General features: G+C 58.1%; 54 protein-coding genes (2 of these 54 only partly in view). 38 read left to right on the top strand and 16 right to left on the bottom strand.

All coding sequences use genetic code 11. The annotated features are described in order from the left end of the window. A protein-coding gene (locus MMG91_RS23500; protein ID WP_305447625.1) for a GFA family protein crosses the window boundary here: on the top strand, window positions 1-261 show its 3' portion. The gene continues 141 nt to the left of window position 1, outside the view; 261 of the gene's 402 nt are visible here — the last part of the coding sequence; its start codon lies beyond the left edge, outside the window; its stop codon occupies window positions 259-261. On the opposite strand, the gene MMG91_RS23495 is transcribed toward MMG91_RS23500, so the two are convergent. After that, on the bottom strand, window positions 262-588 hold the full coding sequence (locus MMG91_RS23495) for a DOPA 4,5-dioxygenase family protein (RefSeq protein ID WP_310660868.1): 327 nt from the start codon (window positions 586-588) through the stop codon (window positions 262-264). Between the two features lie 86 nt (window positions 589-674). Between MMG91_RS23495 and MMG91_RS23490 the strand changes: the two genes are divergently transcribed. Then, entirely contained in the window at window positions 675-1,343 is a 669-nt protein-coding gene (locus MMG91_RS23490) for an NAD(P)-dependent oxidoreductase (RefSeq protein ID WP_305447623.1), read from the top strand. Between the two features lie 17 nt (window positions 1,344-1,360). Here the strand turns inward: MMG91_RS23490 and MMG91_RS23485 are convergent, their stop codons facing one another. Continuing rightward, the gene (locus MMG91_RS23485) at window positions 1,361-2,311 is read right to left on the bottom strand and encodes a choline sulfate utilization transcriptional regulator (RefSeq protein WP_305504000.1); all 951 of its coding nucleotides are present in this window, start codon (window positions 2,309-2,311) and stop codon (window positions 1,361-1,363) included. Between the two features lie 114 nt (window positions 2,312-2,425). Here MMG91_RS23485 and betC point away from each other — a divergent pair, with 114 nt between their 5' ends. The 3 genes from betC (at window position 2,426) to MMG91_RS23470 (ending at window position 6,614) form a co-directional block, all read left to right on the top strand. After that, on the top strand, window positions 2,426-3,940 hold the full coding sequence (gene betC, locus MMG91_RS23480) for a choline-sulfatase (RefSeq protein WP_310660867.1): 1,515 nt from the start codon (window positions 2,426-2,428) through the stop codon (window positions 3,938-3,940). Window positions 3,941-3,956: 16 nt separating this feature from the next. Beyond that, window positions 3,957-4,877: a choline ABC transporter substrate-binding protein gene (gene choX, locus MMG91_RS23475; RefSeq protein ID WP_310660866.1), complete on the top strand. Its 921-nt coding sequence runs from the start codon at window positions 3,957-3,959 to the stop codon at window positions 4,875-4,877. Window positions 4,878-5,045: 168 nt separating this feature from the next. Next, window positions 5,046-6,614 (top strand): SulP family inorganic anion transporter, encoded by a 1,569-nt coding sequence (locus MMG91_RS23470; protein WP_310660865.1) that lies wholly within the window; start codon window positions 5,046-5,048, stop codon window positions 6,612-6,614. Between the two features lie 64 nt (window positions 6,615-6,678). On the opposite strand, the gene aroE is transcribed toward MMG91_RS23470, so the two are convergent. Together aroE and hemF are read right to left on the bottom strand one after the other, a co-directional pair. Continuing rightward, window positions 6,679-7,500, bottom strand: a complete 822-nt coding sequence (aroE, locus tag MMG91_RS23465) for a shikimate dehydrogenase (RefSeq protein ID WP_310660864.1) — start codon at window positions 7,498-7,500, stop codon at window positions 6,679-6,681. Window positions 7,501-7,513: 13 nt separating this feature from the next. After that, complete coding sequence (gene hemF / locus MMG91_RS23460) at window positions 7,514-8,428, bottom strand: oxygen-dependent coproporphyrinogen oxidase (protein ID WP_310660863.1); 915 nt, start codon at window positions 8,426-8,428, stop codon at window positions 7,514-7,516. A gap of 158 nt (window positions 8,429-8,586) precedes the next feature. Between hemF and MMG91_RS23455 the strand changes: the two genes are divergently transcribed. Further along, entirely contained in the window at window positions 8,587-9,564 is a 978-nt protein-coding gene (locus tag MMG91_RS23455) for an NADPH:quinone reductase (protein WP_310660862.1), read from the top strand. A gap of 113 nt (window positions 9,565-9,677) precedes the next feature. Here MMG91_RS23455 and MMG91_RS23450 read toward each other — a convergent pair whose 3' ends face one another. The 3 genes from MMG91_RS23450 to MMG91_RS23440 all read right to left on the bottom strand — a co-directional run bounded on the left by MMG91_RS23450 (window position 9,678) and on the right by MMG91_RS23440 (window position 12,502). After that, window positions 9,678-10,235 carry an L-threonylcarbamoyladenylate synthase gene (locus tag MMG91_RS23450; protein WP_310660861.1) on the bottom strand — a complete coding sequence of 186 codons (558 nt, stop codon included), beginning with the start codon at window positions 10,233-10,235 and terminating at the stop codon, window positions 9,678-9,680. A gap of 54 nt (window positions 10,236-10,289) precedes the next feature. After that, on the bottom strand, window positions 10,290-11,396 hold the full coding sequence (gene dprA, locus MMG91_RS23445; protein ID WP_310660860.1) for a DNA-processing protein DprA: 1,107 nt from the start codon (window positions 11,394-11,396) through the stop codon (window positions 10,290-10,292). 80 nt (window positions 11,397-11,476) lie between these two features. After that, window positions 11,477-12,502, bottom strand: a complete 1,026-nt coding sequence (locus tag MMG91_RS23440; protein ID WP_305447615.1) for a LysM peptidoglycan-binding domain-containing protein — start codon at window positions 12,500-12,502, stop codon at window positions 11,477-11,479. Window positions 12,503-12,671: 169 nt separating this feature from the next. Between MMG91_RS23440 and def the strand changes: the two genes are divergently transcribed. From def to MMG91_RS23415, 5 genes are all read left to right on the top strand, one after another. Next, window positions 12,672-13,178 (top strand): peptide deformylase, encoded by a 507-nt coding sequence (gene def, locus MMG91_RS23435; protein ID WP_008007919.1) that lies wholly within the window; start codon window positions 12,672-12,674, stop codon window positions 13,176-13,178. A gap of 70 nt (window positions 13,179-13,248) precedes the next feature. Beyond that, window positions 13,249-14,208, top strand: a complete 960-nt coding sequence (fmt, locus tag MMG91_RS23430) for a methionyl-tRNA formyltransferase (protein WP_310660859.1) — start codon at window positions 13,249-13,251, stop codon at window positions 14,206-14,208. Beyond that, the gene (gene rsmB / locus MMG91_RS23425; RefSeq protein ID WP_310660858.1) at window positions 14,205-15,515 is read left to right on the top strand and encodes a 16S rRNA (cytosine(967)-C(5))-methyltransferase RsmB; all 1,311 of its coding nucleotides are present in this window, start codon (window positions 14,205-14,207) and stop codon (window positions 15,513-15,515) included. The genes fmt and rsmB overlap by 4 nt, the downstream gene beginning before the upstream one ends. 22 nt (window positions 15,516-15,537) lie before the next feature. After that, window positions 15,538-16,911 (top strand): Trk system potassium transporter TrkA, encoded by a 1,374-nt coding sequence (gene trkA, locus MMG91_RS23420; protein WP_030127845.1) that lies wholly within the window; start codon window positions 15,538-15,540, stop codon window positions 16,909-16,911. Between the two features lie 132 nt (window positions 16,912-17,043). Continuing rightward, the gene (locus tag MMG91_RS23415) at window positions 17,044-17,358 is read left to right on the top strand and encodes a tetratricopeptide repeat protein (RefSeq protein ID WP_310660857.1); all 315 of its coding nucleotides are present in this window, start codon (window positions 17,044-17,046) and stop codon (window positions 17,356-17,358) included. 60 nt (window positions 17,359-17,418) lie between these two features. Here the strand turns inward: MMG91_RS23415 and MMG91_RS23410 are convergent, their stop codons facing one another. Continuing rightward, complete coding sequence (locus MMG91_RS23410) at window positions 17,419-18,306, bottom strand: lysophospholipid acyltransferase (protein WP_310660856.1); 888 nt, start codon at window positions 18,304-18,306, stop codon at window positions 17,419-17,421. A gap of 40 nt (window positions 18,307-18,346) precedes the next feature. After that, window positions 18,347-18,904, bottom strand: coding sequence for a DNA-3-methyladenine glycosylase I (gene tag, locus MMG91_RS23405; protein ID WP_305447611.1), 558 nt, complete (start codon window positions 18,902-18,904; stop codon window positions 18,347-18,349). Between the two features lie 81 nt (window positions 18,905-18,985). Between tag and glyQ the strand changes: the two genes are divergently transcribed. The 4 genes from glyQ to MMG91_RS23385 all read left to right on the top strand — a co-directional run bounded on the left by glyQ (window position 18,986) and on the right by MMG91_RS23385 (window position 23,395). Then, the gene (glyQ, locus tag MMG91_RS23400; RefSeq protein ID WP_003213601.1) at window positions 18,986-19,939 is read left to right on the top strand and encodes a glycine--tRNA ligase subunit alpha; all 954 of its coding nucleotides are present in this window, start codon (window positions 18,986-18,988) and stop codon (window positions 19,937-19,939) included. Beyond that, entirely contained in the window at window positions 19,936-21,990 is a 2,055-nt protein-coding gene (glyS, locus tag MMG91_RS23395) for a glycine--tRNA ligase subunit beta (protein ID WP_305503989.1), read from the top strand. Before glyQ ends, glyS begins: the two co-directional genes overlap by 4 nt. A 4-nt stretch (window positions 21,991-21,994) precedes the next feature. Then, window positions 21,995-22,534 carry a D-glycero-beta-D-manno-heptose 1,7-bisphosphate 7-phosphatase gene (gene gmhB, locus MMG91_RS23390; protein ID WP_305506943.1) on the top strand — a complete coding sequence of 180 codons (540 nt, stop codon included), beginning with the start codon at window positions 21,995-21,997 and terminating at the stop codon, window positions 22,532-22,534. Between the two features lie 81 nt (window positions 22,535-22,615). Then, entirely contained in the window at window positions 22,616-23,395 is a 780-nt protein-coding gene (locus tag MMG91_RS23385) for a lysophospholipid acyltransferase family protein (protein WP_310660855.1), read from the top strand. A 182-nt stretch (window positions 23,396-23,577) separates the two neighbouring features. Here MMG91_RS23385 and MMG91_RS23380 read toward each other — a convergent pair whose 3' ends face one another. Together MMG91_RS23380 and MMG91_RS23375 are read right to left on the bottom strand one after the other, a co-directional pair. Continuing rightward, the gene (locus MMG91_RS23380; protein ID WP_310660854.1) at window positions 23,578-25,890 is read right to left on the bottom strand and encodes a CHASE2 domain-containing protein; all 2,313 of its coding nucleotides are present in this window, start codon (window positions 25,888-25,890) and stop codon (window positions 23,578-23,580) included. 18 nt (window positions 25,891-25,908) lie between these two features. Next, entirely contained in the window at window positions 25,909-26,904 is a 996-nt protein-coding gene (locus MMG91_RS23375) for a FecR domain-containing protein (RefSeq protein ID WP_310660853.1), read from the bottom strand. A 486-nt stretch (window positions 26,905-27,390) separates the two neighbouring features. Here MMG91_RS23375 and MMG91_RS23370 point away from each other — a divergent pair, with 486 nt between their 5' ends. Continuing rightward, complete coding sequence (locus tag MMG91_RS23370; protein WP_305447606.1) at window positions 27,391-28,110, top strand: response regulator transcription factor; 720 nt, start codon at window positions 27,391-27,393, stop codon at window positions 28,108-28,110. A gap of 129 nt (window positions 28,111-28,239) precedes the next feature. Here the strand turns inward: MMG91_RS23370 and MMG91_RS23365 are convergent, their stop codons facing one another. Beyond that, the gene (locus MMG91_RS23365; protein ID WP_310660852.1) at window positions 28,240-29,139 is read right to left on the bottom strand and encodes an EamA family transporter; all 900 of its coding nucleotides are present in this window, start codon (window positions 29,137-29,139) and stop codon (window positions 28,240-28,242) included. Window positions 29,140-29,303: 164 nt separating this feature from the next. Between MMG91_RS23365 and MMG91_RS23360 the strand changes: the two genes are divergently transcribed. Beyond that, window positions 29,304-30,101, top strand: a complete 798-nt coding sequence (locus MMG91_RS23360; RefSeq protein WP_305503985.1) for a helix-turn-helix domain-containing protein — start codon at window positions 29,304-29,306, stop codon at window positions 30,099-30,101. Window positions 30,102-30,305: 204 nt separating this feature from the next. Here MMG91_RS23360 and gyrB read toward each other — a convergent pair whose 3' ends face one another. The 4 genes from gyrB to dnaA are packed head-to-tail and all read right to left on the bottom strand — an operon-like array spanning window position 30,306 to window position 36,516. Then, entirely contained in the window at window positions 30,306-32,723 is a 2,418-nt protein-coding gene (gyrB, locus tag MMG91_RS23355; protein ID WP_223489412.1) for a DNA topoisomerase (ATP-hydrolyzing) subunit B, read from the bottom strand. A 5-nt stretch (window positions 32,724-32,728) separates the two neighbouring features. Then, window positions 32,729-33,832 (bottom strand): DNA replication/repair protein RecF, encoded by a 1,104-nt coding sequence (gene recF, locus MMG91_RS23350; RefSeq protein WP_008007898.1) that lies wholly within the window; start codon window positions 33,830-33,832, stop codon window positions 32,729-32,731. Between the two features lie 20 nt (window positions 33,833-33,852). Then, the gene (gene dnaN / locus MMG91_RS23345; RefSeq protein ID WP_007903001.1) at window positions 33,853-34,956 is read right to left on the bottom strand and encodes a DNA polymerase III subunit beta; all 1,104 of its coding nucleotides are present in this window, start codon (window positions 34,954-34,956) and stop codon (window positions 33,853-33,855) included. Window positions 34,957-34,995: 39 nt separating this feature from the next. Continuing rightward, the gene (gene dnaA / locus MMG91_RS23340) at window positions 34,996-36,516 is read right to left on the bottom strand and encodes a chromosomal replication initiator protein DnaA (RefSeq protein WP_305447602.1); all 1,521 of its coding nucleotides are present in this window, start codon (window positions 36,514-36,516) and stop codon (window positions 34,996-34,998) included. A gap of 567 nt (window positions 36,517-37,083) precedes the next feature. On the opposite strand from dnaA, the gene rpmH reads away from it, so the two are divergent. The 21 genes from rpmH to glmS form a co-directional block, all read left to right on the top strand. After that, window positions 37,084-37,218, top strand: a complete 135-nt coding sequence (gene rpmH, locus MMG91_RS23335) for a 50S ribosomal protein L34 (protein WP_003213577.1) — start codon at window positions 37,084-37,086, stop codon at window positions 37,216-37,218. A gap of 16 nt (window positions 37,219-37,234) precedes the next feature. Further along, window positions 37,235-37,636 carry a ribonuclease P protein component gene (gene rnpA / locus MMG91_RS23330; protein ID WP_305449886.1) on the top strand — a complete coding sequence of 134 codons (402 nt, stop codon included), beginning with the start codon at window positions 37,235-37,237 and terminating at the stop codon, window positions 37,634-37,636. Next, window positions 37,629-37,874, top strand: a complete 246-nt coding sequence (gene yidD / locus MMG91_RS23325) for a membrane protein insertion efficiency factor YidD (protein ID WP_305424391.1) — start codon at window positions 37,629-37,631, stop codon at window positions 37,872-37,874. Before rnpA ends, yidD begins: the two co-directional genes overlap by 8 nt. 2 nt (window positions 37,875-37,876) lie before the next feature. Beyond that, window positions 37,877-39,565: a membrane protein insertase YidC gene (yidC, locus tag MMG91_RS23320; RefSeq protein ID WP_310660851.1), complete on the top strand. Its 1,689-nt coding sequence runs from the start codon at window positions 37,877-37,879 to the stop codon at window positions 39,563-39,565. A gap of 79 nt (window positions 39,566-39,644) precedes the next feature. After that, window positions 39,645-41,015, top strand: coding sequence for a tRNA uridine-5-carboxymethylaminomethyl(34) synthesis GTPase MnmE (gene mnmE / locus MMG91_RS23315; RefSeq protein ID WP_310660850.1), 1,371 nt, complete (start codon window positions 39,645-39,647; stop codon window positions 41,013-41,015). 551 nt (window positions 41,016-41,566) lie between these two features. After that, window positions 41,567-43,465: a tRNA uridine-5-carboxymethylaminomethyl(34) synthesis enzyme MnmG gene (mnmG, locus tag MMG91_RS23310; RefSeq protein WP_305503983.1), complete on the top strand. Its 1,899-nt coding sequence runs from the start codon at window positions 41,567-41,569 to the stop codon at window positions 43,463-43,465. Then, on the top strand, window positions 43,462-44,106 hold the full coding sequence (gene rsmG / locus MMG91_RS23305) for a 16S rRNA (guanine(527)-N(7))-methyltransferase RsmG (protein WP_305503982.1): 645 nt from the start codon (window positions 43,462-43,464) through the stop codon (window positions 44,104-44,106). The genes mnmG and rsmG overlap by 4 nt, the downstream gene beginning before the upstream one ends. Before the next feature lie 18 nt (window positions 44,107-44,124). After that, window positions 44,125-44,922 carry a ParA family protein gene (locus MMG91_RS23300; protein WP_007934331.1) on the top strand — a complete coding sequence of 266 codons (798 nt, stop codon included), beginning with the start codon at window positions 44,125-44,127 and terminating at the stop codon, window positions 44,920-44,922. Between the two features lie 9 nt (window positions 44,923-44,931). Next, window positions 44,932-45,804, top strand: a complete 873-nt coding sequence (locus MMG91_RS23295) for a ParB/RepB/Spo0J family partition protein (RefSeq protein ID WP_305424387.1) — start codon at window positions 44,932-44,934, stop codon at window positions 45,802-45,804. A 148-nt stretch (window positions 45,805-45,952) separates the two neighbouring features. Next, window positions 45,953-46,360 (top strand): F0F1 ATP synthase subunit I, encoded by a 408-nt coding sequence (locus MMG91_RS23290; protein WP_007903021.1) that lies wholly within the window; start codon window positions 45,953-45,955, stop codon window positions 46,358-46,360. Window positions 46,361-46,376: 16 nt separating this feature from the next. After that, on the top strand, window positions 46,377-47,246 hold the full coding sequence (atpB, locus tag MMG91_RS23285; protein WP_052966015.1) for a F0F1 ATP synthase subunit A: 870 nt from the start codon (window positions 46,377-46,379) through the stop codon (window positions 47,244-47,246). Window positions 47,247-47,379: 133 nt separating this feature from the next. Next, window positions 47,380-47,637, top strand: coding sequence for a F0F1 ATP synthase subunit C (atpE, locus tag MMG91_RS23280; RefSeq protein WP_002555987.1), 258 nt, complete (start codon window positions 47,380-47,382; stop codon window positions 47,635-47,637). Between the two features lie 56 nt (window positions 47,638-47,693). Next, complete coding sequence (locus MMG91_RS23275) at window positions 47,694-48,164, top strand: F0F1 ATP synthase subunit B (RefSeq protein WP_007903028.1); 471 nt, start codon at window positions 47,694-47,696, stop codon at window positions 48,162-48,164. Window positions 48,165-48,176: 12 nt separating this feature from the next. Continuing rightward, complete coding sequence (locus tag MMG91_RS23270) at window positions 48,177-48,713, top strand: F0F1 ATP synthase subunit delta (protein ID WP_007903030.1); 537 nt, start codon at window positions 48,177-48,179, stop codon at window positions 48,711-48,713. 21 nt (window positions 48,714-48,734) lie between these two features. Next, window positions 48,735-50,279: a F0F1 ATP synthase subunit alpha gene (atpA, locus tag MMG91_RS23265; RefSeq protein WP_282379785.1), complete on the top strand. Its 1,545-nt coding sequence runs from the start codon at window positions 48,735-48,737 to the stop codon at window positions 50,277-50,279. A 50-nt stretch (window positions 50,280-50,329) separates the two neighbouring features. Beyond that, window positions 50,330-51,190 carry a F0F1 ATP synthase subunit gamma gene (gene atpG / locus MMG91_RS23260; protein ID WP_305447599.1) on the top strand — a complete coding sequence of 287 codons (861 nt, stop codon included), beginning with the start codon at window positions 50,330-50,332 and terminating at the stop codon, window positions 51,188-51,190. Between the two features lie 27 nt (window positions 51,191-51,217). Continuing rightward, window positions 51,218-52,597: a F0F1 ATP synthase subunit beta gene (atpD, locus tag MMG91_RS23255; RefSeq protein ID WP_008155715.1), complete on the top strand. Its 1,380-nt coding sequence runs from the start codon at window positions 51,218-51,220 to the stop codon at window positions 52,595-52,597. A gap of 45 nt (window positions 52,598-52,642) precedes the next feature. Beyond that, window positions 52,643-53,068, top strand: coding sequence for a F0F1 ATP synthase subunit epsilon (locus MMG91_RS23250; protein WP_010465460.1), 426 nt, complete (start codon window positions 52,643-52,645; stop codon window positions 53,066-53,068). Between the two features lie 117 nt (window positions 53,069-53,185). After that, window positions 53,186-54,553: a bifunctional UDP-N-acetylglucosamine diphosphorylase/glucosamine-1-phosphate N-acetyltransferase GlmU gene (gene glmU / locus MMG91_RS23245; protein WP_310660849.1), complete on the top strand. Its 1,368-nt coding sequence runs from the start codon at window positions 53,186-53,188 to the stop codon at window positions 54,551-54,553. 197 nt (window positions 54,554-54,750) lie between these two features. Further along, window positions 54,751-55,527, top strand: a complete 777-nt coding sequence (locus MMG91_RS23240; RefSeq protein WP_030132550.1) for a DeoR/GlpR family DNA-binding transcription regulator — start codon at window positions 54,751-54,753, stop codon at window positions 55,525-55,527. Between the two features lies 1 nt (window position 55,528). Continuing rightward, window positions 55,529-57,360, top strand: the 5' portion of a protein-coding gene (gene glmS / locus MMG91_RS23235; protein ID WP_310660848.1) for a glutamine--fructose-6-phosphate transaminase (isomerizing). Its footprint extends 1 nt past the window's final position; only the first 1,832 of its 1,833 coding nucleotides appear in the window; the start codon lies at window positions 55,529-55,531; the stop codon is cut by the window's right edge — 2 of its three bases fall inside, at window positions 57,359-57,360.

The raw sequence follows: 57,360 nt of genomic DNA, 5'->3' as shown, positions 1-57,360 counted from the left end.
CCCGCCTCAGCATTTGCATGGATGGCAGGTACGCCATCCCGGTATGAGTCTTCGTCCACCTGCGTGCGATATTTCTGCCCAAACTGTGGGGCACAACTGGCGCTGGTGACGAAGCTCAGCCCCGAGAGCATCGACGTGACCATCGCCACCCTCGACCATCCCGAGCAAGCGCCGGCCGAACGGCATATCTGGACCGACAGTCGTTTGCCGTGGCTGCATCTGGACGAGCACTTGCCCGGTGAGGCCCAAGAACAACTCTGATCAGAATACAGACAGGTTCAGCGGCCGGATTGCGCCCATCCAGATCGCGTGTTCGGTGTGGTCGAGCAGATCGTCGCCCGTGTCCGGGTGCAGGAATATCACTAATCCCTTACGGTTGAGCGCCAGCCACGGCAACACCGCGCCGAGGTGTTGCGGCTCGAAAGCCAATTGGCAGCTCCAGTCCGGATGCGGGCCGACCGGGCGTTCGTGCATGCGGCCCATCTTCAGCGGAAACAATTGCGTTGCCTGCTCACACAAGGCCCGTGCCTGTGGCAGGGTGCTGGCGTCGAAATAGACATGGGCGTGGTAGCCCCTGATCCGTTGCATCTGAACCCCCTCTGAAACCTTGTCGAACCCACCCCGCCTCCCGCAGGTCACACGCTATATAGGCAGGAAGTACACGGAGCACAGCCATGAAAAATGCCGAAACCCCGGTGGTGAAGGTAGTACTTTATGGTGCCATGAGTAGCCTGGGCAGTGCGCTGATGGCTGAAATGCTGCGGCGCCAGCATGAAGTGATCGCGATTCTCGATGATCTGACAGCGCTCGCGCCGCGCCCGGGCTTGCGCACCAAGGCCGGTAACCTGTTCGATGCCAAGCGGGTCAAGCAGAGCGTGGCCGGCTGTTCGGCGGTGATCTGCCTGCTCGATGCGCCAGGGTTGCCGATGAACAGTGAACACATCGAAAAATCCATCGTGCCCGGCCCGGTCGAGGAGGTGCTGGCGGTGGATGCACTGATCGACGGCATGCAGGCCGCAGGCATCTCCCGGTTGTTTGTAGTGGGCGATTTCGAGGTGCTGGACGATCCGGAGCCGGAGATTGAGGATCTACTGCAACGCCACGCCGCCGAAGAAATCCGCGAGGCTCTGCAAAGCAGCTCATTGCACTGGACCCTGGTGAATGCCCCTCGCGGCGTGCCCGGGCTGACCCTTGAGCATTTCAGTCACGTCAGCACCAGCCTGGAGCCCGGCCTGGCCGAACCGCTGGAACGGCTGAACCGCGTCGCTGTTGGGATTGCCGATGAGCTGCACTTGAACCTGCATGTCGGAGAGCATGTGAGTTTTGTTGCGACGTCGGAATAGTAATCGTCCGAACCCGCTCACACCGCAATCGACGGTAAAGGGAGGCCATTGAGCGACTGCGCACTGCTGGCCTGTTCCGCCATCAACCAATCCACAAACGTTTGAATCAACGCCCCACGCCGTTTGCGCTGGGGCAGGACCACGTAATAACCCAGCCTGGAAATCACCGTGTCGGCAATCGGGCGACACAACAGACCTTGCGCCAACAAGTTATCCACAAGGTGCCGCCATCCGATCGCAACGCCTTGGCCGCCAATCGCCGCCTGAATCAGCAGCGTGTAATTGTCGAAGCGCAGTTGCCCCGGCGCTGGGGCCGAGGTGATTCCCAACTCGCGAAACACGCCGCTCCAGTCGAACCAGTTGCTGCTGTGTTCGCCTCGCAGGTGCAGCAGCGGAAATTCCAGCAATGCCTGAGCCGGTAAGGGCAGGGTACGGTCCTTCAATAGCAGCGGGCTGCACACTGGAAACACCTCTTCGCTGAACAGCCAGTGGCTCTCGCCTTGCTTGAACCGGCCATCGCCGAACAGCACCGCCACATCGATATCGGTACGCAGCATGTTGTGGCTGCGTTCGCTGGTGACCAGGCTGACGTCCACTTGAGGGTTGGCGGTATGGAAGCGGTGCAGACGCGGCATCAGCCAGTACGCAGCGAAGGCGAAGTCGGTGGCCACCTGCAACACTTCGTGCTGTTGCTGCGCACTGATTGCGCTTAGTCCTGCATCGATAATCTGCAAACCGAGCTGAACTTGCTCGAACAGAATAGTCCCGGCCTCAGTCAGCTCGATACCGCGATAAATACGGTCGAACAACCGGGTAGCGAGCTGTTCTTCCAATCGCTTGATCTGCTGGCTGATGGCCGGTTGCGTGGTGCCGAGCTCCACTGCGGCGGCGGTGAAGCTGCGTTGCCGGGCCGCGGCTTCAAAGGCACGCAGCAGGTCCAGAGACAAATCACCGAGGGCGTCATACATAAGCTGTGCTTATCCTAGTCATTGCCTGGCATGGGCTTTACCACAAGGTTAATGGACTCCATGCTCGATCACAGCACTCTCGCATAAATATCCACTATGGAATGCCGCGATCACATGAAGCGCAAAAATATTCTTTTCATCATGGCCGATCAGATGGCCGCGCCAATGTTGCCGTTCTACGGCCCTTCGCCTATCAAACTGCCGAATCTGAGCCACCTCGCCGCCGAAGGCGTGGTGTTCGACGCCGCTTACTGCAATAGCCCTCTTTGCGCGCCGTCGCGTTTTACTCTGGTCAGCGGTCAGTTGCCGAGCAAGATCGGCGCCTACGACAACGCGGCCGACTTCCCCGCCGATGTTCCGACCTATGCCCATTACCTGCGACGCCTCGGTTTTCGCACCGCGCTGTCGGGCAAGATGCATTTCTGCGGCCCGGACCAGTTGCACGGCTATGAAGAACGCCTGACCAGCGACATCTACCCGGCCGATTACGGTTGGTCGGTGAACTGGGATGAGCCGGACGTACGCCCAACCTGGTACCACAACATGTCGTCGGTGCTGCAAGCCGGACCGTGCGTACGCACCAATCAGCTGGACTTTGACGAAGAGGTGGTGTTCAAGGCCCAGCAATACCTGTTCGATCATATCCGCCAGGATGGCGATCAGCCGTTCTGCCTGACCGTGTCGATGACTCACCCACACGATCCGTACACGATTCCCAAGGCTTTTTGGGATCTGTACGACGAGGCCGACATCCCTTTGCCCGAAACACCTGCACAGGAAGAACTCGATCCTCACTCCCAGCGTTTGCTCAAGGTCTATGACCTTTGGGACAAGCCGCTGCCTGTGGATAAGATTCGCGACGCGCGCCGTGCCTACTTCGGCGCGTGCAGCTATATCGACAGCAACGTCGGCAAACTTCTGCAAACACTCGAGGAAACCGGGCTAATCGATGACACCATCATCGTATTCTCCGGTGACCACGGCGACATGCTCGGCGAGCGCGGCCTCTGGTACAAAATGCACTGGTACGAAATGGCTGCCCGTGTACCGCTGCTGATCAGTGCACCAGGGCAATTCGGGGCAGGGCGAGTCAGTGCGGCGGTGTCCACTGCCGACCTGCTGCCGACCTTTGTGGAATTGGCCGGCGGCTCGCTGGAGCCCGGTCTGCCGCTGGACGGTCGCTCGCTGGTTTCGCATCTGCAAGGGCAGGGCGGTCACGATGAGGTGTTTGGCGAGTACATGGCCGAAGGCACCATCAGCCCGTTGATGATGATTCGCCGTGGTGCCTACAAATTCATCTACAGCGAAGACGACCCTTGCCTACTCTTCGACGTACATAACGACCCGCGTGAACAAGAAGAACTCAGCCAATCGCCGCAGCATCGGCAGCTTTTCGAGGAGTTTCTCGCCGAAGCGCGGGCCAAATGGGATATCCCGGCGATCCACCAACAGGTGCTCGCCAGCCAGCGACGCCGGCGTTTCGTCGCCGGTGCCCTGACCATCGGCAAACTGAAGAGCTGGGATCACCAGCCTCTGGTGGACGCCAGTCAGCAGTACATGCGCAACCACATCGACCTCGACGATCTGGAGCGTAAAGCACGTTATCCACAACCCTGCCAAAACCAATAATGTTAAGGGGAAGTCCATGCAAAGGTTATCCACAGTACTGACGGTCGGGCTTCTGGCTCTGGGCAGCGCCTCGGCTTATGCCGAGCAAAGTTGCGAGACGGTGAAAATGGCCGACCCTGGCTGGAGCGACATCGCTGCCACCAACGCCATCACCGGGTTTCTGCTGGACGGCATGGGCTACAAGGCCAAGGTCGACACGCTAGCGGTGCCGATCACCTTTGGCGGTCTGAAGGATGGCCAGGTGGACGTGTTCCTGGGTAACTGGATGCCGGCACAGCAAGGCTTCTACGATAAGTTCGTGGCCAACGGCGACGTTACTCAACTGGCGAAGAACCTCGACGGCACCGAGTTCACGCTGGCGGTCCCGGATTATGTTTGGGATGCGGGTGTGCATAACTTTAACGACTTGAATAAATTCGCCGACAAGTTCGACAAGAAGATCTATGGCATCGGCTCCGGCGCCCCGGCGAATATCTCGCTGCAAGAGATCATCAAGAAGAACGACTTCGACCTGGGTCAGTGGAAGCTGGTCGAATCCAGCGAGCAGGCGATGCTGGCCGAAGTGTCTCGCGCGGTGAAGAAACAGAAGTTCGTGACCTTCCTCGGCTGGACGCCACACCCGATGAACGTGCAGCTGAAAATGCATTACCTGAAGGGCGGCGAGAAGTATTTCGGTGACACCGGCAGCGTTTATACACTGACCCGCAAAGGTTATGCACAGGCCTGTCCGAATGTCGGCAAGCTGCTCACCAACCTGAGTTTTACCCAGGAAATGGAGAACAGCATCATGGCCGAAGTGGTGAACAAGAAGATCAGCAATACCGAGGCCGCCAAGGCCTGGATCAAGGCCAACCCGGCGGTGCTGGATAAGTGGCTGGATGGCGTGAAGACCGTGGACGGGAAGGATGCGTTACCGGCGGTCAAAGCCAAGCTTTAACTCCTAACACTGAGCATTCCCACGCGCAGCAAAGGAATGCAGCCGTGACGCTCCGCGTCACATCCCGAAACGGACGCAGAGCGTCCATGGCGGTGTTCCTTTGCTGCGCGTGGGAACGATCAGCGTCGGTCCTGATACTCTTTCGTAAAACCCCACCCGAGAGGACCCATGGCCTTCCCCAGCCGCCATTCACTCTTTCCCTTCCTGACCTGGTTGCCCCGGCAAACCCGCGCCAGCGTCGGCCGTGATCTGATTGTCGGCCTGAGTGGCGCGATTCTCGCGTTGCCGCAATCCATTGCCTACGCCCTGATCGCCGGTCTCCCACCGGAATACGGGTTGTACGCCGCGATTATCCCGGTGCTGATCGCCTGCCTCTGGGGTTCGTCGTGGCATCTGATCTGCGGTCCTACGGCGGCCATTTCCATCGTCCTGTATGCCAGCGTCAGTCCTCTGGCCGTCCCCGCGTCAGAGGACTACGTCACGCTGATCCTGCTTCTGACACTCCTTGCGGGCATTTTCCAGTGGCTGCTGGGTTTGCTGCGTTTCGGCGCCTTGGTGAATTTCGTCTCTCACTCGGTGGTGCTGGGCTTCACCCTTGGCGCGGCGGTGGTGATTGCCATCGGGCAACTGCCGAACCTGCTGGGGCTGGATGTGCCCAACCAGGCCACAGCGCTAAACAGCCTGGTGCTGCTGTTCAGTCATCTTAGTGAGGTGGACAAACCCTCGCTGGTACTGGGCCTGGCCACAGTCGTGGTGGGCGTCGTGCTGAAACTGTTGGTGCCGCGCTGGCCGACACTGTTGATCGCCCTGGCCCTGAGCGGATTGCTGGTGTGGCTGTGGCCAGCGATGTTCGGTCATGTGAAATTAGTCAGCGCCTTTGTCGGGCGACTGCCGCCCTTTAGCCCGTTGCCGCTGGATCTGGACTTGGTGTTGCGCCTGCTGCCTAGTGCTGTGGCGGTCGGCATGCTCGGACTGGTGACGAGCCTGTCGATTGCCCGCTCGTTGTCGGCGCGCTCGCAGCAGTTGCTCGACGCCAATCAAGAAGTCCGCGCCCAGGGTTTCTCGAACATGGTCGGTGCGTTTTTTTCCGGCTCGCTGTCAGCCGGTTCCTTCACCCGCTCGGCCCTGAGTTATGACGCCGGTGCCTGCTCACCGCTGGCGGGGGTTTTTTCAGCGGTGTGGGTGGCGTTGTTCGCTATCTTCGGCGCGGTATTGATCGCGCACATTCCGATCCCGGCCATGGCCGGCAGCATTTTGTTGATCGCCTGGGGATTGGTGGACCATCGCGGCATTCGCGCTCTGTTGCGAGTCAGCCATGCCGAGTTTCTGGTGATGGCGCTGACTTGTGTCGCGACGCTGTTGCTGGAGTTGCAAACGGCGATCTACGCCGGCGTGCTGGCCTCGCTATTCTTCTACCTCAAACGCACCTCGCAACCACGGGTGCAGCATTGGTGTGAGGGGGACGAAGACATTCTAAGAGTCGGCGGTTCGATCTTTTTCGGCGCCAGCCATTACCTGCAAGTGCGCCTGCAACGGATGCACGGCGCGCGGGTGGTGATCGAGGCGCAGCAGATCAACTTCATCGACTATTCAGGTGTGGAAATGCTGCACCAGGAAGCACGACGGCTGTTGCGTCAGGATCGCAGCCTGACTCTGCGAGGGGCACGGCCGCAGGTGGTGGAGGAATTGAGGAAGCTCGAAGGCGCGGAGAAATGCCCGATCCGCTTCGAAGATTGAAGCACTAACGTTGAGGCAACGGCATAACCTATGGCGAGGGAGCTTGCTCCCCCGCCACAAAGCACTACAGCGCCAATTGCCGGCGGAGTTCGGCCAGCACCGGCGCTGTATCCGGACGCACACCGCGCCACAGGTAGAAAGCTTCCGCCGCCTGCTCGGCCAGCATTCCCAGGCCATCCATCGCCACCGCCGCGCCGTGCTCGCTGGCCCAGCGGCAGAACGAGGTCGGCTCCTTGCCGTACATCATGTCATAGCAAACGGTTTTGCCCGGTTCGATCAAACTGCTGGCAATCGGCGGTACATCGCCCGACAGACTGGCGGACGTAGCGTTGATGATCAGGTCCACCGGCTCCTGCAACCAATCGAAACCACTGGCCGACACCGGTCCCAAATCCGCGAACAGTTCCGCCAGCAATTCGGCTTTTTCCACTGTGCGGTTGGCGATGATCACCGACGCCGGTCGCTCGGCCAGCAGCGGCTCCAGCGCCCCGCGTACCGCGCCGCCGGCCCCGAGCAGCAGGATGCGTTTGCCCGTCAGGCTGAATCCGGCGTTGACCGTCAGGTCCCGTACCAGCCCGGCGCCATCGGTGTTGTCGCCCAGCAAACTGCCATCAGCCAGTTTGCTCAGGGTATTCACCGCGCCGGCCCGTTGCGCTCGCTTGGTCAAGCTGTTCGCCAAACGATAGGCATCTTCCTTGAACGGCACCGTCACATTCGCCCCACGCCCTTCGCGGAAAAATTCCTTGGCACAGCCGGAAAAATCATCGAGGGGCGCCAGCAAAGTGCTGTAGTCCAGTTTTTGCCCCGTCTGCTCGGCGAACAAACGGTGGATCAGCGGCGACTTACTGTGGCCAATCGGGTTACCGAATACGACGTAACGATCCATCTGGGTTCCTCGTTCAGGCCTTGGCCAACCAATCGCGGTCTTGCAGGAAGTACTCGGTCAGGCGCGCTTCTTCACTGCCCGGCTCGGCTTTCCAGTCGTAGGCCCAGCGCACTTGCGGCGGCAGCGACATCAGGATCGATTCGGTACGCCCGCCCGATTGCAGGCCGAACAGCGTGCCGCGGTCATAGACCAGGTTGAACTCGACGTAACGGCCACGGCGAAACTCCTGGAATTCACGCTGTTTGGCGGTGAACGCATCGTTCTTGCGGCGCTGCACGATTGGCAGGTACGCATCGATAAACGCATCGCCGATGGCACGCATGAAGGCGAAGCTGGTGTCGAAGTCCCACTCATTCAAGTCATCGAAAAACAAACCGCCTATGCCACGCGGCTCGTGGCGATGCTTGATGTGGAAATAACTGTCACACCAGGCTTTGTAGCGCGGGTAGACGTCTGGCCCGAACGGCGCGCAGGCCTGCTCGGCGACACGGTGCCAGTGCACGCAGTCTTGTTCATTACCGTAATAAGGGGTCAGGTCGAAGCCGCCACCGAACCACCAGACCGGCTCTTCACCTTCTTTTTCAGCGATGAAAAAGCGCACGTTGGCGTGGGATGTCGGTACATGGGGGTTGTGCGGGTGAATCACCAAAGACACGCCCAAGGCTTCGAAGCCTCGGCCGGCCAGTTCTGGCCGATGAGCGCTGGCGGAGGGAGGGAGTCCGCTGCCAAAGACGTGGGAAAAGTTGACGCCGCCCTTTTCGATGACCGCGCCGTTTTCGATCACCCGGGTGCGACCGCCACCGCCGGCAGGCCGGGTCCAGGCGTCTTCGACGAAACGCGCACCGCCGTCTTCAGCTTCCAGAGCAGCGCAAATGCGGTCTTGCAGGTCGAGCAGGTAGGCTTTTACGGCCTCGGTGCGGGTAGTCATGGCATCACCTTGAATCGGGCAAAGCTACGCGGCGTTCATACAAGCCGGCGGCAAATTGCTGCGTAGGATAACACTGCACCTAGTGCCGTCGCAGTTGACGAAGGTCAAGCTTAGGAGTCCGATAGAGCGCTTCGCAAAATGACCTGAGGAGAGTGCAGATGGCAAAGCGTATCCAGTTCCGCGCCCATGGCGGCCCCGAAGTGCTCGAATACGTGGACTACCAACCCGCCGAGCCCGGTCCGCTGCAGGTACGCGTGACCAACAAGGCCATCGGCCTGAACTTCATCGACACTTATTACCGCAGTGGCCTTTATGCGCCACCCGCCTTGCCGTCGGGCCTGGGCGCTGAAGGCGCGGGCGTGGTCGAAGCAGTCGGAAGCGAAGTCACCCACTTCAAGATCGGTGATCGCGTGGCGTACGGCAGTGGCCCATTGGGCGCTTATAGCGACGTTCATACATTGCCGGAAGCCAATCTGGTACATCTGCCGGACGCCATCAGCTTCGAACAGGCCGCCGGCGTGATGCTCAAAGGCCTGACCGTGCAGTACTTGCTGCGTCAGACGTATGAACTCAAGGGCGGCGAAACCATTCTGTTCCACGCAGCGGCGGGGGGCGTCGGTTCCCTGGCCTGCCAATGGGCCAAGGCCTTGGGCGTGAAACTGATCGGCACGGTCAGTTCAGCGGAGAAAGCCGCACTGGCGAAAGCCAATGGTGCCTGGGCGACCATTGATTACAGCCACGAAAACGTCGCACAACGCGTGCTGGAATTGACTGACGGTAAAAAAGTGCCGGTGGTGTACGACGGTGTCGGCAAAGATACCTGGCTGACGTCGCTCGACAGCGTCGCGCCTCGGGGGCTGGTGGTGAGTTTCGGTAATGCTTCGGGCGCAGTGGATGGAGTGAATCTGGGGATTCTCGCGGCAAAAGGTTCGCTGTACGTGACCCGACCGACCCTGGCGACCTACGCCAACAACGCTGAAAACCTGCAAAGCATGGCCGATGAGCTGTTCGAGATGATCATCAGCGGCAAGTTGAAGGTGGACATCAGCCAGCGCTATCCATTGGCTGAAGCGGCGAAAGCGCAGACCGAATTGTCGGCGCGACGCACGACTGGCTCGACTGTTTTGTTGCCTTGAGGGCCTCTTCGCGGGCAAGCCTCGCTCCTACAGGATTTCGGTCGTTCACATTATTCGTATACGACTCGGATCTGTGGGAGCGAGGCTTGGCCGCGAAGAACGATGACGCGGTCTCAATCCGGGCGCACAACGTGGCCGGTGGCCAGATCGCGAATCACGCTCGGATTCTTCCGTCCACCCAGATTACCGCCCAGCACCCAATCAATCTGACCACGGAAATACTGCTCCACGCGAAGCCGCGTCCGCGCCGCCGGTCGCCCCTGAGGGTTGGCCGATGTTGAAACCAACGGCCCGACCAACGCACACAAATCCCGCACCAATGGGTGATCGCTAACCCGCAACGCCACGGTTTCGTGCACACCGGTAATCCACTGGGGCAACATATTCTGATGCGGCACCAGCCAGGTGTTGGGGCCAGGCCAGGTGCTGGCCATACGGTCCATCCACAATTCAGGGAAGTCTTCGAAGAGGAAGTCGAACTGGCGAATATTGTCGGCCACCAGAATCAGGCCTTTATCCACAGACCGTCCCTTGATCAGCAGCAAACGATCCACTGCCTCTTCGTCCCACGGGTCGCAACCCAGGCCCCAGACAGCTTCGGTTGGATAGGCAATGACCGCCCCAGCGCGAACTTCTCGTGCGGCTTGTTGCACACGCCAACTGTTAACCATGAAAGACTCTCCGGAATAAGGCTCTGCGCAGTTTACCGATCTTCCCTGTAAAACCTAGCGTCCCCGCGCAAGCCAGCGGCCGCTTTCACAGACCGCACGGCCGTCCATTTCCAGTTCCGTCAGCGCCGCCAACACTTTCGACAACGCCCAGCCGCTGGTGATCGCCAAGGCTTCGCTGGTATGGGGCGCCGCGTGAAGCAACTTGAGCAGTGGATGAGTCTCTGTCGTCTGCGGCGTTTCTGTGGATAACGGCAGCCGTTGCCAGCCGCGCAAGGCTTCGAGGATGTGCTCGATGGTTTCCACCAGCACCGCACCGTCGCGGATCAGCTGATGACACCCCTTTGCCCCAGGGTGATGGATCGACCCTGGAATCGCATATACCTCACGCCCCTGTTCCGCCGCCAGTCTCGCGGTGATCAACGACCCACTGGCAACACTCGCCTCGACCACGAGCACGCCGAGGGACAAACCGCTGATGATTCGATTGCGCCGGGGAAAATTGCTGGGGGAAGGGCCAGCGTCCAGCGGGAACTCCGAAATTACCGCGCTTCCCGAAGTGATCATGGCGTCCGCCAGCCGCCGATTGCGCTGTGGATAAAAATTTTCCAGCCCCGTGCCAAGTACCCCGACCGTTTGCCCGCCAACGTCCAGAGCCGCCTGATGCGCCGCAGCATCGATGCCCAGGGCCAGACCGCTGGTGATGACAAAACCGGCGCCGGCCAGAGTGCGGGAAAACGCGGCGGCGGTGTCCATGCCCGGTCGCGAAGCACGACGGCTGCCGACCATCGCCAGCTGTGGTTTTTCCAGAATTCCCGGATCGCCCGCGACGAACAACAGCGGCGGCGCATCGCTGATTTGCGCCAGCAATGCGGGGTAGTCAGGTTGGTCCCACATCAGTAAATGCTGGCCCGGGCGCTCTAACCAGGCTAATGCGTGACTGGCGCCGTCACGAATTTCGCTTGAGCGCCGGGCCTCCGCGCAGGCGAGTGGCAGGCCCAACGCACGCCAGGCGCTGGCCGGTGCGCCAATGGCTTTGGAGGCAGAGCCGAAGGCCTCAAGCAATTTCTTGAAACGCGCAGGGCCGAGCTCGGGCAAACGGTGCAGGCGTAAACGGGCTTCCAGTTCCGCAGGGGAAACGGATGTACAGACAGACAGCGACATGGATCATCCTTGATCGTTAGAGAGTCCCGTAGAATCGGGAATAAGCTGTGGATAACTCTGTTGGTAACTTGTGAGCAGGTTTAAGGATTTCGCACCTTGTCCATCACCGCCAGGGAACGCGATGCGTTAAGGACAAGCCCGTAGCTGAGCTTGTCGTAGGTGCGGAAGACCATCAGCAAACCGGCCCGTTCGTCGGGAATTTTCAATGGCTGGCCGGTGATCCGGTCACGTACGGTTTCACCGGTTTTCATCACCACCAGCACATTGCCTTCGGCCAGACCATCGCGTTGTCCCTTGTTCAGCGTGACGACATCCAGCGCGCCGATCTGGGTGACACCACGCGGCACATCAATGATCAAGCCGTTGATATCGGTAGTCGGGGCACTGGGCATGAAGGTCGAATTGATCGAGCGCTCTTCACCGCCGAACAGCCGGTCGCCGAGTCGCACTTCCTGAGTGGTGCGTTGCAGGGCCAGGGTGGCGACGTCGCCTTCAGTGGCAATGATCTCGCCGCCACCGATGTCGTCGGCGTTGATCCCCAGAAACTCCTTGCTCTGCGGATCGGTGTAGACCTTGCCCTGCCGGAAGATGCCGTACACCGATTGTGCCGGGTCGAAATGTCCGCGCGCGAATATCCGATCACCGGTGCCGCTGAGCACCCGTTCGGCATCGCCGGCGACGATGTAGGGCGCCTTGTCGAAATCCTCTGCCTTGTCGACGATGCGATTGCTCAGCAGAAAGCTGTTGATCGATTTCAGTGGAATGCTCGGAATGGCATCGGCCACCGGCGAGCTGCGGATTCGTGGCGAAAGCTTGATGGTGCCCCGGGAAGCACCGCGATTGAGGGTCAGGCGTGGCTGACCGTTGACGTAGACCAGCGACAGCGTATCGCCCGGATAAATGAGATTGGGGTTTTCGATCTGTGGATTGGCCTGCCAAAGTTGCGGCCACTCCCACGGTTCACGCAGGTATTTGGCGGAAATGTCCCAGAGTGTGTCCCCTGCCACCACGGTGTATTGCTGTGGAAAACCTTCCCTGAGTTGCACTTGCCCATGCGCAAAACCGGCCGAGGCCAGAAGGAGCAAGGCGAGTAGTGATTTCCTCATGCGGTGAATCCCTTTATTATGTACGTTCGCGTGAAACGCCAGAGCCCTCGTGGCTCGCTTCCGGCTCATTTTTGAAAAGCCTGAAGCTACGTTCACAACGGTAGCCTGCATCCTCGGACTCGCCAGGCCATCGACCCGACTTTACCTCACACGTGCAGCAATTGAGCTTATGGCCATTTTAGACATCCTCGAATTCCCCGACTCGCGCCTGCGCACTATCGCCAAACCCGTGGCTGTAGTGGACGACGAAGTGCGTCAGTTGGTCGATGACATGTTTGAAACAATGTATGAAGCGCCAGGCATCGGCCTCGCCGCGACCCAGGTCAACGTGCACAAACGTATCGTCGTGATGGACCTCTCCGAAGACCGCAGCGAACCGCGGGTGTTCATCAACCCCGAGTTCGAAGTCCTGACCGACGAGGTGGACCAGTATCAGGAAGGCTGCCTTTCGGTGCCGGGTTTCTACGAAAACGTCGACCGCCCGCAAAAGGTCAAGATCAAGGCCCTGGACCGCGACGGCCAACCGTACGAACTGATCGCCGAAGGCCTGCTCGCGGTATGCATCCAGCATGAATGCGACCACCTCAACGGCAAATTGTTCGTTGACTATCTGTCTACGCTCAAACGCGACCGGATCAAGAAGAAACTGGAAAAGCTCCATCGCCAGAACGCTTGATGCCCTTCTTTCAAAGGCTTGCTGCGGCAAGCCTTTTTCTTTTCAAGACGCTTTGTAATTGAGAGCTTTCATGACTGAGCCACTGCGCATTGTCTTTGCCGGTACCCCGGAATTCGCCGCCGAACACCTCAAGGCCCTGCTCGACAGTCCTTACGAGATCGTTGCGGTCTACACCCAACCGGACCGTCCGGCGGGCCGTGGACAGAAGCTGATGCCAAGCCCGGTCAAGCAGTTGGCTCTGGAGCACAACATCCAGGTATTGCAACCGCCGACCCTGCGCAACGAAGACGCTCAGGCTGGACTGGCCGCACTGAAACCGGATTTGCTGGTGGTGGTCGCTTACGGGCTGATCCTGCCGCAAGTGGTGCTGGATATTCCGCGTCTGGGCTGCATCAACAGTCACGCTTCCTTGCTTCCACGCTGGCGCGGTGCGGCACCGATCCAGCGCGCTGTTGAAGCGGGTGACAGCGAAAGTGGCGTGACCGTCATGCGCATGGAACTGGGCCTGGATACTGGGCCGATGCTGCTCAAGGTCACCACGCCGATCAGCGGTGAAGACACCGGCGGCAGCCTCCACGATCGCCTCGCAGAGATGGGCCCACCGGCCGTGGTTCAGGCGATTGCCGGTCTCGCTGCTGGCACCCTGAAAGGCGAAGTGCAGGACGACAGCCTCGCCACCTACGCACACAAATTGAACAAAGACGAAGCACGCATCGACTGGAACCGCCCGGCAGTTGAGCTGGAGCGTCTGGTTCGCGCCTTCAACCCATGGCCGATCACCCACAGCACGCTGAGCGGTGAAGCACTGAAAGTGCTGGCTGCGAGCCTGGCCGAAGGGCAGGGCGCACCGGGTGAAATCCTCAGTGCCAGCAAGGATGGTTTGATCGTCGCCTGCGGTGAACAGGCGCTGTGCCTGACCCGCCTGCAATTGCCCGGCGGCAAGGCGCTGAACTTCAGCGACTTGTTCAACAGCCGTCGTGAGAAATTCGCCGTCGGTACCGTTCTTGGTCAAACGGCGGACGCTCAATGAATCCACGTCTGGCCGCCGCCAAGGCATTGGCCGCTGTTCTTAACGGAAAAGCCTCACTCAACAGTTCTCTGCCGACGCAAATGGACAAGGTCGAAGACCGTGATCGCGGCTTCACCCAGGATCTGGCGTTCGGCACGGCTCGCTGGCAGCCGCGTTTGTCGGCGCTGGCGGCCAAGTTGCTGCAAAAGCCGTTCAAGGCGGCTGATGCCGATGTTGAAGCGCTATTGTTGGTGGGTCTCTACCAGTTGCTCTACACCCGAGTTCCAGCGCACGCCGCCATTGGTGAAACCGTGGGTTGCGCCGACAAACTGAAAAAGCCCTGGGCCAAAGCCTTGCTCAATGCCGTACTGCGCCGCGCCCAACGGGAAAGCGAAGCGCTGCTGGCCGAGCTGGAGCACGACCCGGTGGTGCGCACCGCTCACCCGCGCTGGCTGCAAAAATCCCTCAAAGCCTTCTGGCCTGAACAGTGGGAAGCCATTTGCGCGGCGAACAACGCTCACCCGCCAATGATTTTGCGGGTTAACCGTCGCCATCACACCCGCGATGCTTATCTCGGGTTGCTGAGTGAAGCGGGCATCGCGGCCACGCCATGTGTTTACAGCCGGGACGGCATCATCCTCGACGCAGCAGCCGACGTGCGCAGCCTCCCGGGTTTCGCCGAAGGCTGGATCAGCGTGCAGGACGAAGCCGCGCAACTGGCCGCCGATTTGCTGGACCTGGCGCCAGGGCAACGGGTGCTGGACGCCTGCTGCGCACCGGGCGGCAAAACCTGCCACATCCTTGAGGCAGAGCCCGAACTGGCCGGCGTGGTGGCTGTGGATCTGGAAGCCAAACGTCTGGTGCGAGTGCGGGAAAACCTTGAACGCCTGGGCCTGAGCGCCGAACTGATCGCCGCCGACGGCCGCGACACCGCCACCTGGTGGGACGGCAAACCGTTCCAGCGCATCCTGCTGGATGCGCCGTGCTCGGCCACCGGTGTAATTCGTCGTCATCCGGACATCAAACTGACTCGCCAACCCGACGACATCGCCGCGCTGGCGGTGCTTCAGGGCGAGCTGCTCGATGCCATGTGGATAACGTTGGAAGTGGGCGGCATTCTGCTTTACGCCACCTGCTCCACGCTGCCGACCGAAAACACCGAAGTCATCGAAGCGTTCCTCGCTCGCACGTCGGGTGCCCGTGAACTCGACATCGCCAGTCAGGCCGGCATCAAGCAACCCCATGGTCGCCAATTACTGGCCCAGGAAGGTGGCCATGACGGGTTCTACTACGCCAAGCTGATCAAGATTGCCGCCGCGCGCGGTTAACCGGTTTTAAGGGAGTGACTGGATGAAAATCATCATCCTCGGCGCAGGGCAGGTCGGCGGTTCGCTGGCAGAGCACCTGGCCAGCGAAGCCAACGACATCACCGTGGTCGACACCGATGGCGAACGCCTGCGTGACCTCGGCGATCGGCTGGACATCCGCACCGTGCAAGGTCGCGGTTCGCTGCCGACCGTACTGCGTCAGGCCGGTGCCGACGACGCCGACATGCTGGTTGCAGTGACCAACAGTGACGAAACCAACATGGTGGCCTGCCAGGTCGCGCACACCTTGTTCCACACGCCAACCAAGATCGCCCGGGTCCGCGAAGCCGCGTACCTGACCCGCGCCGAACTCTTCGATAACGAAGCGATTCCGGTCGACGTGCTGATCAGTCCGGAGCAAGTCGTTACCAACTACATCAAGCGCCTGATCCAGCATCCGGGGGCGTTGCAGGTAATCGACTTCGCCGAAGGCAAAGCGCAACTGGTGGCAGTAAAAGCCTATTACGGCGGTCCGCTGGTGGGTCAGCAACTGCGACAGCTGCGCGAACACATGCCGAATGTCGAAACCCGCGTTGCGGCGATTTTCCGTCGTGACCGGCCGATCCTGCCCCAGGGCGATACCGTGATCGAGGCCGACGACGAAGTGTTTTTCATCGCCGCCAAAGCGAATATTCGCGCGGTGATGAGCGAAATGCGCCGCCTCGATGAGAGCTACAAACGTATCGTCATCGCTGGCGGTGGGCAGATTGGCGAGCGTTTGGCCGAGGCCATCGAAAGCCGCTATCAGGTGAAGATCATCGAGATGAACCCGGCCCGCTGCCGCCATCTCTCGGACACCCTCGACAGCACCGTGGTGTTACAGGGCAGTGCCTCCGACCGCGACTTGCTGATGGAAGAGAACATTGCCGACGCCGACATCTTCCTGGCGCTGACCAACGACGACGAAGCCAACATCATGTCTTCGTTGCTGGCCAAGCGTCTGGGCGCGAAGAAGGTGATGACGATCATCAACAACCCGGCCTATGTCGACCTGATCCAGGGCGGCGACATCGACATCGCCATCAGCCCGCAACTGGCGACCATCGGCACCTTGCTGGCCCACGTGCGGCGCGGCGATATCGTCAGCGTGCACTCATTGCGCCGAGGTGCGGCGGAAGCCATCGAGGCCATCGCCCACGGTGATGCGAAGTCGAGCAAGGTGATCGGCAAGGCCATCGAAAACATCGGCCTGCCGCCGGGAACCACCATCGGCGCGATCATCCGCGACGAAGAAGTGATCATCGCCCACGACGACACAGTGATTGAAGCCGGCGACCATGTGATTCTGTTCCTTGTGGATAAGAAGCACATTCGGGATGTGGAAAAGTTGTTCCATGTGGGGTTGAGCTTCTTCTGATGATCGTTTCCCACGCTCTGCATGGGAACGCCTCAACGGACGCTCCGCGTTCGGCTTTGAATGGGACGCCGAGCGTCCCGGGCTGCATTCCCACGCGGAGCGTGGGTACGATCACTGACTGAGGAAGCACCGATGATCGAATCCCTGGAAAAAATGCTTGCCAAGGGTGTGGATAACTCGCTGCTGCGCTTCGGCCTGGGCAAGGGTTATCTGGATCTGGGTGAAAATGCCAAAGCCGCGGAGCATTTCCAGCGCTGCGTCGAGTTCGATCCGAAGTATTCGGCAGCCTGGAAGCTATTGGGCAAGGCCCATCTGGCGTTGGCGGATTACACAGCGGCGCGTCAGGCCTGGGAACAGGGCCTGGAAGCCGCCCGCAACCATGGCGACAAGCAGGCCGAGAAGGAGATGACGGTGTTTCTGAAAAAGCTTGAGCGTCAGGCGCACTGATCAGAGATAACACAGGCCAAGATCAAAAGATCTCGGCCTGCGAAGTTATCCACAGCAGCATCAATACCAGCGTTCTTCACCCGGCGGACGCTTCTTGAAGCGCTTCATGCTCCACATGTACTGGCTCGGATAGGCCCGCACGTAGCGCTCGACCACCTGGCTCATGGCTGCACAGGATGTTTCCGTATCGGTGCTGTACATGGCTTCCGGCGCAGCTTCGAGGATCACCTTGTAACCCGAACCGTCCGGCAGGCGCAGGGCGTGCAGGAACACACCGACCGCTTTGCCGCCGGCCAGCATGTTCGGGACGAATTTACTGGTCAGGGCCTGAGTGGCGAAGAACGGCACGAAGATCCCGGCGGATTCGGCCGGTTCCGGGTCAGCCGGAATGCCCACTGCACCACCTTTGCGCACTTCCTTGATCACGCTGAGGATGCCTTCCTTGGTGGAAGCGGCCACCCGATTCCCTAATTGCACCCGCTGCTTGCGCAGCAACTCATCCACCGCCTTGAGCTTGGGCGGACGGTAGAAAATGATCGGTTTGCACTGGCTGCAATAGAAGTGGTTCAACACTTCCCAGTTGCCCAGGTGGCTGGTGATGCCGACAACACCTTTGCCGGATGCCAACGCCTCTTTCAAAACGTCGAGACCTTCGACTTCCCGCACCAATTCAATGGAACGCTGCGCCGGCCAGATCCACGCGCAAGCGCTCTCGGTCAGGGACTTGCCAATGTCTTTCAGGCTCTGGCCCACCAGACGCTCGCGTTCGGCCGGGTCCATCTGCGGAAAGCACTTGGCGAGGTTGATCCGCACCACGTCGCGGGAACGGTTGGGGGTTTTCCACATGATCCAGCCAATTGCCGAACCCACCGCCTGCACGGCCCGCCAAGGAAGCAGGGCAAACAGACGCAGAGCGCCTACCAGCAAGGCGCCTTTCAACTTATCCACAGGTCACTCCTGATCTTGTGCTGTGCGCGAGGCGGCTATTCTAACCGCCGTTCGCCAAGGTGGCGTAGCGATCGCAATCCCGAGTGTGGTCCATGACCATGCCCGAAGCCTGCATCAACGCGTAACAAATGGTCGGGCCGACGAACGTGAATCCGGCTTTTTTCAGGCCTTTGCTCATCTCGACAGCGACCGGTGTCACGGCCGGCACTTCACTGCGATCCTTGAAATGATTGATCACAGGCGTTCCGCCGACGAACGACCAGAGAAACGCCACTGGGTCCTCCAACGCCAGCCAGGCCTGGGCATTGCGCCGGGCTGCATTGAGTTTGAGGCGATTGCGGATGATCCCCGGATCGAGCATCAATTCATCGATTTCCGCATCGCTCATCTGTGCCACGCGCTGTATGTCGAAGCCAAACAGCACCTCGCGATAACGCTCTCGTTTGCGCAACACGGTGATCCAGGAAAGCCCGGCCTGGAACCCTTCGAGCAAAAGCAACTCGAACAAACCCTGCGCATCGCGTAGCGGCGTGCCCCACTCCTGATCGTGATAAGCCATGTACAGCGGATCTTCGGTACACCAAAAGCAGCGTGGCATAAGGCTCCAGGGGGCGTGCGCAGGACCGAATCGGGTATACTCCCGCTCTTTAAATCGCAGCCCAAGAAACAGGTGAATTTCGTGAGCCAGCCTACGCCAGCCGTGCGTACCTTCCAAGACTTGATCCTCGCCCTCCAGCAATACTGGGCCGAGCAAGGTTGTGTGGTACTTCAGCCCTACGATATGGAAGTAGGCGCCGGCACTTTCCACACTGCCACGTTCCTGCGCGCCATTGGCCCGGAAACCTGGAACGCCGCTTATGTGCAGCCCAGTCGTCGCCCGACTGACGGCCGCTACGGCGAAAACCCGAACCGTCTGCAGCACTACTACCAGTTCCAGGTAGTCCTGAAGCCGAACCCGGACAACTTCCAGGAACTGTACCTGGGCTCCCTCAAGCACGTGGGCCTCGACCCGCTGGTGCACGACATCCGTTTCGTCGAAGACAACTGGGAGTCGCCAACGCTGGGCGCCTGGGGGCTGGGCTGGGAAGTCTGGCTCAACGGCATGGAAGTGACGCAGTTCACTTACTTCCAGCAAGCGGGCGGCATCGAGTGCTACCCGGTGACCGGCGAGATCACTTACGGTCTGGAGCGTCTGGCCATGTACCTGCAAGGCGTGGACTCGGTCTATGACCTGGTCTGGGCTGACGGTCCGTTCGGCAAGGTGACCTACGGCGACGTGTTCCACCAGAACGAAGTGGAGCAGTCGACCTACAACTTCGAACACGCCAACGTCGAGAAGCTGTTCGAGTTGTTCGACTTCTATGAAAGCGAAGCCAAGCGCCTGATCGAACTTGATCAGCCGTTGCCGTTGCCGAGCTACGAAATGGTGTTGAAGGCTTCCCACACCTTCAACCTGCTGGATGCGCGCCGAGCGATCTCGGTGACTGCGCGTCAGCAATACATTCTGCGTGTACGCACCCTGGCGCGTTCCGTTGCGCAAGCCTACTTGCTGGCTCGCGCCAAGCTGGGCTTCCCGATGGCGACCCCGGACCTGCGTGATGAAGTACTGGCCAAGCTGGAGGCTGCACAATGAGTGCTCAAGATTTTCTGGTTGAACTGGGCACCGAAGAACTGCCACCCAAAGCCCTGAACACCCTGGCCGAAGCGTTTCTGGCCGGTATCGACAAAGGCCTGCAAGCTGCCGGTCTGAACTACGAAACCAAAACCGTCTACGCCGCGCCACGTCGTCTGGCCGTGCTGATCACCGCGCTGGCCACCCAGCAGCCGGATCGCAGCATCAACCTTGACGGCCCGCCGCGTCAGGCCGCGTTCGATGCCGAAGGCAACCCGACTCAAGCAGCCCTGGGCTTCGCCAAGAAGTGCGGCGTCGACCTGAGCGAGATTGATCAGAGCGGGCCGAAACTGCGCTACAGCCAAAGCATCGCCGGCAAGCCGACCGCCAGCCTGATGCCAACCATCGTCGAAGATTCCCTGAACGACCTGCCTATCCCCAAGCGCATGCGCTGGGGTGCTCGCAAGGAAGAATTCGTTCGCCCGACCCAGTGGCTGGTGATGCTGCTCGGTGACCATGTCATCGACTGCACCATCCTCGCGCAAAAGTCCGGTCGCGATTCCCGTGGTCACCGCTTCCATCATCCTGAAAGCGTGCGCATCACCTCGCCGGCCAACTACCTGAGCGATCTGCGTGCTGCCTATGTGCTGGCCGACGCCAACGAGCGTCGCGAGCTGATCAGCAAGCGCACCGAAGAACTGGCGACGCTGCAGGAAGGTACGGCCATCGTGCCGCCAAGCCTGCTCGACGAAGTGACTGCGCTGGTTGAATGGCCGGTGCCGCTGGTGTGCTCGTTCGAAGAACGCTTCCTCGACGTGCCGCAAGAAGCGCTGATCACCACCATGCAGGACAACCAGAAGTATTTCTGCCTGCTGGATGCCGACGGCAAGTTGCTGCCTCGTTTCATTACCGTGGCCAACATCGAAAGCAAAGACCCACAGCAGATCATCGCCGGTAACGAGAAAGTGGTTCGCCCACGCCTGACCGACGCCGAGTTCTTCTTCAAGCAAGACAAGAAGCAGAAACTCGAAGAATTCAATCTGCGCCTGCAGAACGTGGTGTTCCAGGAAAAACTCGGCAGCGTCTACGACAAGGCCGAGCGCGTTTCCAGACTCGCTGCATTCATCGCTCAACGCATTGGCGGCAACGCTGCATGGGCCTCCCGTGCCGGCCTGCTGTCCAAGTGCGACCTGGCGACCGAGATGGTCGGCGAGTTCCCGGAGATGCAAGGTGTCGCCGGTTACTACTACGCCCTCAACGACGGTGAGCCGGAAGAAGTTGCACTGGCACTGAACGAGCAGTACATGCCGCGCGGTGCCGGTGCTGAACTGCCGACCACCCTGACCGGGGCGGCCGTGGCCATCGCCGACAAGCTCGACACGCTGGTGGGTATTTTCGGTATCGGCATGCTGCCAACCGGGAGCAAAGACCCGTACGCCCTACGCCGTGCAGCGCTGGGTGTGTTGCGCATCCTGATCGACAAGAAGCTCGACCTTGACCTGAACGACGCCGTGGCGTTTGCCGTGAATGCGTTCGGTACCAAGGTCAAGGCTGCCGGCCTGAATGACGCGGTGCTGGAATTCATCTTCGATCGTCTGCGCGCCCGTTATGAAGACGAAGGCGTTGATGTCGGGACTTACCTGTCGGTCCGTGCTCTGAAGCCGGGCTCGGCGCTGGACTTCGATCAGCGTGTACAAGCTGTAGAAGCGTTCCGCAAATTGCCGGAAGCCGCAGCCCTGGCCGCCGTGAACAAGCGCGTTTCGAACTTGCTGAGCAAGGTCGAAGGCTCTGTTCCTTCGGTCGTTGAAGCCAAGTACTTCGACAACGCCAACGAGTTCTCCCTGTATTCAGCAATCCAGCAGGCTGACCAGGCTGTTCAGCCAATGGCCGCTGCTCGTCAGTACAGCGAATCGCTGGCGCGTTTGGCCGCCTTGCGTGAGCCGGTGGATGCGTTCTTCGAAGCGGTGATGGTCAACGCCGAAGATGCCAAGGTGCGAGCCAACCGCTATGCGCTGCTGGCGCGTCTGCGTGGTTTGTTCCTCGGCGTCGCCGACATTTCGCTGCTGGGCTAAGGGGCTGCTGTTGAAACTGCTGATTCTCGATCGGGACGGAGTGATCAATTACGACTCCGACGCGTACATCAAGTCGGTGGAGGAGTGGATTCCACTCCCCGGTTCGATCGAAGCGATTGCGCAGTTGAGCAAGGCCGGCTGGACGGTGGCGGTCGCTACCAACCAATCGGGCATCGCTCGCGGCTATTACGACATCGCCACCCTGGAGGCCATGCACGCTCGCTTGCGCGAGCTGGTGGCGGAGCAGGGCGGCGAAGTCGGGCTGATCGTCTATTGCCCGCATGGGCCAGACGATGGCTGCGATTGCCGCAAGCCAAAACCGGGGATGTTGAAAACCATCGCCACGCATTACAACGTTTCGCTGACGAATCTATGGTTCGTCGGCGATACTCTCGGTGACCTGGAAGCCGCCAGGGCCGTCGACTCTCAGCCAGTTTTGGTAAAGACCGGGAAAGGCGAAAAGACGCAGGGCTTGACCCTACCGGCGGGCACCTTGATTTTTGACGATCTGGCGGCGATTGCCGCGGAACTTATCCACAACTAAGGCTCTTCTGACATCCTGGCCAAGGACTGATCGGGGGTGCGTTTGAATAGGCGGGCAATGCCCGCAACGGTAAATGTCGCCATGTCGATACTGCAGGCCATCAGAACTTTCCTCTTTTACCTGCTGCTGGGCACCAGCTCTTTGCTCTGGTGCACCCTGAGCTTTTTTATCGCGCCGTTTCTGCCATTCAAGGCGCGCTATCGCTTTATCAACGTGTACTGGTGCCGCTGCGCTTTATGGCTGAGCAAAGTCTTTCTGGGTATCAGTTACGAAGTGAAGGGTGCTGAGAACGTGCCTGACCGGCCCTGCGTGATTCAGTCGAACCACCAGAGCACCTGGGAAACATTCTTTCTCTCGGCGTATTTCGAGCCTCTAAGCCAGGTGCTCAAGCGCGAACTGCTCTACGTTCCGTTCTTCGGCTGGGCCATGGCCATGCTGCGACCGATCGCCATCGACCGTGGCAACCCGAAAGCTGCGCTCAAGCATGTGGCGAAGAAGGGCGATGAGCTGCTCAAGGACAATGTCTGGGTGCTGATCTTCCCTGAAGGGACTCGCGTTCCCTACGGCACCATCGGCAAGTTCTCCCGCGGTGGCACCGCGTTGGCCGTCAATGCGTCATTACCGGTACTGCCGATTGCGCACAATGCCGGCAAGTTCTGGCCAAAAACCGGTTGGGCGAAACAGCAAGGCGTGATCACCGTGATCATTGGCGCGCCGATGTACGCCGAGGGCAGTGGGCCGCGAGCCATTGCCGACCTGAATGACCGAGTGCAGGCCTGGAACGAACAGATGCAACGCGAGATGGGCTCGCTGCCAGCAGCCCCGGCGGCCCCCAACGCCACCGATCAACTGACTGTCTGAGATTCTGTGGATAACCTGTGTACCGTTTTGTTTAAAACCGTCGTTTTTAATTCTTAAGCTTATGATTTAAATACATATTTCTTAAGCAAATAAAACGTCGAAAAAGGTGCATAAGTTTATTTCGGACGTAAAAAACCGGCTGATATATAGCCGGTTTTTTATGCCCGTTGAAAGCGTCTGGCTCACTCGCTCAATAGCGGTAACTGGACACTGAACGTCGTGCCTTGCCCCACCACGCTATGACAGGAAATTCTCCCGCCATGACGATCCACCACCGCCTTGACCATGGACAAACCCAGCCCCAGACCGTCGCTGCCATGAGCCGAGGCAAAACGCCGATACTGACTGAACAACTCAGGAAGTTCATCGACAGCAATCCCTCGGCCCTGATCGGCGATCTCACACATCAACCAGCCTTCGGCATAACTCACCCGTACCGATATCTGCGAGCCCACCGGACTGTACTTGATGGCGTTTTCCAATAGGTTGAACAGTGCCCGTGTCAGTAGCGATTGATCGGCCAGGACCAGCGCTTCAGCGTCTTCGTCGAGGTCATGCAGCAATTGAATGTTCTTCAGATGAGCGATGCTCGAGGCCTGGTCGAAGGTATCGAGCAACAACATTGCGAACATGCTCGGCTGAAACTGATAGGCCTCGGACTCGGCCTTTGCCAATTGCACAAAAGCCTCGGTCAGGTTCAGCGCCTTGCGCACTTGTAACTCGATCTGGCTAAACACTTGAGTGTCACCGGACATCTGATGCCGCTGAACATCGAGCAAGGCGAGTATCGCCGAATGGGGAGCTCTGAGGTCATGAGACAAAAAGCGCAGCAACACGGCTCGCTGTTCTTCGGCGTCCCGCTCGACGCTCAAGTCGGTGAGGCTCAGTAGCCAGCCGATCACGGAGTCGCCCTCGGCGGGCAACAGCGGTGCCCGATCCAGACGCAGGCTGCGTGCCTGGGTGTCACGAAACTCCAACGGCTCCAGGGTCGACAATGCAGACCGTGTTCCGTCGGACAGCACCGGGTAACCCAGGTCGCTCAGTTGCTCGAGTATTTCTTCGCCCACCAAGCCACGATCAAATACCTCTCGAGCCTTGCGGTTGGCCAGCAGAATACGCCCGTGCGGATCGCTGATCAGCGTCGCCACCGGCAGGTATTCAAGGCCATCGGCAATGAAGCGACGGGTGTCGCGGGTCCGGCTCATGGCCTGCTCCAGAGCGACGATTTGCCCTTGCAGCACATCACCGGCCGGGGCCTGGGTGCGACGACGTTCGGGAAAAACTTTTGGCTCGCTGTCCAGGCGCGCGAGTTCCCAGCCGAAATAGGCGAGCACCGCATTCAGCCGTCGCCAATTCCAGATCAGGTACCCCAGCAAAATCCCCACCAGGCTCGCAGCCGGGGACCACCACCAGCCCAGGCGCAACAGCACACTCGAAACCAGCAGAGCGGCTGTCATTGCACCCAAGGTCAACCATAGCGCGCGACGCGGACGCACCAACAGCAGGCCCAGCAACTCACCGACAATCACTATCGATAGCAACGCCGCCAAGCGCTGATCGAAAACCACAATGCTGCGCTTTTGTAGCAGTCCGTTGAGGATATTCGCCTGAATCTCGATGCCCGGTGTGGTGCCGATGCCGGCCGATTGGGGTGTCACGTAGCGGTCACCCAGGCCTGCAGCGGTTGAGCCGATCAGGATCAAGCGATCGCGCAGCAACTCGGGCGGGACTTCGCCGCGCAATACGCTGACATAGGGCACAGTGGGAAAGCCCGCGTCGGAGTGGATGAAAGGAATCCGTATTTCGTGGGCTCGCTGCCAGCCTTGCACTGATGGCAGGGCCGGGGTACCAGGCATGGGGGCATTTCCCTTATCGGCGAGGGTTTCTTCGTACAGCAGCCAGGCCAATTGGGGGCGTGTTTTTTGCGCCGGTCCTTCGCTTAAATACACGCTGCGCACGATCCCATCGGCGTCCGCTTCGGCATTGATGTGCCCCACACCTTTGGCACAATGGTTCAGCGGATCCACCGGTTCAATTTCCCCCAAGGGCTGACCATAGCGCGCTACATCTTCGCGCAGCAGCGGCACGGAAACATTACCGGCTCGGCAGGCCGCCTGGGCTAAAAGCTGATCATTCTCGGGTTGGCTATCGGGCTCGCTGAAGATAACGTCGAATAGAACGCCTTTAACGTTCGCTGCGCTGAGTCGATCCAGCAGTTGCGCGTGCATGGCCCGCGACCACGGCCATTGGCCAAGCTGCTGCAAGCTATAGTCATCGATCGTGACGATGAGTATTCGCGGGTCCACCGGCAGCGGGCTTAGCCGGCGCAGGTTGTCATACAGCAGATTGCTCAGGGCAAGACCCTGAGTCATGGACAGCATCGCCGTCAGCGGCAACAGGATCAGACAGACCCACAGCCATTCGCGGACCATCCGCTGAAACAACCGCTGAGCCTGGGTCGGCTCGCGGTCATCCTTCCTTGGTCGTCTCTTCATCGGTCGTCGGCCAGGGCGCTATTGGACACGGGTGGTCCTGGGGTAATAGAAAATGTCATACACCCCGGTCTCTCCCTCTAACCCCTGAGCGTCATAGGCCGACAGGCGAACATGGTAGAAAAACGCTTTCAGCCCGCTGAACTTGACCTCTGGTGTACTGGAAAACTGTTCTTGCTTGATGTCCAGAAAGGCTGCGTCGGTGGCCACTTGCGCCCGATAACGCGTGGCCCCTTCGATGGGTTTCATGATCAATTGCCAGACAGGCACATTTCCCGTCTGACCGGCTTGCCCCAACAAACGTGGGGCAGGTAACAAGTCGATTGGCGTCAACGTGCCTTGTTTCTGAATACGCAAACCCTGACGGGCCATGACCTGGACCTCGTCAGCTTCAGAGTTCCGAGCCCGTTCGACAGCCGACCGGGCAGGGCGGGCGCCCGACGTTTCCTCATCACGATTGACTGCCACTTGTCCGTTCAGAACCTCAAGTAGTGCCTGGCCACCGTCATCGTTGCGTACCCGAAAATGCGTGCCCCGTACGCCCAGCACACCGACCGGCGTGACAATCTGAAAGCGATCATGGTCGCTGGCACGCTTGATCACATATGACTCAACCTGCCCCTGCTCAAGAATGACCTGAGGGATCGATTGTTCTTCATTGAGATGCAAGGTGATATGGGAATTGGAGGGCAACACCACCCGCGAGCCATCACCCAGGGACAGGCTGACAAACGCCGAGGGCGAGGTTTTGACGCCTTCCTGCTCGCCGATCAACAGGCCTTCCTGCAATGGTGTCTGCTTGCCTTTGGCGTCCAGCTTCCAGGCTTCGCCGGTCAGATGCTCGACAGTCGCCGGCAGCGGTTGACCGCGGCATTGTTGGTTTTCATCGATATAAGGCAGACGTTTTGCCGAGGCGACAGCCGCTGATGCACTCTGGGTGAGCAATCCCGTCAGGCCAGCAATCAGTAAAAGACAGACACCCGAACGGCGTGGGAGCAATAAGGTCATGGGGTTCATGGATTGGCTTTTATGCTCTTATGAAAATCACGCCGGATAACGCGCACAAGTATTTGACGCACGATACCTGACTGGACGCTCTGGCAGATAGCCATGGGAGCAAAGGGCATGAGAGATGACACATCCCTGTGTCAGAACCGAGCAGGCACTCCGTGTGTTTTCCCCTGAACTGCAGACTGTCGAAAACCGGCAATCGACCGTCCTGCCAGGTTGGCGTTGACGCTCCCTGCGTCGGAGCACATCCCAATGCCCCTGTGCCGCTCAGCGACGAAGAATTTACCGGCATAAGTGACCTTGCGAGCCGATTCTCAATATTTGTTCAGAATTGCTCGGAGGCTAAAAACAGCTCATCGGCGAAGTGCCATCAGCGTAGCCATACTTGGGAACATCGCAGCAATTCGCCACAATTGTTCAGAATCAATCAATCAGCCTAAACTCCCGCAGGAATTTTCACTTTGCACTTACGAGATGAAGGAAACACTCGGCATGCGTGTCGCAATACTGGATGACGAACCCGCCGAACTCCGCCGGGTGGAACAGACACTGCGACAGATCCCCGTCACGGGAGAGCAGGCGTGGACGCTGCACAGTTTCGAGCGGGGAGAGGACTTGCTGCGGCAGCTCCGGCGGGAGACCTTCGATCTGCTGATACTCGATTGGCAACTGCCCGATATCAGCGGCCTGGCGTTGTTGCGCTGGACCCGTGAACACATGGACGTGCCACCGGCCGCGATCATGCTCACCAGTCGCGATACCGAAAGCGATATCGTCCAGGCGTTGAACGCCGGGGCCGACGATTACGTGAGCAAACCGTTTCGTCCCAACGAGCTGATGGCTCGGGTCAGCGCGGTGCTTCGTCGGCATGGACTGCAACGCGCGGCAGCCACCGAAATACTGACCTTCAATGACCTCGAATTCGACGATGCCGAACTCACCGTCACCCGCGCCTCCACCCCCATCAGCCTGACCGAACGGGAATACCGTCTCGCCCGTTGCCTGTTCGCCAATCTGGGCCGACCTTTGTCCCGCGAATACTTATATGAGCGCTTTTGGACCCATGAAGAAATAGTCTCCTCCCGCCCACTGGACACTCATATTTATCGCCTGCGCAACAAGCTGGGCCTGACGGCCGATCGCGGTTGGCAACTGCTGACGATTTACGGGTATGGGTATCGGCTTGAGAGCGTGGCCACCGCTAGCGCATGACGACTTTCGCCAATCAATAAAAAAGGCCAACGCTAAGCGTTGGCAGTGTCCATTACGGCAGTTCTGCGCGGGGGATCAATACCCCCGCCCATGTAGATTTCAATCGATCAATGTTCTGGCACAACCGCCTTAGTCAGAGCGTAACCCTGCTCTGGAGGCGGTATGGATTGTGCCGGGGGATTTGCGATAGAGGCCGACTGCCAATCCTATAATGATGATCGCAACTGAAATCAAGTTAGGTGTCGAGATGTGTTCGCCGATAATCAGCATCGAACTGCCGATGCCGAATACCGGAATCAACAACGACAGCGGTGCCACTGTTGATACGGGATAAAGCTTCAACAGCGAATTCCACCCCCAATAGGCAAAGTGTGTGGCTAGGTAAACCTGAAAAACGATCGATAGCACAGCCATGAAGTCAAGACTACTTTGCAGGTGCTCAAAGGGCGCGGCCCCCTGCATGAGCCAAGCGATGAAGAAGAGCGGGATGGGTGGAAACAGGCTGGCCCAGACCATGAATGAAAAAATCTCTTTGACACCCGATTTCTTGATAATCACGTTGCCGACGCTCCAAGCGACTGCACTCAGCACAATCAGCAGTACTCCAAGTATTGCGTGCTCCCCTTGCTGGGTGGAAATGATGCCCGCTAGCCCGACCAATGCCAGCAGTGCCCCGATAAGCTGAGCACCGCGAAGCTTTTCTTTAAATAGTAACGCCCCCCAACCCATGGTGAAGAACACACTGAGCTGAATGATCAGCGAAGCAATACCGGGGCTGACACCTACCTGAATGCCATAGTTGATCACACCCCACATCCCCAACCCGAAAATGAAGCCGTAAGCGGCGACATAGCTGAACTTGATGGCGGGGCGCTTGATGAAGAACACCAAAGGTATGGCGGCGAGCGCAAAGCGTATTCCGGTTAACACAAAGGGATCGATCGAGCGCAAACCCAGTTTGGTGATTGGAAAGTTCACTCCCCACACTAAGGTGACGAGTATCGCCAGAACCAAATGTTTTTTCTGCATGTCCCTAGCCTCACATTAAGCGGCACACCGCATTGGCGGTGTGCCGCATTCCAATCAGTTCAATGCGAACCGTTTCTGCATCAGTTTTTTTTGGAGATGCGATTCTATGGTCCAAAATTTTGGCCTGCTTGCTATAGCAGGTCTATTTTTGTCAAAATCGGGCCATGTCGATCAATCAAACACTGGATCCCTACGAGCATGGAAGCCCCGATGCTGTGGTGAGCCTGAGCAAGTATTCTTCGGGTACTGTTTTTGCGCGGCACACGCACAGTCGTGGTCAGTTTGCATACGCCTCGACGGGCGCGGTGAAGATGTTCACCGATCTGGGGAATTGGGTTGTCCCGCCTCAAAGAGCACTTTGGGTTCCCGCGTGCGTGTCGCATGAAATGCATATGCGCGGCGACGTGACCATGATCAACACTTACCTCGATGAGGCTGCCTCCATCCGCGCCGGTTTACCGGAGCATTGCCAGGTCTACAATGTTTCGCCGCTGCTCAGGCACCTGTTGGAAGCGGCGTTGGCCATTGATCCGGAGCAACCGCCCAATATCCGAAGCCAATCCGTGCAGACGCTACTGGTGGATGAAATCGGCGCCATGTCGGAGCTTCCACTGAGCGCACCTTTGCCTTCAGAGCCTCGACTGGCCCATTCGTGCCATCGATTCCTTGATGCACCCACGCAGAACATTTCCATCAGTGAAATGGCTAGTTGGTCGAGCATGAGCCGGCGAACGTTCACGCGAAGTTTTCGGGAAGCGACTGGCATGAGTTTTGTGTTCTGGCGGCAACAAGTCTGTTTGCTAGAAGCAACATCCAGACTGAGCAATGGTTCATCTATCACCGAAGTGGCAATTGATCTGGGTTACAGCAGCCCAAGCGCATTTACCTCGGTATTTCGGCGTAACCTGGGAGACTCACCGGGGCGTTATCTGGCCAAGTCCAAAGGTGCATCGGTATTCTGAGCGATTGATCGAGAAGGGAAAACAATCGACCTCTTGGCACGTCGATGTACCTTCTCAACGGAGTGAGAGTCACCAATCTGCGAACCCAGCAGAAGATAAAGACATCATTTATGTCCCTGGCACTGCCGCAACGCCCACACGCAATAAAAAAGGCCAACGCTAAGCGTTGGCCTTTTTCGTTTTAGCGGTCCTGCCGGAGGAGGATCAGAAGTCCAGGTTGGAAACCGCCAAGGCGTTGCTTTCGATGAAGTCACGGCGAGGTTCGACCGCATCACCCATCAGGGTGTTGAAGATCTGGTCTGCGCCAATGGCGTCTTCGATGGTCACTTTGAGCATCCGGCGCTGGCTTGGGTCCATGGTGGTTTCCCACAGCTGATCCGGGTTCATTTCGCCCAGCCCCTTGTATCGCTGGATAGTGTGACGCTTGGTGCTTTCAGCCATCAGCCATTCAAGTGCTTCCTTGAATTCGGTGACCGGCTTCTTGCGCTCGCCGCGCTGGATGTACGCGCCCTCGTCCAGCAAGGTGCTCAACTGAGCGCCCAACGACACAACAGTCTTGTAATCGTTACTGCCGAAGAAATCGCGGTTGAAGGTGATGTAGTTCGACAGGCCGTGGGAGATCAGCTCGACCTCTGGCAGCCAGACGTTACGTTCACGGTCTTCACGCAGGCTGGCCTTGTAAACCAGGCCGGATTTCTCGACGGTGCGCAGGCGAACTTCAAACTGAGCCATCCAATCCTGCATAGCTGCATGATCCGACAGTTGCTCCATGCTCACCGCTGGCAGGTAGATGAAGTGCTCGGTCAGCTCCTGCGGGTACAGGCGCGACAGACGCTTTAGGGTCTTCATCACCAGGCGGAAATCATTCACCAGACGCTCGAGCGCTTCACCGGAGATACCCGGGGCTTCCTCGTTCAGGTGCAGGCTCGCGTCTTCCAGGGCCGACTGCGTCATGTACTCTTCCATGGCGTCGTCGTCTTTGATGTATTGCTCTTGCTTGCCTTTCTTGACCTTGTACAGCGGCGGCTGAGCGATGTAGATGTAACCGCGCTCAATCAACTCCGGCAACTGACGGAAGAAGAAGGTCAGCAACAGGGTACGGATGTGCGAACCGTCGACGTCAGCATCGGTCATGATGATGATGTTGTGATAACGCAGCTTGTCGATGTTGTACTCGTCGCGGCCAATGCCGCAGCCCAGCGCGGTGATCAAGGTGCCCACTTCTTGAGAAGAGATCATCTTGTCGAAGCGTGCCTTCTCGACGTTCAGAATCTTACCCTTGAGCGGCAGGATGGCTTGGGTGCGACGGTTGCGTCCCTGCTTGGCGGAGCCGCCAGCAGAGTCACCTTCCACGAGGTACAGTTCGGAAAGGGCAGGGTCTTTTTCCTGGCAGTCAGCCAGTTTGCCCGGCAAGCCGGCGATGTCCAGCGCGCCTTTACGACGGGTCATCTCACGGGCTTTACGCGCCGCTTCACGAGCACGCGCCGCGTCGATCATCTTGCCGACAACCAACTTGGCTTCGTTCGGGTTCTCCAGCAGGAAGTCAGAGAAGTACTTGCCCATTTCCTGTTCAACCGCGGTCTTCACTTCGGAAGACACCAGCTTGTCTTTGGTCTGGGAGCTGAACTTCGGATCCGGTACTTTTACCGAAATGATCGCGGTCAGGCCTTCACGGGCGTCGTCACCGGTGGTGGCAACTTTGTGCTTCTTCGCCAGACCTTCCGCTTCGATGTAGGTGTTCAGGTTACGCGTCAGTGCCGAACGGAAACCCACCAAGTGAGTACCGCCGTCGCGCTGTGGAATGTTGTTGGTGAAGCACAACAGGTTCTCGTTGAAGCTGTCGTTCCACTGCAGGGCGATTTCCACGCCGATGCCGTCTTCACGCTGGATGTTGAAGTGGAACACCTGGTTGACCGCAGTCTTGTTGGTGTTCAGGTATTCAACGAACGCACGCAGACCACCTTCATACTTGAACAACTCTTCCTTGCCGCTGCGCTCGTCCTTGAGGACGATGCCGACACCGGAGTTGAGGAAGGACAGTTCACGAATCCGCTTGGCCAGGATGTCCCAGCTGAAGTGGATGTTCTTGAAGGTCTCAGCCGATGGCTTGAAATGAATCTGGGTACCGGTGGTTTCGCTCTCGCCAACGATCTTCATCGGCTCCTGCGGAACACCGTGGACATAAGTCTGTTCCCAGATCTTGCCGCTGCGGCGAACGGTCAGGACCAGTTCTTTGGACAGCGCGTTTACAACCGAAACGCCTACACCGTGCAGACCGCCGGATACTTTGTAGGAGTTGTCGTCGAACTTACCGCCGGCGTGCAGCACGGTCATGATGACCTCGGCTGCCGAGACGCCTTCTTCTTTGTGCACGTCTACCGGGATGCCACGACCGTTGTCGCGAACGGTGATGGATTCGTCTGGGTGGATAATGATGCTGATGTCGTCGCAATGGCCGGCCAAAGCTTCGTCGATCGAGTTATCGACCACCTCGAACACCATGTGGTGCAGACCACTGCCATCGTCAGTGTCACCAATGTACATACCGGGACGTTTGCGTACGGCATCCAGGCCTTTCAGCACTTTAATGCTCGTTGAGTCGTACGTATTTTCTTCGCTCAATGCCTTCACTCCCGATGGTCGTGGGTCTGGGTGATACGGCCCTGTTCCACGTGGAACAGAGCGACTGGCGTTTCCGTCTGCCAGCCTTCCCTCAATAATTCGTGATCTACACAGGTGATAAAGACCTGGCAGCGTAAGTCTTCCAGCAAGCGGCAAAGCGCGCGACGGTGATGCTCGTCCAGTTCGGACGGCAGGTCATCCACCAGATAAATACACTGGCCGCGACGGGCCTGGCTAACCAAGTGCCCTTGGGCGATCCGCAATGCACAGACCACCAACTTCTGCTGACCACGGGACAAGATGTCCGCGGCGTTATGTGCGCCCAATCTAAGACGCAAATCAGCGCGTTGTGGTCCGGCTTGGGTATGCCCCATTTGCTGATCCCGCTGAAGGGATCCGGCGAGCACTGCACTCAATTCCCGGTCTTTGTCCCAACCTCGGTAATAGCTGAGCGTTAAGCCCTCAAGCTCAACCAGTTCGCTCAAGGTCTGTTCAAAGACTGGTTTCAAGGCTTTGATGTAAGCGCGGCGGTATTCATCTATTTCAGCGCTGGCCTGGCACAGTTCCCTGTCCCAAACCGCTTGCGAAACGGCGTCAAGTGTACCATGTCGCAGCCAAGAGTTTCTCTGGCGCAAGGCCTTCTGCAAGCGCTGCCACGTCGACATGAATCGGGGTTCCACGTGGAACACACCCCAGTCGAGAAACTGCCGGCGAATCTTCGGCGCACCTTCCAACAGGCGAAAGCTGTCCGGGTTGATCAGCTGCAACGGCAGGATCTCTGCCAGTTGCGCAGCACTTCGGGCGTTCTGCCCGTCGATGCGGATCTGGAACTCACCCTGGCGGTCGCGAGATATCCCCAGCGCGCTGTGTCCACCCTCGGCCAATTCGACCTGGCCAAATACCGTGCACGCCAATTGCTCGTATTGAATGACGGGTAACAGGCGGCTGCTACGAAACGAACGGGCAAGCCCCAGCAGATGAATGGCTTCCAGAACACTGGTTTTGCCGCTGCCGTTGGCGCCGTAAAGAATGTTTATGCGGGGGGAGGGGGAGAAGGTCACCGGGTGCAGATTGCGCACCGCGGTGACCGAGACGCGACTTAAGGACATCTAGGTTCTGCTGAACATGATTACAGACGCATCGGCATGACAACGTAGGCCGAGTCGTCGTTGTCGGACTCTTGTACCAGCGCACTGCTGTTGGAGTCGGACAGGATCAAGCGAACCTGCTCGGTGGTCATCACGCCCAGTACGTCGAGCAGATAGCTCACGTTGAAGCCGATTTCCAGGGAGCCGCCGTTGTACTCAACGCCCACTTCCTCTTCTGCTTCTTCCTGCTCCGGGTTATTCGCCTGGATCTTCAGCTGACCATTGGCCAGTTGCAGACGGATGCCACGATACTTCTCGTTTGACAGAATCGCAGTACGGCTGAACGCTTCACGCAGGGCCTGGCGATCGCCAAGTACCAGCTTGTCGCCGCCTTTAGGCAGAACACGCTCGTAGTCAGGGAATTTACCGTCGACCAGTTTCGAGGTGAAGGTGAATTCGCCAGTGGTGGCGCGGATGTGGTGTTGACCCAGCACGATGCTGACGTTGCCGTCCGGTTCGGTCAGCAGACGCGCCAGTTCCAGAATACCTTTGCGCGGTACGATCACCTGATGACGGTCCGGCTGACCGATATCGGCCTGCATCGAACACATCGCCAGACGGTGACCGTCGGTGGCTACGGCGCGGATGATCCCGGCCGAGACTTCCAGCAGCATACCGTTGAGGTAGTAACGTACATCTTGCTGCGCCATGGCGAAGCTGGTGCGTTCAATCAGACGACGCAGTTTGCTTTGCTCAAGGCTGCAGGTCAGCGAGCCTGGGCCTTCTTCCACCGTCGGGAAGTCATTGGCTGGCAGGGTCGACAAGGTGAAGCGGCTACGGCCGGCCTTCACCACAAGCTTCTGCTCATCGACCTTGATGTCGATCAGCGCATCGTTCGGCAAGCTCTTGCAGATGTCCATCAGCTTGCGCGCAGGCACAGTGATGGAACCCGGGTCCGCAGGCTCTTCGAGTTGCACACGACCGACCAGCTCGACTTCCAGGTCGGTACCGGTCAGCGACAGTTGCTGGCCTTCGACAACCAGCAGCACGTTGGAGAGCACCGGCAAGGTCTGTCGGCGCTCGACGACGCCTGCGACCAGTTGCAGGGGTTTCAACAGGGCTTCGCGTTGAATGGTGAAATGCATGGTCTAGTCCCTTGCCTTAATAAGCTGCGCTGGTGTTCATCAAGTAGTCAGTGTACGCAGCAGGTTCTTATAGTCCTCGCGGATGTCCGCGTCGGATTCCTTAAGCTCGTTGATCTTGCGGCAGGCGTGCAAAACAGTCGTGTGGTCGCGGCCGCCAAACACATCACCGATTTCCGGCAGGCTGTGGTTGGTCAATTCCTTGGACAACGCCATGGCGACCTGACGCGGACGTGCTACCGAGCGTGAACGACGCTTGGACAGCAGGTCGGAGATCTTGATCTTGTAATACTCGGCGACGGTGCGCTGAATGTTATCCACAGAGACCAGTTTGTCTTGCAGCGCCAACAAGTCTTTCAGGGATTCGCGAATCAGCTCGATGGTGATGTCGCGGCCCATGAAGTGCGAGTGGGCGATCACGCGTTTAAGCGCGCCTTCCAGCTCACGGACGTTGGAGCGAATACGCTGGGCAATGAAGAACGCCGCGTCGTGTGGCAGATCGACTTTGGCCTGGTCGGCCTTTTTCATCAGGATCGCCACACGGGTTTCCAGCTCCGGCGGCTCGACGGCAACCGTCAGGCCCCAGCCGAAACGTGACTTCAGGCGTTCTTCAAGGCCTTCGATTTCTTTCGGATAGCGGTCACTGGTAAGAATGACCTGCTGGCCCCCTTCAAGCAGGGCGTTGAAGGTGTGGAAAAACTCTTCCTGGGAGCGTTCCTTGCGGGCAAAGAACTGAATGTCATCGATCAGCAACGCATCCACCGAGCGGTAGAAGCGCTTGAACTCGTTGATCGCATTCAGCTGCAAGGCCTTGACCATGTCCGCGACGAAACGCTCGGAATGCAGGTAAACAACCTTGGCATTCGGATTCTTCTTTAATAGGTGGTTACCCACAGCGTGCATCAAGTGGGTTTTACCCAAGCCGACACCACCATAAAGGAAGAGCGGGTTGTAGCCGTGCTTGGGGTTGTCCGCCACCTGCCAGGCCGCAGCCCGGGCCAGTTGGTTGGACTTGCCTTCGACGAAGTTCTCGAAGGTAAAGGTGCGGTTCAGGTAACTAGTGTGCTTGAGCGCGCCTTCGACCTGCACCGTACGCTGTTCGGAGCGAACCGGGGCCTGTTGCGAACTGGCGCCGGCCATTGGATCGAAGCTGTCGCGGGACGGCTCTTCACTGACTTCAGCAACCTTTTGGGTCGCACGTTTGGTCGATGCAGCTGCCGGGGCTGGCGCCGGAGCGCTGACAGGCGCTTGAGCGGCCTGAGCCTGGGATACTGCAGCGGCCAGTGGGGCATTAGGTGCCGCACGCGGTGCCGAACTGCGTTTGCTGCCTATTAATAAGGAAAGCGCCGGCGCCAGGCCATTGCCATGCTCATCCAGCAGTTCAAGGACGCGACCCAGGTACTTTTCATTGACCCAGTCGAGAACAAAACGATTCGGCGCGTAGACACGCAGCTCGTCGCCTTCGGCTTCGACCTGTAGTGGACGGATCCAAGTGTTGAATTGTTGGGCAGGCAGCTCATCGCGCAAAAGCTCTACGCACTGCTGCCAAAGTTCCACTGACACGGATATCCCCTAAGTTGAAAGCCGGTGAGGCAAAAACAAGCGGTCATTGTAGCGACCAGACGTCCACTTATCCACATGCAGGTTGCGCACAGGGCATGATTTATCAATGCGTTAACCCTCGAAAAGAAGACCAACGGTATGTGCATAAGCTCTGTGGATAACCGCCCATGAGGGCACTGGACAAGTGGGGGGGAAACTCGGTGGATAACCTGCCTGTGGATAACTAGCCTTTCCACACACAGCTTATCCGACAGCGCAGCACAGGCTGACCACCGTTTTCCACTGTAGTTGTCATTCTCTGTACATCCCGGTTTAGAAGGCCTGAAGATAGTTATCCACAGATGAACGTGCCCCTAGCTTTTATAAGCTTTACAGAAAAGCTTTAAATAATTCCCTTCTTTATTTCTATATCTAGCGAACGACCTACGGCGAGCAAATCGTCTGGAGATCTATTTATAAGGAAACGCTGGTTGGAAATTGACCTAGAGGCTTGCTTTCTCTAGAATCCCCGGTCTCTTAAAACGGGGGCCATTCCGGCCCGTTGTGGACGAACCAGGTAACACGACAATGAAACGTACTTTCCAACCAAGCACTATCAAACGCGCTCGTACCCACGGTTTCCGTGCTCGCATGGCTACCAAGAACGGTCGTGCCGTCCTGTCGCGTCGTCGCGCCAAAGGTCGTGCGCGTCTGGCAGTTTGATAATCCGGCACTGGAGGTGAGTCAGGACTTCAGTCGGGAAAAGCGTCTGCTTACTCCCCGGCATTTCAAGGCAGTCTTTGACTCCCCTACCGGCAAGGTTCCGGGGAAAAATCTCCTGCTCCTTGCGCGCAACAACGATCTTGATCACCCCCGTCTCGGGCTGGTTATCGGGAAAAAGAGCGTAAAGCTCTCCGTCGAGCGCAATCGCCTCAAACGTCTGATGCGCGAATCGTTTCGCCTGAACCAGGATTTACTGGTCGGTTGGGACATTGTTATCGTCGCGCGCAAAGGTTTGGGTGACGTAGAAAGCCCCGAATTGATTCAGCATTTCGACAAGCTCTGGAAACGTCTGGCACGCAGCAAGCCGGTACCAGCAGCCAAAACCGAAACTGTAGGGGTAGACAGTCCCGATGCGTAAACTGGCACTCGTTCCGATCCAGTTTTATCGCTATGCCATCAGTCCCATGATGGCCAGTCACTGTCGTTTCTACCCCAGTTGTTCCTGCTACGCGTATGAAGCCATAGAAAATCATGGCCTTCTGCGCGGTGGCTGGCTGACCTTTCGTCGTTTAGGTCGCTGTCATCCGTGGAATCCCGGTGGTTATGACCCGGTTCCATCTATCCCTACCTCCCGTTCTTCTTCGATGGCCGAGTAATCATGGATATCAAACGCACGATCCTGATCGTCGCCCTGGCAATCGTGTCCTACGTTATGGTCCTTAAATGGAACCAGGACTATGGCCAGGCTGCCCTGCCGACTCAGAATGTTGCTTCCAGTACTACCGCACCGGGCCTACCGGATACGGCGACTGGCAATAATGCTTCTGTCAGTGACGACATTCCGCGCGCCGTAAGCGATACCAGTGCAACTGCACCTGCAGAAACGCCAGTAGCTGCAAGCAAAGATCTCATCCAGATCAAAACGGATGTGCTCAACCTGGCAATCGATCCACAAGGTGGCGATGTTGCCCAGTTGACGTTGCCGTTGTATCCACGTCGCCAGGATCACCCGGAAATTCCATTCCAGCTGTTTGATAACGGCAACGAGCGGACTTATCTGGCTCAGAGTGGCCTGATCGGTACCAACGGTCCGGACGCAAGTCCTGCCGGTCGTCCGGTTTACTCCTCCGAGAAGAAGATTTATCAACTGGCTGACGGTCAAGACCAATTGGTCGCGGACCTGAAGTTCAGCAAGGACGGCGTCAACTACATCAAGCGTTTCACGCTGAAACGTGGCCTGTATGACGTTACCGTTTCCTACCTGATCGACAACCAGAGCGCTCAGCCCTGGTCCGGTGCAATGTTCGCGCAACTGAAGCGTGATGCCAGCTCCGATCCTTCTTCCAGCACCGCCACCGGCACCGCGACTTACCTGGGTGCCGCCCTGTGGACAAGTAACGAGCCGTACAAGAAAGTGTCGATGAGCGACATGGACAAGGCTCAGCTGAAAGAAACCGTCACCGGTGGTTGGGTTGCCTGGTTGCAGCACTACTTCGTGACTGCATGGATTCCGGTCAAGGGCGAAAACAATATCGTCCAGACCCGTAAAGACAGCAAAGGCAACTACATCATCGGCTATACCGCCCCGGCAATGACTGTCGCGCCAGGTGCGAAAGCCGAAACCAGTGCCGTTCTGTACGCGGGTCCGAAAAGCCAGGCTGTCCTGAAAGAGTTGTCCCCAGGTCTGGAGCTGACCGTCGACTACGGCATTCTGTGGTTCATTGCCCAACCAATCTTCTGGTTGCTGCAACATATCCACGCGCTGGTCGGTAACTGGGGCTGGTCGATCATCTTCCTGACCATGCTGATCAAGGGGATTTTCTTCCCGCTGTCGGCTGCCAGCTACAAATCCATGGCGCGCATGCGTGCAGTGGCACCGAAACTGGCCGCGCTGAAAGAGCAACATGGCGACGACCGGCAGAAAATGTCCCAAGCCATGATGGAGCTGTACAAGAAAGAGAAAATCAATCCGCTGGGTGGCTGCTTGCCCATCCTGGTGCAGATGCCGGTTTTCCTTTCGCTGTACTGGGTTCTGCTGGAAAGCGTGGAAATGCGCCAAGCGCCGTTCATGCTGTGGATTACTGACCTGTCGATCAAGGATCCGTTCTTCATTCTGCCGATCATCATGGGCGCAACCATGTTCATCCAGCAGCAGTTGAACCCTACACCTCCGGATCCGATGCAGGCGAAGGTCATGAAAATGATGCCAATCATCTTCACCTTCTTCTTCCTGTGGTTCCCGGCGGGTCTGGTGCTGTACTGGGTTGTGAACAACGTGTTGTCGATCGCCCAACAGTGGTACATCACGCGTAAGATCGAAGCGGCTACCAAAAAAGCCGAGGCGTAACTTACTCTGTGGATAACCACTCAAAACGCCCCCTAGTGGGGCGTTTTGCTATCTGTCACTTTTGTCTGGATACCGGTTTATGAGCGTTCCTCGTGAAACCATCGCTGCCGTCGCCACCGCTCAAGGTCGCGGCGGTGTGGGCATCGTCCGTATTTCCGGGCCTCTGGCGAGTCTGGCGGCCAAAGCCATCAGCGGTCGCGAACTGAAACCGCGGTTTGCCCATTACGGCCCGTTCCTCAGTGCAAACGAAGAGGTGCTGGACGAAGGCATCGCGCTATATTTCCCGGGACCGAACTCGTTCACCGGCGAAGATGTGCTCGAGCTGCAGGGCCACGGCGGGCCGATCGTTCTGGATATGCTGCTCAAGCGTTGCCTGGAACTGGGCTGTCGTCTGGCCCGGCCGGGTGAATTCAGCGAGCGTGCCTTCCTCAACGACAAGCTCGATCTGGCTCAGGCCGAAGCCATTGCCGACCTGATCGAGGCAAGTTCTGCACAGGCGGCACGAAATGCCCTGCGTTCGCTGCAGGGGGCGTTTTCCCTGCGTGTGCATAACCTCACCGAGCAACTGATAGGCCTGCGCATTTACGTCGAAGCAGCCATCGACTTCCCCGAAGAAGAAATCGACTTCCTCGCCGATGGCCATGTCCTGAGCATGCTCGACAAAGTGCGCGACGAATTATCCACAGTGCTGCGTGAAGCTGGGCAAGGGGCCTTGCTCCGCGACGGCATGACCGTGGTAATCGCGGGCAGGCCGAATGCCGGCAAGTCCAGCCTTCTGAATGCCTTGGCTGGACGTGAAGCTGCAATCGTGACCGAGATTGCCGGCACTACCCGAGACATTCTTCGCGAACATATCCACATCGATGGCATGCCGTTGCACGTGGTCGACACTGCCGGCCTGCGAGATACCGATGATCAGGTGGAAAAAATTGGCGTCGAACGGGCATTGAAAGCCATCGGCGAGGCCGATCGGGTATTGCTGGTGGTCGATGCCACTGCTCCGGAGGCCCTTGATCCATTTGCCTTGTGGCCTGAATTCCTCGAAACCCGACCGGATCCGGCAAAAGTTACGCTGATCCGTAACAAAGCTGACCTGACGGGCGAAGCGATTGCCCTGGAAGTCAGTAACGATGGCCACGTCACGATCAGCCTCAGTGCGAGGTCTGCCGGTGAAGGCCTTGAGTTGCTGCGTGAGCACCTCAAGGCCTGCATGGGTTACGAGCAAACCTCCGAAAGCAGCTTCAGTGCTCGCAGGCGTCACCTGGAGGCACTGCGTCATGCAAGTGCGTCCCTCGAGCATGGCCGTGCGCAGCTGACGTTAGCGGGTGCCGGTGAACTGTTGGCCGAAGATTTGCGGCAGGCGCAGCAGTCTTTGGGCGAAATCACCGGCGCATTCAGCTCCGATGATCTGCTGGGAAGGATCTTTTCCAGCTTCTGTATCGGTAAATAGTCCTTCAGCAGTTCGCAGACAGGCCATTCGGGCCTGTCTGTTCTCTCCTTTTCTGAAATTTTTTCCCCAGTGCCGAGCAGATTCTTCGCTTGAGCGGATTTCCCTTGCCCGGGATTTGCTCATTCGGCGGCTTTTCTGTGGATTAAGCTCTGTGAATAAGTGCCGCTAAGGGCAGTTGATAACAAGGCCTAAAAACTGAAGATAACCACCTCTGTGGATAACTACCCCTTTCATCCACAGGCTTAAACCGGTTATCCACGTGCCTCCTTGGCACATGACCACAGGGTTTTGAATCTCTGTACATATTGAAAATAAAGGGCTGTATCAATCTATCCACAGAAAGGTGGCTCAGTAGAAATAAACATAAAAACAAAGATTTAATAAATTTCTCTCTTTTTAATTTCTATAACCTCGACTTCTCCACAGCTGGTTAAATTTTGTGCAAAGGGTTCTTTAGGAAGGGCGAAGTCCCTATACTTGCCGACCAGGTCCAAAAACCTGAGCTCAAACTATTTCCGGATTACCTGACTGAAGCAGGCACGAGGTGCGTGGTGGATTTCCCTTCCCGTTTTGAAGTGATCGTCATCGGCGGCGGTCATGCCGGTACCGAGGCAGCACTGGCGTCAGCACGTATGGGGGCAAAAACCCTGTTGCTGACGCATAACGTGGAAACCCTCGGTGCCATGAGTTGCAACCCGGCCATTGGCGGGATTGGTAAAAGCCATTTGGTTAAAGAAATCGATGCCCTGGGCGGCGCGATGGCCATGGCTACCGATAAAGGTGGTATTCAGTTTCGCGTATTGAACAGCCGCAAAGGCCCCGCCGTGCGTGCAACCCGCGCTCAGGCAGATCGGGTTCTGTACAAGGCCGCTGTCCGCGAGACCCTGGAAAACCAGCCGAACCTGTGGATATTTCAACAAGCTGCTGACGACCTGATCGTCGAGCAGGAACAAGTGCGCGGTGTTGTCACCCAAATGGGCCTGCGTTTCTTCGCAGATTCCGTGGTGTTGACCACTGGTACTTTCCTCGGCGGACTTATCCACATAGGTATGCAGAATTATTCCGGCGGTCGCGCCGGTGATCCGCCGTCGATTGCGCTGGCTCATCGACTGCGAGAACTGCCATTGCGGGTCGGTCGCCTGAAAACCGGTACACCACCGCGTATCGACGGTCGCACTGTGGATTTTTCGGTAATGACCGAGCAGGCAGGGGATACGCCGATTCCGGTGATGTCGTTCATGGGGTCCAAAGAGCAGCATCCGAAACAGGTCAGTTGCTGGATTACCCACACCAATTCGCGGACCCACGAAATCATTGCCGCGAACCTCGACCGTTCGCCGATGTATTCCGATGCAGGCTTGATTGAAGGCATCGGTCCGCGTTATTGCCCGTCGATCGAAGACAAGATTCACCGTTTTGCCGACAAGGAAAGCCACCAGGTCTTCATCGAACCGGAAGGTTTGACCACCCACGAGCTGTACCCGAACGGGATATCCACATCCCTGCCGTTCGATGTGCAATTGCAGATCGTGCAATCGATCCGCGGGATGGAAAACGCGCACATTGTTCGCCCTGGCTACGCCATCGAGTACGACTACTTCGACCCGCGTGACCTGAAGTACAGCCTGGAAACCAAAGTGATTGGCGGTCTGTTCTTCGCCGGGCAAATCAACGGCACCACCGGTTACGAAGAAGCCGGCGCCCAGGGTTTGCTGGCCGGAGCCAACGCCGCACTGCGTGCTCAGGGCAAAGATGCCTGGTGCCCGCGTCGCGACGAGGCGTACATCGGCGTTTTGGTCGACGACCTGATTACCCTGGGTACCCAGGAACCGTATCGGATGTTCACGTCCCGCGCCGAATACCGTTTGATCCTGCGCGAAGACAACGCCGATCTGCGTTTGACCGAGAAAGGTCGCGAATTGGGTCTGGTGGATGACGTGCGTTGGGCAGCGTTCTGCAAGAAACGCGAAAGCATCGATCTGGAAGAGCAACGCCTGAAAAGTACCTGGGTTCGCCCGGGCACCGAGCAGGGCGATGCGATTTCCGAGAAGTTCGGTACGCCGCTGACCCACGAATACAATTTGCTCAACCTGCTGAGTCGTCCGGAAATCGACTACGCTGGTCTGATCGCCGTGACCGGTGGGGGCGCAGAAGATCCACAGGTTGCCGAGCAGGTCGAAATCAAGACCAAATACGCCGGTTACATCGATCGTCAACAGGATGAAATCGCGCGCCTGCGGGCCAGCGAAGACACCAAGCTGCCTGTGGATATCGATTACACGAACATTTCCGGTCTCTCGAAAGAGATCCAGAGCAAGCTCGGCGCGACCCGTCCAGAGACCCTGGGCCAGGCGTCGCGTATTCCGGGCGTGACCCCGGCAGCGATTTCGCTGTTGATGATTCATTTGAAAAAACGCGGCGCGGGCCGTCAGTTGGAGCAAAGCGCTTGAGTTCGTTGGTCACCTCGCAACACGCCGAAGAGTTATCCACAGGTGCTCGCCAGCTCGGTGTCAGCCTGACGCAAGCCCAGCATGCACAGCTGCTGGGTTATCTGGCCCTGTTGATAAAATGGAACAAGGCCTACAACCTCACAGCAGTGCGTGATCCGGACGAAATGGTTTCACGGCATTTGCTTGATAGCCTGAGCGTTATGTCCTTCATCGAAAACGGCCGTTGGTTGGATGTGGGCAGTGGCGGCGGCATGCCAGGGATTCCCCTGGCGATCCTGTTTCCCGAGTCGCAAGTGACCTGCCTGGACAGCAACGGCAAGAAAACCCGCTTCCTGACCCAGGTCAAACTCGAACTCAAACTGGATAACCTGCAAGTTATCCACAGTCGCGTCGAAGCCTTCCAGCCTGAACTGCCATTCAACGGGATCATTTCCCGTGCGTTCAGCAGCATGGAGAACTTCAGCAACTGGACTCGCCATTTGGGCGACGCCGAAACACGTTGGCTGGCAATGAAGGGCGTTCATCCCGCCGATGAGCTGGTAGCATTGCCGACAGACTTCCACCTCGATAGCGAACACGCCCTGGCCGTACCCGGTTGCCAAGGCCAACGCCATCTGCTGATACTGCGCCGCACGGCATGATTGGGAACACAAGCAAGAATGGCTAAGGTATTCGCGATAGCGAACCAAAAGGGTGGTGTGGGCAAGACCACCACCTGCATCAACCTCGCAGCTTCCCTGGTCGCTACCAAGCGCCGGGTGCTGTTGATCGATCTCGATCCACAGGGCAACGCCACCATGGGTAGCGGTGTGGATAAACACGGCCTGGAAAACTCGGTCTACGATCTGCTGATCGGTGAATGCGATCTGGCCCAGGCCATGCACTATTCCGAGCACGGCGGTTATCAATTGCTGCCGGCCAACCGCGACCTGACCGCGGCCGAAGTCGTTCTGCTGGAAATGCAGATGAAGGAAAGTCGTCTGCGCAGTGCGTTGGCGCCGATCCGTGAAAACTACGATTACATTTTGATCGACTGCCCGCCGTCGCTGTCGATGTTGACGCTCAACGCGCTGGTTGCCGCCGACGGGGTGATTATCCCCATGCAGTGCGAGTACTTCGCGCTCGAAGGGTTGAGCGACCTTGTGGATAACATCAAGCGCATTGCCGAACTGCTGAACCCGAACCTGAAAGTCGAAGGCCTGCTGCGGACCATGTACGACCCGCGCCTGAGCCTGATGAACGACGTATCGGCGCAGCTCAAGGAGCATTTCGGCGATCAGCTCTACGACACCGTGATTCCGCGCAACATCCGTCTGGCAGAAGCGCCAAGCTATGGCATGCCGGCGCTGGCGTACGACAAATCATCGCGGGGCGCGATTGCCTATCTGGCATTGGCTGGCGAGATGGTTCGCCGTCAGCGCAAAAACTCACGCACCGCCGCTGCTCAGGCAACTTAAGGAATCCCCATGGCCGTCAAGAAACGAGGTCTCGGACGTGGACTGGATGCACTGCTGAGTGGTCCGACTGTCAGCTCGTTGGAAGAGCAAGCAGTACAAGCCGATCAGCGTGAGCTGCAGCACCTGCCCCTGGACCTGATCCAGCGTGGCAAGTACCAGCCGCGTCGGGACATGGATCCTCAAGCGCTGGAAGAGCTGGCGCAGTCGATCAGGGCCCAGGGCGTGATGCAGCCGATCGTGGTTCGGCCGATCGGCAGCGGTCGCTTCGAAATCATCGCCGGCGAACGCCGCTGGCGTGCCAGCCAGCAGGCTGGCCAGGAAACCATTCCGGCGATGGTTCGCGATGTGCCGGATGAAACTGCCATCGCCATGGCGCTGATCGAGAACATCCAGCGTGAAGACCTCAATCCGATCGAAGAAGCGGTGGCCTTGCAGCGTTTGCAGCAGGAATTCCAGCTGACTCAGCAACAAGTGGCCGAGGCTGTGGGTAAATCCCGCGTCACTGTGGCCAACCTATTGCGTCTGATTGCGCTGCCGGAAGTCATCAAAACCATGCTGTCTCACGGCGACCTGGAAATGGGTCATGCCCGTGCCTTGCTCGGTTTGCCGGAAAACCAACAAGTTGAAGGGGCGCGACACGTTGTCGCACGGGGGCTGACTGTGCGCCAGACTGAAGCACTGGTTCGCCAGTGGTTGAGTGGCAAACCGGAGCCTGTTGAGCCTGCAAAACCGGACCCGGATATCGCCCGACTCGAGCAGCGCCTGGCCGAACGCCTAGGCTCTGCGGTGCAGATCCGCCATGGAAAGAAGGGTAAGGGGCAGCTGGTAATCGGCTACAACTCTCTTGATGAGCTTCAAGGTGTGCTTGCACACATCCGCTGAAACAATTCCTCATGTAGCGTGAAGTCGGAAATCACTACCTGACAGTTGAATAGGGGCAGAACCGCCCCTATACTCTGCGCGCATTTTGTCGGCACAAATTATGCCAAGTTATTGAATTCTGGCAGCCGACCATTGGGGAGCAAAAGAGATGGAAAACCGCACGCCAGACCGCTTGCCGTTCCATCGCCTGGCAGTTTTTCCGGTGTTAATGGCTCAATTTGTCGTTTTGCTGATTGCCGCTTTGGCGCTCTGGCAATGGCATGGAGTCGTTGCCGGGTACTCAGGACTCTGCGGAGGCCTGATAGCCTTGCTTCCCAATATTTATTTCGCTCACAGGGCATTTCGGTTTTCCGGCGCCCGAGCAGCTCAAGCCATCGTCCGGTCTTTTTATGCCGGCGAGGCGGGCAAACTGATTTTGACGGCAGTGCTGTTTGCATTGACGTTTGCAGGTGTGAAGCCATTGGCGCCGTTAGCAGTATTCGGCGTCTTCGTGCTGACCCAACTGGTTAGCTGGTTCGCTCCCCTGCTAATGAGAACAAGACTTTCGAGACCTTAGGGCGTTTGAGGCAACCATGGCAGAGACAACCGCTTCGGGCTATATCCAGCACCACTTGCAGAACCTGACCTTCGGTCAGCACCCAACTGGCGGGTGGGGTTTTGCCCACACCGCAGCAGAAGCCAAAGAAATGGGCTTCTGGGCTTTCCACGTCGATACTCTCGGCTGGTCGGTCGCGTTGGGTCTGATTTTCGTTCTTCTTTTCCGCATGGCGGCGAAGAAGGCGACTTCCGGTCAGCCTGGTGCTTTGCAGAACTTCGTTGAAGTATTGGTCGAATTCGTCGATGGCAGCGTGAAAGACAGCTTCCATGGCCGTAGCCCGGTGATTGCACCGCTGGCGCTGACCATCTTCGTCTGGGTCTTCCTGATGAACGCCGTCGACCTGATTCCGGTTGACTGGATTCCTCAAGTGGCCATGTTGATCTCCGGCGACGCGCACATCCCGTTCCGCGCCGTATCGACCACTGACCCGAACGCTACCCTGGGCATGGCCCTGTCGGTATTCGCGTTGATCATTTTCTACAGCATCAAGGTCAAGGGTATCGGCGGTTTCATCGGCGAACTGACCCTGCACCCGTTCGGCAGCAAGAACATCTTCGTTCAAGCCCTGCTGATTCCGGTGAACTTCCTGCTTGAGTTTGTGACTCTGATTGCCAAGCCAATCTCGTTGGCACTGCGTCTGTTCGGCAACATGTATGCCGGCGAACTGGTCTTCATTCTGATTGCTGTGATGTTCGGCAGCGGTCTGCTCTGGCTTAGCGGCCTGGGCGTAGTTCTGCAGTGGGCGTGGGCTGTGTTCCACATCCTGATCATCACCCTGCAGGCGTTTATCTTCATGATGCTGACCATCGTTTACCTGTCGATGGCGCACGAAGAGAACCATTAAGACCAGTCTCGACTAGTCTGATGTCCCACCCGGTAACACGGGTGGGTGCCCGAACAGGGCTATGAAACGATTTGTTTTACCGCTTTAAAATCTAAAAAACCTAAACCATACGACGTAAAAGTCGGGAGGAAAGATGGAAACTGTAGTTGGTCTAACCGCTATCGCTGTTGCACTGTTGATCGGCCTGGGCGCACTGGGTACCGCAATTGGTTTCGGCCTGTTGGGCGGCAAGTTCCTGGAAGGCGCAGCGCGTCAACCAGAAATGGTTCCAATGCTGCAAGTTAAAATGTTCATCGTTGCCGGTCTGCTCGACGCCGTGACCATGATCGGTGTTGGTATCGCTCTGTTCTTCACCTTCGCGAACCCATTCGTTGGTCAACTCGCTGGCTAATCACTCGAATCGTCGAGTGATTAGTGTGTTGTGCAACGAACGAGCGAGGTGTTGGCGTGAACATTAATGCAACCCTGATTGGCCAGTCCGTTGCGTTCTTAATTTTTGTACTTTTTTGCATGAAGTTCGTATGGCCTCCGGTCATCGCGGCTTTGCACGAACGTCAGAAGAAGATCGCGGATGGACTGGACGCTGCCGCCCGAGCAGCTCGCGACCTGGAGTTGGCCCAAGATAAAGCGGGTCAACAACTGCGCGAAGCGAAAGCTCAGGCAGCCGAAATCATTGAGCAAGCCAAGAAACGCGGTAACCAGATCGTTGAAGAGGCTGTTGAAAAAGCCCGTATCGACGCTGACCGTGTGAAGGTTCAGGCTCAGGCCGAGATCGAGCAGGAACTGAACAGTGTCAAAGACGCGCTGCGTGCCCAACTGGGTGCACTGGCTGTCGGCGGCGCCGAGAAGATCCTGGGTGCCACAATCGATCAAAACGCGCACGCGGAGCTGGTAAACAAACTGGCTGCTGAAATTTAAGCGAGGGCGATCATGGCAGAATTGACCACGTTGGCCCGACCTTACGCTAAGGCAGCCTTCGAGCACGCCCAGGCCCACCAGCAACTGGCCTCTTGGTCAGCCATGCTCGGCCTGGCTGCAGCAGTGTCGCAAGACGACACCATGCAGCGCGTGCTCAAGGCCCCGCGACTGACGAGCGCAAACAAGGCCGCCACGTTTATTGACGTGTGCGGCGACAAGTTTGATGCCAAGGCACAGAACTTCATTAACGTCGTTGCCGAAAACGACCGTCTCCCGCTTTTGCCGGAGATATCCGCTCTGTTCGACCTGTACAAGGCTGAACAAGAGAAGTCGGTAGACGTTGAAGTGACCAGTGCTTTTGCATTGAACCAAGAACAGCAAGACAAACTCGCCAAGGTTCTCAGTGCACGACTCAACCGGGAAGTGCGCCTGCAAGTCGAGGAAGACAAATCCCTGATTGGGGGCATTGTCATCCGCGCCGGCGACCTGGTTATCGATGGCTCGGTTCGCGGCAAACTCGCGAACCTTGCCGAAGCATTGAAATCTTGAGTTTGAAGGGGCAGCAGAGCAATGCAGCAACTCAATCCTTCCGAAATAAGTGAAATTATCAAGGGCCGCATCGACAAGCTCGATGTGACCTCCCAAGCCCGTAACGAAGGCACTGTCGTCAGCGTATCTGACGGTATCGTGCGGATTCACGGTCTGGCCGACGTCATGTACGGCGAGATGATCGAGTTTCCGGGCGGCGTCTTCGGTATGGCTCTCAACCTTGAGCAAGACTCTGTAGGTGCCGTTGTATTGGGCTCCTACCAGTCTCTGGCTGAAGGCATGAGCGCCAAGTGCACCGGCCGTATCCTCGAAGTTCCGGTTGGTAAGGAACTGCTGGGTCGCGTAGTCGACGCGCTGGGTAACCCAGTTGACGGCAAAGGTCCGCTGAACAACACCGAGACCGATGCGGTCGAGAAAGTTGCTCCAGGCGTGATCTGGCGTAAGTCGGTAGACCAGCCTGTACAGACTGGCTACAAGGCTGTCGATGCCATGATCCCTGTCGGCCGTGGCCAGCGTGAGCTGATCATTGGTGACCGTCAGATCGGTAAAACCGCTCTGGCGATCGACGCGATCATCAACCAGAAAGACAGCGGCATTTTCTGCGTCTACGTAGCAATCGGTCAGAAGCAATCGACCATCGCCAACGTTGTTCGCAAACTGGAAGAAAACGGCGCACTGGCTAACACCATCGTCGTGGCGGCGAGCGCTTCGGAATCTGCAGCACTGCAGTTCCTGGCTCCGTACTCCGGTTGCACCATGGGTGAATTCTTCCGCGACCGCGGTGAAGACGCGCTGATCGTTTATGACGATCTGTCCAAGCAAGCAGTGGCTTACCGCCAGATTTCCCTGCTGCTGCGCCGTCCACCAGGCCGTGAAGCTTACCCAGGCGACGTGTTCTATCTCCACTCCCGTCTGCTGGAGCGCGCATCCCGCGTTTCGGAAGAATACGTAGAGAAGTTCACCAACGGCGCAGTGACCGGCAAAACCGGTTCCCTGACCGCACTGCCGATCATCGAAACCCAGGCTGGCGACGTTTCCGCGTTCGTTCCGACCAACGTGATTTCCATCACCGACGGTCAGATCTTCCTGGAATCGGCCATGTTCAACTCCGGGATCCGTCCTGCTGTGAACGCCGGTGTTTCGGTATCCCGTGTGGGTGGTGCCGCTCAGACCAAGATCATCAAGAAGCTGTCCGGTGGTATCCGTACCGCTCTGGCTCAGTACCGTGAATTGGCGGCATTCGCCCAGTTCGCTTCTGACCTGGACGAAGCGACCCGTAAGCAACTTGAGCATGGTCAGCGCGTTACCGAGCTGATGAAGCAGAAGCAATACGCACCAATGTCGATCGCTGACATGGCGCTGTCGCTGTATGCCGCTGAGCGTGGGTTCCTGACTGACGTCGAAATCGCCAAGATCGGCAGCTTTGAACAAGCGCTGATTGCTTTCTTCAACCGCGATCACGCCGATTTGATGGCGAAGATCAACGTGAAGGGTGACTTCAATGACGAAATCGACGCTGGCCTGAAAGCCGGTATCGAGAAGTTCAAGGCCACCCAAACCTGGTAAGCCGCAGCGGGAGCCGCAAGGCTCCCGCTTGCTAACCTGATAGGTGTTACATGGCAGGCGCAAAAGAGATTCGCAGTAAGATTGCGAGCATCAAAAGCACGCAAAAGATTACCAGCGCCATGGAAAAAGTGGCGGTCAGTAAAATGCGCAAGGCACAAATGCGCATGGCTGCTAGCCGTCCTTACGCGGAGCGCATCCGCCAGGTTATTGGCCATCTGGCCAACGCCAACCCGGAATATCGCCACCCATTCATGATCGACCGTGAAGTAAAGCGCGTCGGTTACGTTGTGGTGAGCAGTGACCGTGGTCTGTGTGGTGGCTTGAACACCAACCTGTTCAAGGCCCTGGTCAAGGACATGGCGGTAAACCGCGAAAACGGCGTCGAGATTGATCTGTGTGTAGTGGGTAGCAAGGGTGCGGCTTTCTTCCGTAACTTCGGCGGTAACGTCGTTGCAGCTATCAGCCACCTGGGTGAAGAGCCGTCGATCAATGACTTGATCGGCAGCGTCAAGGTGATGCTGGATGCCTACCTGGACGGCCGTATTGACCGCCTGTCCGTGGTGTCCAACAAGTTCGTCAACACCATGACGCAATTGCCTACCGTGGAGCAGTTGATTCCACTGGTGGCAACCGCAGATCAAGAACTCAAGCACCACTGGGATTATCTGTACGAACCGGACGCCAAAGAGCTGCTTGACGGCTTGATGGTCCGCTACGTGGAGTCGCAGGTCTACCAGGCGGTGGTCGAGAACAACGCGGCTGAACAAGCTGCGCGGATGATCGCGATGAAGAACGCTACCGACAACGCCGGTGATTTGATCAGCGATTTGCAGCTGGTCTACAACAAGGCGCGTCAGGCTGCGATCACCCAAGAGATCTCGGAAATCGTCGGCGGCGCTGCCGCGGTTTAACGGTTCAAATATTCAGAGGATCCAGCTATGAGTAGCGGACGTATCGTTCAAATCATCGGCGCCGTTATCGACGTGGAATTTCCACGCGACAGCGTACCGAGCATCTACAACGCGCTGAAAGTAGTGAGCGCGGCCGAAACCACCCTGGAAGTTCAGCAACAGCTGGGCGACGGCGTGGTTCGTACCATTGCGATGGGTTCCACCGAGGGCTTGAAGCGCGGTCTGGAAGTCACCGACTCCGGCGCAGCCATCTCCGTACCAGTCGGTAAAGCGACCCTGGGCCGGATCATGGACGTTCTGGGTAACCCGATCGACGAAGCTGGCCCGATCGACACCGAAGAGCGCTGGGGCATTCACCGTCCTGCGCCAACCTTCGCTGAACAAGCGGGCGGCAACGACCTGCTGGAAACCGGCATCAAGGTTATCGACCTGGTTTGCCCGTTCGCCAAGGGTGGTAAAGTCGGTCTGTTCGGTGGTGCCGGTGTAGGCAAAACCGTAAACATGATGGAACTGATCCGTAACATCGCCATCGAGCACAGCGGTTATTCCGTGTTCGCCGGTGTGGGTGAGCGTACTCGTGAGGGTAACGACTTCTACCACGAGATGAAGGATTCCAACGTTCTGGACAAAGTGGCACTGGTTTACGGTCAGATGAACGAGCCGCCGGGTAACCGTCTGCGCGTAGCACTGACCGGCCTGACCATGGCCGAGAAGTTCCGTGACGAAGGTAACGACGTTCTGCTGTTCGTCGACAACATCTATCGTTACACCCTGGCCGGTACTGAAGTATCCGCACTGCTGGGCCGTATGCCTTCCGCAGTAGGTTACCAGCCGACCCTGGCCGAAGAGATGGGTACTCTGCAAGAGCGTATCACTTCGACCAAAAACGGTTCGATCACCTCGATCCAGGCGGTATACGTACCGGCGGATGACTTGACTGACCCGTCGCCAGCGACCACCTTCGCCCACTTGGACGCCACTGTCGTTCTGTCCCGTGACATCGCTTCCCTGGGTATCTACCCGGCGGTCGATCCACTCGACTCGACTTCGCGCCAGCTGGACCCGAACGTAATCGGCCAGGACCACTACGACACCGCTCGCGGCGTACAGTATGTTCTGCAGCGTTACAAAGAACTGAAGGACATCATTGCGATCCTGGGTATGGACGAGCTGTCGGAAGCCGACAAGCAGTTGGTAAACCGTGCTCGTAAGATCCAGCGTTTCTTGTCGCAGCCGTTCTTCGTGGCTGAAGTCTTCACCGGTGCTTCGGGTAAATACGTTTCCCTGAAAGACACCATTGCTGGCTTCAAAGGCATCCTCAACGGTGACTACGACCACCTGCCAGAACAAGCGTTCTACATGGTCGGCGGCATCGAAGAAGCGATCGAGAAAGCCAAGAAACTGTAATCCCGGCGCCCGGCAACGGGCGCTAATTTAGGTTGAGGCAATCAGATGGCTATGACAGTCCATTGCGATATCGTCAGCGCGGAAGGGGAAATCTTTTCCGGCCTGGTCGAGATGGTGGTTGCGCACGGTGCACTGGGTGATCTTGGTATCGCCTTGGGTCACGCGCCGCTGATCACTAATCTCAAGCCGGGTCCTATCCGCTTGATCAAGCAGGGTGGGGAAGAGGAGGTGTATTACATCTCCGGCGGTTTCCTCGAGGTTCAGCCGAACATGGTCAAGGTTCTTGCCGACACCGTGCAACGTGCTGCCGACCTGGACGAAGCCTCCGCTCAGGAAGCCGTTAAGGCTGCCGAGAAGGCCTTGCATGAGCGAGGCGCGGAATTCGATTACGGTTCTGCTGCCGCACGTCTGGCCGAGGCTGCAGCTCAGCTGCGCACCGTCCAGCAGATCCGCAAGAAGTTCGGCCACTAATTGGCCATCGACTTATTGTGTGATTGATTAAAAAGGGTAGCCTCGGCTACCCTTTTTTCTTTTCTGACTTTCATCACCCGGTCGCAGCCGCTGACCTCCCAGGATTAGTAGCCTGTCATGTCTCTTGAAATCGTTATCCTCGCTGCCGGCCAAGGCACGCGCATGCGTTCGGCCTTGCCGAAAGTTCTGCACCCGGTTGCCGGTAATTCAATGCTTGGCCATGTTATCCACAGCGCCCGGCAACTTGATCCACAACGCATCCATGTGGTGATCGGCCATGGTGCCGAAGTGGTGCGCGAGCGTCTGGCCGCCGATGACCTGAATTTCGTCCTGCAGGATCAACAGCTGGGTACCGGACATGCGGTGGCCCAAGCTGTACCGTTCATCAAGTCCGACACCGTGCTGATTCTGTACGGCGACGTACCGTTGATCGAAGTCGAAACCCTGCAACGGTTGCTCAAGCTGGCTGCACCGCAGCAACTGGGCCTGTTGACTGTCGAGCTGGATGACCCGACGGGTTACGGCCGCATCGTCCGCGATGCCACCGGCAAGGTTACTGCCATCGTCGAGCATAAAGACACCAACGACGTCGAGCGTGCGATCACTGAGGGCAATACCGGCATTCTGGCGCTACCTTTCGAACGTCTGGGCGATTGGGTGAGTCGTCTCTCCAATAACAATTCCCAAGGCGAGTACTACCTGACCGACGTGATCGCCATGGCGGTCAGCGATGGTCTGGTGGTAGCCACCGAACACCCCCATGACACCATGGAAGTGCAGGGCGCCAACGATCGCAAGCAACTGGCCGAGCTTGAGCGTCACTATCAACTGCGCACTGCTCGTCGTTTGATGGCTCAGGGCGTGACCCTGCGCGACCCGGCACGTTTCGATGTGCGTGGTGAGGTCACCATCGGCCGCGATGTGCTGATCGACATCAACGTTATCCTCGAAGGCAAAGTCGTCATCGAGGACGACGTGGTGATCGGCCCAAACTGCGTGATCAAGGACAGCACCCTGCGCAAAGGCGTGGTGATCAAGGCCAACAGCCATATCGAAGGCGCGATACTCGGTGAAGGCAGCGATGCCGGCCCGTTCGCTCGTTTGCGTCCGGGCACGGTGCTGGAAGCTCGCGCGCATGTGGGTAACTTCGTGGAGCTGAAGAATGCCCACCTGGGCGAGGGCGCCAAGGCCGGTCACTTGACGTACCTGGGCGACGCCGAGATCGGTGCGCGTACCAACATTGGCGCAGGCACCATCACCTGTAACTACGATGGCGCGAACAAGTGGAAAACCGTGCTGGGCGAAGATGTGTTCATCGGGTCCAACAACTCGTTGGTGGCGCCTGTGGATATCTCCTCGGGTGCGACTACGGCGGCCGGTTCGACCATTACCCAGAATGTGGACAAGGCTCAATTGGCCGTGGGTCGGGCTCGGCAGAAGAACATCGAGGGCTGGAAGCGGCCGGAGAAGATCAAAAAGAGCTGAGTTATCCACAGCAGGATCAAAAGATCGCAGTCTTCGGCAGCTCCGACAAGGAATACGTGTTCATCCTGTGGGGCTGCTGAAGGCTGCGATCTTTTTATGGGTTATCCACACATCTTTTTTCTCACGCTGACTTGACGAAGTTTCGCTGATAGGTTTTGATTGCTTACGTTATCTTTCGAATCGAAACTTACCAAACCATGTCGAAGCGCAACACGCCCCAACGCCGCCACAACATCCTCGCCTTGCTCAATGAGCAGGGGGAAGTCAGTGTGGATGAGCTGGCCAAGCGCTTCGAAACCTCGGAAGTTACGATTCGCAAGGACTTGGCAGCGCTTGAAAGCAACGGTCTGTTGCTGCGTCGTTATGGCGGGGCGGTCACCATGCCTCAGGAACTGGTCGCCGATCTCGGCCAACCGGTTTCCAAGTACAAGCAGGCCATTGCCCGCGCCGCTGTCACGCGGATCCGCGAGCATGCGCGAATCATCATCGACAGCGGCAGCACCACCGCGGCGATGATCCCGGAACTCGGCCAGCAACCGGGTCTGGTGGTGATGACCAACTCCCTGCATGTCGCCAACGCTTTGAGCGAACTCGAGCATGAGCCGGTGCTGCTGATGACCGGGGGGACCTGGGACCCGCATTCCGAGTCCTTCCAGGGTCAGGTGGCCGAGCAAGTACTACGCTCATATGACTTTGATCAGTTGTTTATCGGTGCCGATGGCATCGACTTGGTGCGCGGGACCACCACCTTCAATGAATTGCTGGGCTTGAGCCGCGTCATGGCCGAGGTTGCCCGCGAAGTGATCGTGATGGTCGAGGCCGACAAGATCGGCCGCAAAATCCCCAATCTGGAGCTGCCATGGAGCAGCGTCCATACCCTCATTACCGATGATCGTCTGCCACTTGCGGCACGCGATCAGATTCAGGCCCGCGGCATTAATTTGATCTGCGCCGCCGTCAGTCAGGAGAACTAGCATGTGTGGAATTGTCGGTGCAGTCGCAGAACGTAACGTTACCGCCATCCTGCTCGAAGGCCTCAAGCGTCTGGAATACCGTGGCTATGACAGCGCCGGTGTGGCGGTGTACACCAACGATGAAAAACTCTTGCGCACGCGTCGTCCGGGCAAGGTCAGCGAGCTGGAACAGGCGCTGATCGAAGAGCCTCTGGTCGGCCGTCTGGGCATTGCCCATACCCGCTGGGCGACTCATGGCGCGCCGTGTGAACGCAATGCTCACCCGCATTTTTCTGGCGATCTGGCGGTGGTGCACAACGGCATCATCGAGAACCATGAAGCCCTGCGCGAGCAACTCCAGGCTTTGGGCCATGTGTTCACGTCGGACACCGACACTGAAGTCATCGCGCATCTGCTCCACGAAAAACTCAAGCTTCAACCCGACCTGACGGTGGCCCTGAAAGCGACCGTGCAAGAGCTGCACGGTGCTTACGGCCTGGCGGTGATCAGCGCCCTTCAACCGGATCGCCTAGTGGCGGCCCGCAGTGGCAGCCCATTGGTGATCGGTCTGGGTATGGGTGAAAACTTCCTGGCCTCCGACCAGTTGGCGCTACGTCAGGTCACCGACCGCTTTATGTACCTGGAAGAAGGCGATATCGCCGAAATTCGCCGCGACAGCGTGCAGATCTGGGACATCGATGGCGCGCTCGTCGAGCGTGAAAGCGTTCAGTACCGCGACGGTGCCGAAGCGGCTGACAAGGGCGAATTCCGCCATTACATGCTCAAGGAAATTCACGAGCAGCCGGCCGTGGTGCAGCGCACCCTTGAAGGTCGCCTGAGCCATAACCAGGTGCTGGTCGAGGCATTCGGCCCAGGAGCTGCCGAGCTGTTCGCCAAGGTGCGCAATGTACAGATCGTCGCCTGCGGCACCAGCTATCACGCCGGCATGGTTGCCCGTTACTGGCTCGAAGAACTGGCTGGCATCCCGTGTCAGGTCGAAGTCGCCAGCGAATTCCGCTATCGCAAGGTAGTGGTGCAGCCGGACACCCTGTTCGTGAGCATCTCCCAGTCCGGTGAAACCGCCGACACTTTGGCCGCGCTGCGCAATGCCAAAGAGCTGGGTTTCCTCGCCAGCCTGGCAATCTGCAACGTCGGCATCAGCTCTCTGGTACGCGAATCGGACCTGACGTTGCTGACCCAGGCCGGTCGCGAAATCGGCGTGGCCTCGACCAAAGCCTTTACCACTCAACTGGTTGGCCTGCTGTTGCTGACCCTGTCTCTGGGTCAGGTTCGCGGTACGTTGGCCGAAGGCGTCGAAGCCACACTGGTCGAAGAACTGCGTCGCTTGCCGACCCGCTTGGGCGAAGCCCTGGCCATGGACAGCACCGTGGAGAAAATCGCCGAGCTGTTCGCCGAGAAGAACCACACGCTGTTCCTCGGTCGCGGCGCGCAATTCCCGGTGGCGATGGAAGGGGCCCTCAAGCTCAAGGAAATCTCTTACATCCACGCGGAAGCCTACCCGGCGGGCGAACTGAAACATGGCCCGCTGGCGCTTGTGGATAACGACATGCCGGTGGTCACCGTGGCGCCGAACAACGAGTTGCTGGAGAAGCTGAAGTCCAACCTCCAGGAAGTTCGCGCCCGTGGCGGTGAACTGGTCGTCTTCGCCGACGAGCAGGCCGGCATGACCAATGGCGAAGGCACTCATGTCGTCCAGATGCCGCACATCCACGACATCCTGTCGCCGATCCTCTACACCATTCCGCTGCAGCTGCTCTCATACTACGTCGCTGTATTGAAAGGTACTGACGTTGACCAGCCGCGTAACTTGGCGAAGTCGGTGACTGTGGAATA

The organism is Pseudomonas sp. JL3 (assembly GCF_031570575.1).
Lineage (GTDB): Bacteria > Pseudomonadota > Gammaproteobacteria > Pseudomonadales > Pseudomonadaceae > Aquipseudomonas > Aquipseudomonas cucumis.
This window is presented reverse-complemented; position numbering and strand designations above follow the sequence as displayed.

Excerpts from the sequence above, each read along its gene's own strand:
- MMG91_RS23290 (WP_007903021.1), top strand. The coding sequence starts at position 45,953 with ATGGAAAACCGCACGCCAGACCGCTTGCCGTTCCATCGCCTGGCAGTT.
- atpA (WP_282379785.1), top strand. The coding sequence starts at position 48,735 with ATGCAGCAACTCAATCCTTCCGAAATAAGTGAAATTATCAAGGGCCGC.
- MMG91_RS23450 (WP_310660861.1), bottom strand. The coding sequence starts at position 10,235 with ATGGTTAACAGTTGGCGTGTGCAACAAGCCGCACGAGAAGTTCGCGCT.
- MMG91_RS23270 (WP_007903030.1), top strand. The coding sequence starts at position 48,177 with ATGGCAGAATTGACCACGTTGGCCCGACCTTACGCTAAGGCAGCCTTC.
- atpE (WP_002555987.1), top strand. The coding sequence starts at position 47,380 with ATGGAAACTGTAGTTGGTCTAACCGCTATCGCTGTTGCACTGTTGATC.
- MMG91_RS23360 (WP_305503985.1), top strand. The coding sequence starts at position 29,304 with ATGTCGATCAATCAAACACTGGATCCCTACGAGCATGGAAGCCCCGAT.
- dprA (WP_310660860.1), bottom strand. The coding sequence starts at position 11,396 with ATGTCGCTGTCTGTCTGTACATCCGTTTCCCCTGCGGAACTGGAAGCC.
- choX (WP_310660866.1), top strand. The coding sequence starts at position 3,957 with ATGCAAAGGTTATCCACAGTACTGACGGTCGGGCTTCTGGCTCTGGGC.
- MMG91_RS23250 (WP_010465460.1), top strand. The coding sequence starts at position 52,643 with ATGGCTATGACAGTCCATTGCGATATCGTCAGCGCGGAAGGGGAAATC.
- atpG (WP_305447599.1), top strand. The coding sequence starts at position 50,330 with ATGGCAGGCGCAAAAGAGATTCGCAGTAAGATTGCGAGCATCAAAAGC.
- MMG91_RS23470 (WP_310660865.1), top strand. The coding sequence starts at position 5,046 with ATGGCCTTCCCCAGCCGCCATTCACTCTTTCCCTTCCTGACCTGGTTG.
- betC (WP_310660867.1), top strand. The coding sequence starts at position 2,426 with ATGAAGCGCAAAAATATTCTTTTCATCATGGCCGATCAGATGGCCGCG.
- MMG91_RS23300 (WP_007934331.1), top strand. The coding sequence starts at position 44,125 with ATGGCTAAGGTATTCGCGATAGCGAACCAAAAGGGTGGTGTGGGCAAG.
- MMG91_RS23440 (WP_305447615.1), bottom strand. The coding sequence starts at position 12,502 with ATGAGGAAATCACTACTCGCCTTGCTCCTTCTGGCCTCGGCCGGTTTT.
- MMG91_RS23295 (WP_305424387.1), top strand. The coding sequence starts at position 44,932 with ATGGCCGTCAAGAAACGAGGTCTCGGACGTGGACTGGATGCACTGCTG.
- fmt (WP_310660859.1), top strand. The coding sequence starts at position 13,249 with ATGACTGAGCCACTGCGCATTGTCTTTGCCGGTACCCCGGAATTCGCC.
- MMG91_RS23455 (WP_310660862.1), top strand. The coding sequence starts at position 8,587 with ATGGCAAAGCGTATCCAGTTCCGCGCCCATGGCGGCCCCGAAGTGCTC.
- yidD (WP_305424391.1), top strand. The coding sequence starts at position 37,629 with ATGCGTAAACTGGCACTCGTTCCGATCCAGTTTTATCGCTATGCCATC.
- MMG91_RS23365 (WP_310660852.1), bottom strand. The coding sequence starts at position 29,139 with ATGCAGAAAAAACATTTGGTTCTGGCGATACTCGTCACCTTAGTGTGG.
- atpB (WP_052966015.1), top strand. The coding sequence starts at position 46,377 with ATGGCAGAGACAACCGCTTCGGGCTATATCCAGCACCACTTGCAGAAC.
- recF (WP_008007898.1), bottom strand. The coding sequence starts at position 33,832 with ATGTCCTTAAGTCGCGTCTCGGTCACCGCGGTGCGCAATCTGCACCCG.
- hemF (WP_310660863.1), bottom strand. The coding sequence starts at position 8,428 with ATGACTACCCGCACCGAGGCCGTAAAAGCCTACCTGCTCGACCTGCAA.
- atpD (WP_008155715.1), top strand. The coding sequence starts at position 51,218 with ATGAGTAGCGGACGTATCGTTCAAATCATCGGCGCCGTTATCGACGTG.
- dnaN (WP_007903001.1), bottom strand. The coding sequence starts at position 34,956 with ATGCATTTCACCATTCAACGCGAAGCCCTGTTGAAACCCCTGCAACTG.
- trkA (WP_030127845.1), top strand. The coding sequence starts at position 15,538 with ATGAAAATCATCATCCTCGGCGCAGGGCAGGTCGGCGGTTCGCTGGCA.
- MMG91_RS23385 (WP_310660855.1), top strand. The coding sequence starts at position 22,616 with ATGTCGATACTGCAGGCCATCAGAACTTTCCTCTTTTACCTGCTGCTG.
- MMG91_RS23370 (WP_305447606.1), top strand. The coding sequence starts at position 27,391 with ATGCGTGTCGCAATACTGGATGACGAACCCGCCGAACTCCGCCGGGTG.
- rpmH (WP_003213577.1), top strand. The coding sequence starts at position 37,084 with ATGAAACGTACTTTCCAACCAAGCACTATCAAACGCGCTCGTACCCAC.
- aroE (WP_310660864.1), bottom strand. The coding sequence starts at position 7,500 with ATGGATCGTTACGTCGTATTCGGTAACCCGATTGGCCACAGTAAGTCG.
- glmU (WP_310660849.1), top strand. The coding sequence starts at position 53,186 with ATGTCTCTTGAAATCGTTATCCTCGCTGCCGGCCAAGGCACGCGCATG.
- glyS (WP_305503989.1), top strand. The coding sequence starts at position 19,936 with ATGAGTGCTCAAGATTTTCTGGTTGAACTGGGCACCGAAGAACTGCCA.
- mnmE (WP_310660850.1), top strand. The coding sequence starts at position 39,645 with ATGAGCGTTCCTCGTGAAACCATCGCTGCCGTCGCCACCGCTCAAGGT.
- yidC (WP_310660851.1), top strand. The coding sequence starts at position 37,877 with ATGGATATCAAACGCACGATCCTGATCGTCGCCCTGGCAATCGTGTCC.
- MMG91_RS23495 (WP_310660868.1), bottom strand. The coding sequence starts at position 588 with ATGCAACGGATCAGGGGCTACCACGCCCATGTCTATTTCGACGCCAGC.
- MMG91_RS23415 (WP_310660857.1), top strand. The coding sequence starts at position 17,044 with ATGATCGAATCCCTGGAAAAAATGCTTGCCAAGGGTGTGGATAACTCG.
- MMG91_RS23380 (WP_310660854.1), bottom strand. The coding sequence starts at position 25,890 with ATGAAGAGACGACCAAGGAAGGATGACCGCGAGCCGACCCAGGCTCAG.
- MMG91_RS23490 (WP_305447623.1), top strand. The coding sequence starts at position 675 with ATGAAAAATGCCGAAACCCCGGTGGTGAAGGTAGTACTTTATGGTGCC.
- rsmB (WP_310660858.1), top strand. The coding sequence starts at position 14,205 with ATGAATCCACGTCTGGCCGCCGCCAAGGCATTGGCCGCTGTTCTTAAC.
- MMG91_RS23240 (WP_030132550.1), top strand. The coding sequence starts at position 54,751 with ATGTCGAAGCGCAACACGCCCCAACGCCGCCACAACATCCTCGCCTTG.
- tag (WP_305447611.1), bottom strand. The coding sequence starts at position 18,904 with ATGCCACGCTGCTTTTGGTGTACCGAAGATCCGCTGTACATGGCTTAT.
- MMG91_RS23375 (WP_310660853.1), bottom strand. The coding sequence starts at position 26,904 with ATGAACCCCATGACCTTATTGCTCCCACGCCGTTCGGGTGTCTGTCTT.
- def (WP_008007919.1), top strand. The coding sequence starts at position 12,672 with ATGGCCATTTTAGACATCCTCGAATTCCCCGACTCGCGCCTGCGCACT.
- MMG91_RS23485 (WP_305504000.1), bottom strand. The coding sequence starts at position 2,311 with ATGTATGACGCCCTCGGTGATTTGTCTCTGGACCTGCTGCGTGCCTTT.